The sequence below is a fragment of the Anoxybacillus sp. P3H1B genome (genome assembly GCF_001560855.1).
Classification (GTDB): Bacteria; Bacillota; Bacilli; order Bacillales; family Anoxybacillaceae; genus Anoxybacteroides; species Anoxybacteroides rupiense.
The window spans coordinates 1-57,671 of the sequence record NZ_LPUG01000024.1 but is presented as its reverse complement, the minus strand read 5'-3'; the positions used below and the strand labels follow the sequence as shown (position 1 = coordinate 57,671).

49 protein-coding genes, 14 tRNA genes, 2 rRNA genes and 1 riboswitch (1 of these 66 running past the window's edge) are annotated in these 57,671 nt (G+C 43.0%); of the genes, 18 read left to right on the top strand and 47 right to left on the bottom strand.

The window, feature by feature from the left end:
- From AT864_RS14420 to AT864_RS14410, 3 genes are all read right to left on the bottom strand, one after another.
- Positions 1-730 carry the 5' portion of an MFS transporter gene (locus tag AT864_RS14420; RefSeq protein ID WP_066150078.1) on the bottom strand. The gene continues 464 nt to the left of window position 1, outside the view, so only the first 730 of its 1,194 coding nucleotides appear in the window; its start codon is at positions 728-730; the stop codon falls past the left edge of the window.
- Positions 731-1,106: 376 nt separating this feature from the next.
- A complete protein-coding gene (locus AT864_RS14415; RefSeq protein ID WP_066150075.1) occupies positions 1,107-1,262 on the bottom strand; it encodes a glycogen biosynthesis protein GlgD in 156 nt (51 codons plus the stop codon).
- Positions 1,263-1,281: 19 nt separating this feature from the next.
- Positions 1,282-1,545: a YtzC family protein gene (locus tag AT864_RS14410; protein ID WP_066150072.1), complete on the bottom strand. Its 264-nt coding sequence runs from the start codon at positions 1,543-1,545 to the stop codon at positions 1,282-1,284.
- Positions 1,546-1,699: 154 nt separating this feature from the next.
- Here AT864_RS14410 and AT864_RS14405 point away from each other — a divergent pair, with 154 nt between their 5' ends.
- Together AT864_RS14405 and AT864_RS14400 are read left to right on the top strand one after the other, a co-directional pair.
- Complete coding sequence (locus AT864_RS14405; RefSeq protein WP_066150069.1) at positions 1,700-2,653, top strand: TIGR01212 family radical SAM protein; 954 nt, start codon at positions 1,700-1,702, stop codon at positions 2,651-2,653.
- Positions 2,650-3,222, top strand: coding sequence for a class I SAM-dependent methyltransferase (locus AT864_RS14400; protein ID WP_066150066.1), 573 nt, complete (start codon positions 2,650-2,652; stop codon positions 3,220-3,222). Before AT864_RS14405 ends, AT864_RS14400 begins: the two co-directional genes overlap by 4 nt.
- A 278-nt stretch (positions 3,223-3,500) precedes the next feature.
- Here the strand turns inward: AT864_RS14400 and AT864_RS14395 are convergent, their stop codons facing one another.
- Together AT864_RS14395 and AT864_RS14390 are read right to left on the bottom strand one after the other, a co-directional pair.
- Positions 3,501-4,568: a tetraprenyl-beta-curcumene synthase family protein gene (locus AT864_RS14395; protein WP_066150171.1), complete on the bottom strand. Its 1,068-nt coding sequence runs from the start codon at positions 4,566-4,568 to the stop codon at positions 3,501-3,503.
- 25 nt (positions 4,569-4,593) lie between these two features.
- Positions 4,594-5,391: an alpha/beta hydrolase gene (locus AT864_RS14390; protein ID WP_066150063.1), complete on the bottom strand. Its 798-nt coding sequence runs from the start codon at positions 5,389-5,391 to the stop codon at positions 4,594-4,596.
- 91 nt (positions 5,392-5,482) lie between these two features.
- Here AT864_RS14390 and AT864_RS14385 point away from each other — a divergent pair, with 91 nt between their 5' ends.
- Positions 5,483-6,016 (top strand): gamma carbonic anhydrase family protein, encoded by a 534-nt coding sequence (locus AT864_RS14385; protein WP_044745866.1) that lies wholly within the window; start codon positions 5,483-5,485, stop codon positions 6,014-6,016.
- 127 nt (positions 6,017-6,143) lie between these two features.
- The gene (locus tag AT864_RS14380) at positions 6,144-6,995 is read left to right on the top strand and encodes a C39 family peptidase (protein WP_066150059.1); all 852 of its coding nucleotides are present in this window, start codon (positions 6,144-6,146) and stop codon (positions 6,993-6,995) included.
- Here the strand turns inward: AT864_RS14380 and asnB are convergent.
- Entirely contained in the window at positions 6,992-8,890 is a 1,899-nt protein-coding gene (gene asnB, locus AT864_RS14375; RefSeq protein ID WP_066150056.1) for an asparagine synthase (glutamine-hydrolyzing), read from the bottom strand. The two genes, AT864_RS14380 and asnB, sit on opposite strands and share 4 nt — an antisense overlap.
- 185 nt (positions 8,891-9,075) lie before the next feature.
- Positions 9,076-10,284 carry a methionine adenosyltransferase gene (gene metK, locus AT864_RS14370; RefSeq protein WP_044745863.1) on the bottom strand — a complete coding sequence of 403 codons (1,209 nt, stop codon included), beginning with the start codon at positions 10,282-10,284 and terminating at the stop codon, positions 9,076-9,078.
- A 162-nt stretch (positions 10,285-10,446) separates the two neighbouring features.
- Positions 10,447-10,562, bottom strand: a riboswitch (SAM riboswitch).
- Between the two features lie 220 nt (positions 10,563-10,782).
- Here metK and pckA point away from each other — a divergent pair.
- Entirely contained in the window at positions 10,783-12,369 is a 1,587-nt protein-coding gene (gene pckA / locus AT864_RS14365; protein ID WP_066150053.1) for a phosphoenolpyruvate carboxykinase (ATP), read from the top strand.
- A gap of 211 nt (positions 12,370-12,580) precedes the next feature.
- On the opposite strand, the gene AT864_RS14360 is transcribed toward pckA, so the two are convergent.
- The 4 genes from AT864_RS14360 to AT864_RS14340 form a co-directional block, all read right to left on the bottom strand.
- Complete coding sequence (locus AT864_RS14360) at positions 12,581-15,196, bottom strand: DUF2309 domain-containing protein (protein ID WP_066150050.1); 2,616 nt, start codon at positions 15,194-15,196, stop codon at positions 12,581-12,583.
- Positions 15,189-16,685 (bottom strand): NADH dehydrogenase subunit 5, encoded by a 1,497-nt coding sequence (locus tag AT864_RS14355; protein WP_066150047.1) that lies wholly within the window; start codon positions 16,683-16,685, stop codon positions 15,189-15,191. The genes AT864_RS14360 and AT864_RS14355 overlap by 8 nt, the downstream gene beginning before the upstream one ends.
- 506 nt (positions 16,686-17,191) lie before the next feature.
- On the bottom strand, positions 17,192-17,434 hold the full coding sequence (locus tag AT864_RS14345) for a DUF2584 domain-containing protein (RefSeq protein WP_066150041.1): 243 nt from the start codon (positions 17,432-17,434) through the stop codon (positions 17,192-17,194).
- Between the two features lie 41 nt (positions 17,435-17,475).
- A complete protein-coding gene (locus AT864_RS14340) occupies positions 17,476-18,264 on the bottom strand; it encodes a S9 family peptidase (RefSeq protein WP_066150038.1) in 789 nt (262 codons plus the stop codon).
- Positions 18,265-18,358: 94 nt separating this feature from the next.
- Between AT864_RS14340 and AT864_RS14335 the strand changes: the two genes are divergently transcribed.
- Genes AT864_RS14335 through AT864_RS14325 form a run of 3 tightly spaced genes read left to right on the top strand, consistent with a single transcriptional unit; the run spans position 18,359 to position 20,948 of the window.
- Positions 18,359-19,363, top strand: coding sequence for an ABC transporter substrate-binding protein (locus AT864_RS14335; RefSeq protein WP_066150035.1), 1,005 nt, complete (start codon positions 18,359-18,361; stop codon positions 19,361-19,363).
- 18 nt (positions 19,364-19,381) lie between these two features.
- Complete coding sequence (locus AT864_RS14330; RefSeq protein WP_044745856.1) at positions 19,382-20,155, top strand: ABC transporter ATP-binding protein; 774 nt, start codon at positions 19,382-19,384, stop codon at positions 20,153-20,155.
- Positions 20,139-20,948, top strand: a complete 810-nt coding sequence (locus tag AT864_RS14325; RefSeq protein ID WP_066150032.1) for an ABC transporter permease — start codon at positions 20,139-20,141, stop codon at positions 20,946-20,948. The genes AT864_RS14330 and AT864_RS14325 overlap by 17 nt, the downstream gene beginning before the upstream one ends.
- Positions 20,949-20,958: 10 nt before the next feature.
- Here the strand turns inward: AT864_RS14325 and ytkD are convergent, their stop codons facing one another.
- From ytkD to AT864_RS14300, 5 genes are all read right to left on the bottom strand, one after another.
- Positions 20,959-21,420: an RNA deprotection pyrophosphohydrolase gene (ytkD, locus tag AT864_RS14320; protein ID WP_066150029.1), complete on the bottom strand. Its 462-nt coding sequence runs from the start codon at positions 21,418-21,420 to the stop codon at positions 20,959-20,961.
- Positions 21,421-21,940: 520 nt separating this feature from the next.
- Positions 21,941-22,306: a DUF2294 domain-containing protein gene (locus AT864_RS14315; protein ID WP_044745853.1), complete on the bottom strand. Its 366-nt coding sequence runs from the start codon at positions 22,304-22,306 to the stop codon at positions 21,941-21,943.
- A 258-nt stretch (positions 22,307-22,564) separates the two neighbouring features.
- Positions 22,565-22,885 carry a hypothetical protein gene (locus AT864_RS14310; RefSeq protein ID WP_044745852.1) on the bottom strand — a complete coding sequence of 107 codons (321 nt, stop codon included), beginning with the start codon at positions 22,883-22,885 and terminating at the stop codon, positions 22,565-22,567.
- Positions 22,886-22,947: 62 nt separating this feature from the next.
- On the bottom strand, positions 22,948-23,367 hold the full coding sequence (locus AT864_RS14305) for a holin family protein (protein ID WP_066150026.1): 420 nt from the start codon (positions 23,365-23,367) through the stop codon (positions 22,948-22,950).
- 412 nt (positions 23,368-23,779) lie between these two features.
- Positions 23,780-24,217 (bottom strand): Dps family protein, encoded by a 438-nt coding sequence (locus AT864_RS14300; RefSeq protein WP_066150023.1) that lies wholly within the window; start codon positions 24,215-24,217, stop codon positions 23,780-23,782.
- Positions 24,218-24,786: 569 nt separating this feature from the next.
- On the opposite strand from AT864_RS14300, the gene ytzI reads away from it, so the two are divergent.
- Positions 24,787-24,957, top strand: a complete 171-nt coding sequence (gene ytzI, locus AT864_RS17725) for a YtzI protein (protein WP_080862028.1) — start codon at positions 24,787-24,789, stop codon at positions 24,955-24,957.
- 15 nt (positions 24,958-24,972) lie between these two features.
- Here ytzI and AT864_RS14295 read toward each other — a convergent pair whose 3' ends face one another.
- The gene (locus AT864_RS14295) at positions 24,973-25,446 is read right to left on the bottom strand and encodes an S-ribosylhomocysteine lyase (RefSeq protein WP_027409561.1); all 474 of its coding nucleotides are present in this window, start codon (positions 25,444-25,446) and stop codon (positions 24,973-24,975) included.
- A 150-nt stretch (positions 25,447-25,596) separates the two neighbouring features.
- Here AT864_RS14295 and yidD point away from each other — a divergent pair, with 150 nt between their 5' ends.
- The 4 genes from yidD to AT864_RS14275 all read left to right on the top strand — a co-directional run bounded on the left by yidD (position 25,597) and on the right by AT864_RS14275 (position 29,551).
- Complete coding sequence (gene yidD / locus AT864_RS14290) at positions 25,597-25,830, top strand: membrane protein insertion efficiency factor YidD (RefSeq protein ID WP_044745849.1); 234 nt, start codon at positions 25,597-25,599, stop codon at positions 25,828-25,830.
- 204 nt (positions 25,831-26,034) lie between these two features.
- Positions 26,035-27,015: a metal ABC transporter solute-binding protein, Zn/Mn family gene (locus tag AT864_RS14285; protein ID WP_066150020.1), complete on the top strand. Its 981-nt coding sequence runs from the start codon at positions 26,035-26,037 to the stop codon at positions 27,013-27,015.
- Between the two features lie 129 nt (positions 27,016-27,144).
- Entirely contained in the window at positions 27,145-28,497 is a 1,353-nt protein-coding gene (locus AT864_RS14280; RefSeq protein ID WP_066150016.1) for a cytochrome ubiquinol oxidase subunit I, read from the top strand.
- A gap of 13 nt (positions 28,498-28,510) precedes the next feature.
- Positions 28,511-29,551: a cytochrome d ubiquinol oxidase subunit II gene (locus tag AT864_RS14275; RefSeq protein ID WP_066150013.1), complete on the top strand. Its 1,041-nt coding sequence runs from the start codon at positions 28,511-28,513 to the stop codon at positions 29,549-29,551.
- A 70-nt stretch (positions 29,552-29,621) separates the two neighbouring features.
- On the opposite strand, the gene AT864_RS14270 is transcribed toward AT864_RS14275, so the two are convergent.
- From AT864_RS14270 to AT864_RS14255, 4 genes are all read right to left on the bottom strand, one after another.
- Positions 29,622-31,577, bottom strand: a complete 1,956-nt coding sequence (locus tag AT864_RS14270; RefSeq protein ID WP_066150010.1) for a beta-propeller fold lactonase family protein — start codon at positions 31,575-31,577, stop codon at positions 29,622-29,624.
- 96 nt (positions 31,578-31,673) lie between these two features.
- The gene (locus AT864_RS14265; RefSeq protein ID WP_066150008.1) at positions 31,674-33,755 is read right to left on the bottom strand and encodes a hypothetical protein; all 2,082 of its coding nucleotides are present in this window, start codon (positions 33,753-33,755) and stop codon (positions 31,674-31,676) included.
- A gap of 63 nt (positions 33,756-33,818) precedes the next feature.
- The gene (locus tag AT864_RS14260; protein WP_066150005.1) at positions 33,819-34,343 is read right to left on the bottom strand and encodes a hypothetical protein; all 525 of its coding nucleotides are present in this window, start codon (positions 34,341-34,343) and stop codon (positions 33,819-33,821) included.
- 19 nt (positions 34,344-34,362) lie between these two features.
- Positions 34,363-34,662 carry a DUF2325 domain-containing protein gene (locus tag AT864_RS14255; protein WP_044745842.1) on the bottom strand — a complete coding sequence of 100 codons (300 nt, stop codon included), beginning with the start codon at positions 34,660-34,662 and terminating at the stop codon, positions 34,363-34,365.
- Positions 34,663-34,825: 163 nt separating this feature from the next.
- On the opposite strand from AT864_RS14255, the gene AT864_RS17720 reads away from it, so the two are divergent.
- Complete coding sequence (locus AT864_RS17720) at positions 34,826-34,987, top strand: DUF1540 domain-containing protein (RefSeq protein ID WP_080862021.1); 162 nt, start codon at positions 34,826-34,828, stop codon at positions 34,985-34,987.
- Positions 34,988-35,195: 208 nt separating this feature from the next.
- Here the strand turns inward: AT864_RS17720 and AT864_RS14250 are convergent, their stop codons facing one another.
- The 5 genes from AT864_RS14250 to AT864_RS14230 form a co-directional block, all read right to left on the bottom strand.
- Positions 35,196-36,668, bottom strand: a complete 1,473-nt coding sequence (locus tag AT864_RS14250) for an o-succinylbenzoate--CoA ligase (RefSeq protein ID WP_066150002.1) — start codon at positions 36,666-36,668, stop codon at positions 35,196-35,198.
- Between the two features lie 265 nt (positions 36,669-36,933).
- Positions 36,934-37,752 carry a 1,4-dihydroxy-2-naphthoyl-CoA synthase gene (gene menB / locus AT864_RS14245; RefSeq protein WP_044745840.1) on the bottom strand — a complete coding sequence of 273 codons (819 nt, stop codon included), beginning with the start codon at positions 37,750-37,752 and terminating at the stop codon, positions 36,934-36,936.
- Positions 37,742-38,566, bottom strand: a complete 825-nt coding sequence (gene menH, locus AT864_RS14240; RefSeq protein ID WP_066149999.1) for a 2-succinyl-6-hydroxy-2,4-cyclohexadiene-1-carboxylate synthase — start codon at positions 38,564-38,566, stop codon at positions 37,742-37,744. Before menH ends, menB begins: the two co-directional genes overlap by 11 nt.
- A complete protein-coding gene (gene menD / locus AT864_RS14235) occupies positions 38,563-40,320 on the bottom strand; it encodes a 2-succinyl-5-enolpyruvyl-6-hydroxy-3-cyclohexene-1-carboxylic-acid synthase (RefSeq protein WP_066149996.1) in 1,758 nt (585 codons plus the stop codon). The genes menH and menD overlap by 4 nt, the downstream gene beginning before the upstream one ends.
- On the bottom strand, positions 40,310-41,695 hold the full coding sequence (locus AT864_RS14230; RefSeq protein WP_066150168.1) for an isochorismate synthase MenF: 1,386 nt from the start codon (positions 41,693-41,695) through the stop codon (positions 40,310-40,312). The genes menD and AT864_RS14230 overlap by 11 nt, the downstream gene beginning before the upstream one ends.
- 201 nt (positions 41,696-41,896) lie before the next feature.
- On the opposite strand from AT864_RS14230, the gene AT864_RS14225 reads away from it, so the two are divergent.
- The 3 genes from AT864_RS14225 to AT864_RS14215 all read left to right on the top strand — a co-directional run bounded on the left by AT864_RS14225 (position 41,897) and on the right by AT864_RS14215 (position 44,818).
- Positions 41,897-42,835: a 1,4-dihydroxy-2-naphthoate polyprenyltransferase gene (locus AT864_RS14225; protein ID WP_044745837.1), complete on the top strand. Its 939-nt coding sequence runs from the start codon at positions 41,897-41,899 to the stop codon at positions 42,833-42,835.
- 82 nt (positions 42,836-42,917) lie between these two features.
- Entirely contained in the window at positions 42,918-43,685 is a 768-nt protein-coding gene (locus AT864_RS14220) for a yteA family sporulation protein (protein WP_066149993.1), read from the top strand.
- Between the two features lie 338 nt (positions 43,686-44,023).
- Positions 44,024-44,818, top strand: coding sequence for a TIGR00266 family protein (locus AT864_RS14215; RefSeq protein WP_066149990.1), 795 nt, complete (start codon positions 44,024-44,026; stop codon positions 44,816-44,818).
- Between the two features lie 210 nt (positions 44,819-45,028).
- Here the strand turns inward: AT864_RS14215 and AT864_RS14205 are convergent, their stop codons facing one another.
- Genes AT864_RS14205 through glgB form a run of 5 tightly spaced genes read right to left on the bottom strand, consistent with a single transcriptional unit; the run spans position 45,029 to position 52,961 of the window.
- Positions 45,029-47,428 (bottom strand): glycogen/starch/alpha-glucan phosphorylase, encoded by a 2,400-nt coding sequence (locus AT864_RS14205; RefSeq protein ID WP_066149984.1) that lies wholly within the window; start codon positions 47,426-47,428, stop codon positions 45,029-45,031.
- Complete coding sequence (gene glgA / locus AT864_RS14200) at positions 47,418-48,872, bottom strand: glycogen synthase GlgA (RefSeq protein ID WP_066149980.1); 1,455 nt, start codon at positions 48,870-48,872, stop codon at positions 47,418-47,420. The genes AT864_RS14205 and glgA overlap by 11 nt, the downstream gene beginning before the upstream one ends.
- Complete coding sequence (locus AT864_RS14195) at positions 48,869-49,897, bottom strand: sugar phosphate nucleotidyltransferase (protein ID WP_044745831.1); 1,029 nt, start codon at positions 49,895-49,897, stop codon at positions 48,869-48,871. Before AT864_RS14195 ends, glgA begins: the two co-directional genes overlap by 4 nt.
- Before the next feature lie 6 nt (positions 49,898-49,903).
- Positions 49,904-51,067 carry a glucose-1-phosphate adenylyltransferase gene (locus AT864_RS14190; protein WP_066149977.1) on the bottom strand — a complete coding sequence of 388 codons (1,164 nt, stop codon included), beginning with the start codon at positions 51,065-51,067 and terminating at the stop codon, positions 49,904-49,906.
- A complete protein-coding gene (glgB, locus tag AT864_RS14185) occupies positions 51,018-52,961 on the bottom strand; it encodes a 1,4-alpha-glucan branching enzyme (RefSeq protein WP_066149974.1) in 1,944 nt (647 codons plus the stop codon). The genes AT864_RS14190 and glgB overlap by 50 nt, the downstream gene beginning before the upstream one ends.
- Positions 52,962-53,676: 715 nt before the next feature.
- Between glgB and AT864_RS14180 the strand changes: the two genes are divergently transcribed.
- Positions 53,677-54,651 (top strand): cation diffusion facilitator family transporter, encoded by a 975-nt coding sequence (locus AT864_RS14180; RefSeq protein WP_066149970.1) that lies wholly within the window; start codon positions 53,677-53,679, stop codon positions 54,649-54,651.
- Between the two features lie 383 nt (positions 54,652-55,034).
- Here AT864_RS14180 and AT864_RS14175 read toward each other — a convergent pair.
- The 16 genes from AT864_RS14175 to AT864_RS14100 form a co-directional block, all read right to left on the bottom strand.
- A tRNA-Glu gene (locus AT864_RS14175) sits at positions 55,035-55,106 on the bottom strand.
- 13 nt (positions 55,107-55,119) lie between these two features.
- A tRNA-Ser gene (locus tag AT864_RS14170) sits at positions 55,120-55,212 on the bottom strand.
- A gap of 2 nt (positions 55,213-55,214) precedes the next feature.
- Positions 55,215-55,289: transfer RNA gene (locus tag AT864_RS14165), tRNA-Asn, on the bottom strand.
- Positions 55,290-55,555: 266 nt separating this feature from the next.
- Positions 55,556-55,629 (bottom strand) — tRNA-Ile (locus AT864_RS14160).
- Between the two features lie 7 nt (positions 55,630-55,636).
- A tRNA-Gly gene (locus tag AT864_RS14155) sits at positions 55,637-55,707 on the bottom strand.
- A gap of 205 nt (positions 55,708-55,912) precedes the next feature.
- Positions 55,913-55,988: transfer RNA gene (locus tag AT864_RS14150), tRNA-His, on the bottom strand.
- Between the two features lie 19 nt (positions 55,989-56,007).
- Positions 56,008-56,080: transfer RNA gene (locus AT864_RS14145), tRNA-Thr, on the bottom strand.
- Between the two features lie 169 nt (positions 56,081-56,249).
- Positions 56,250-56,325: transfer RNA gene (locus AT864_RS14140), tRNA-Phe, on the bottom strand.
- 12 nt (positions 56,326-56,337) lie between these two features.
- Positions 56,338-56,413, bottom strand: a tRNA-Asp gene (locus tag AT864_RS14135).
- A 12-nt stretch (positions 56,414-56,425) separates the two neighbouring features.
- Positions 56,426-56,502, bottom strand: a tRNA-Met gene (locus AT864_RS14130).
- A gap of 37 nt (positions 56,503-56,539) precedes the next feature.
- Positions 56,540-56,615, bottom strand: a tRNA-Val gene (locus tag AT864_RS14125).
- A 6-nt stretch (positions 56,616-56,621) separates the two neighbouring features.
- Positions 56,622-56,693, bottom strand: a tRNA-Glu gene (locus AT864_RS14120).
- Positions 56,694-56,707: 14 nt separating this feature from the next.
- A tRNA-Ser gene (locus tag AT864_RS14115) sits at positions 56,708-56,798 on the bottom strand.
- A 4-nt stretch (positions 56,799-56,802) separates the two neighbouring features.
- Positions 56,803-56,877, bottom strand: a tRNA-Asn gene (locus AT864_RS14110).
- 162 nt (positions 56,878-57,039) lie between these two features.
- Positions 57,040-57,156, bottom strand: a 5S ribosomal RNA gene (rrf, locus tag AT864_RS14105).
- Between the two features lie 396 nt (positions 57,157-57,552).
- Positions 57,553-57,671, bottom strand: a 23S ribosomal RNA gene (locus tag AT864_RS14100); the annotation flags it as partial.

Here is a 57,671-nt window from a genome sequence, read left to right as displayed (position 1 = left end):
GGCTATATTGCCTTAATGAAAGGCCAAGCTGTTGGGTGTAAGCCGCAACAGTCGTAGACCATTGAACATAGCTTAGCCAGCATAAAAAATAACCGGTGCATAAAATCAAAAACGCACGCCACGCTGTTCGTGAATGTATAGAGACAGAAGCAGCATTTTTAATGGATGGCTTTTGCCCACTCTTCCATTGAACAGGCTTTAATCCAAAAAGAACAACAACCAAAAACAAAAGGTACATAAGAGTATTTGTGATGAAAATCCACTCAAACGAATAAGAAGCAATCCAGCCACCGAAGGATGAGCCAGCGGCTACCCCAATGTTGATCGCCACGTAGACTGCATTGAACGCCCTTCTTCCTCCTTCTGGCCAAATTGCGCCTGCATAAGCATTCACAACCGGAAAAACAATGCCAGATCCCAATCCGATCACGGCAAGTAAGATAGGATAAGCAGGCCATCCATGGAAAAAAACGAGAAAAACAATGGCCACTAAAGTCGTCACCGCTCCTAGCATTAATGACCGAAAGCCGCCCCATTTATCAAATAAAATCCCACCGAGCAGATTGCCAACGATCGTCGCAGCAGAATTCAGCATGAGCACACCCCCAGCTACCGCCAAAGATTTATGCAGCTCTTCATGAACATAAATCGCATTTAAGGGCCATAAAAAAGAAGCCCCTGTTACGTAAAAAACCATCCCAATCAGCAGCATCCAAAGCTCACGGGGCATACAAGTTCCTCCTAAAATGATTTCCATTTCCAAATTCATTGTATTCGTTTTTCAAAATCAACGCAATCAAAAAGCAATAGCGGCTTTGATACACATGGCGGCGATATAGAAATAAACTCGTGGGCCCAAAACTCATGGTCAGGAGGCAAGCGGTGCTTACCTCAGCCACGCCAAAACGCCGAAAGCGGACGATCGGCTGCTTACATAGGGAACAAAATATAGAAGCACCCAAGTTCTATCGCTCATCTCATCGGTGCAGGCAATGCCTAAAAAAATGGAGCTCGATTTTTTCTCCTTTCTGTTCAAGCTTTTACACCGCTTCCTTTCCACAAAAAAGAGCTTGCCTATACATAAAAATAGGAAGCTCCTTGAACTCTTATGATTCAATATGCTGTTTCGATTTTTGCGGCTGTCCGCCCGTTTGCTCATACGCTTTTTTAGACTGTTTGACGGGGTCAAACTCTTTTCCTAATTCGGGATCGTTATGTCTCGTGGTTTGTTCGGGATTGTTTTGCTTGGAACGTTTTTTCATGTTACCGGTTCCTCCTTTTTTAGTGATCCAGCAAAATCATGTCATTTTGCAGCTGCTCCAATTGCAATCGCATACGATGCAGCTGTTCACGCTGCTGGGCATTACAGCTTAAAGCCAAATGAGCTAAATCGTTTACTGTATTTTCAAGCATTTGCTGGGCATTCGTGTATTCCGTATCGTTATAATGCTCTTGCTTTTGCGCTTGATAATATTGATCCTTCGCATAGCGAACGACATCCTCGCAATGCTGTAAAAATTGTTCAACTGATTGCCGCGTTGCCATTCTGTCCCCTCCAACTGAAAAATAATCATTTTCCACTTTTAATGTGCGCGATTCTTGTTTCCATTATGACGTTAATGATTGGCAACGGTCGATTTTTCATAAAAATCATGCTACAATGCTGAAATGATATGATGCAAACAAAAGGGGGATGCTCATGAACCCATTTCCATATACGACAGACCATAAACGCTATCATACATGGAACTATCACCTGCGACAAACATTTGGTCATAAAGTGTTTAAAGTTTCACTTGATGGAGGCTTTGATTGCCCTAATCGCGATGGCACAGTGGCTTATGGCGGATGTACCTTTTGCAGTGCAGCCGGTTCTGGCGATTTCGCAGGAAATCGTTCGGATGATTTAGTGACTCAATTCCATCATATTAAAGAAAAAATGCATGCTAAATGGAAGGAAGGGAAATATTTAGCCTACTTCCAAGCTTTCACCAATACACATGCTCCTGTTGAAGTGCTGCGCCAAAAATATGAAACCGTGCTAGGCCTAGACGGGGTCGTCGGTCTATCGATTGCCACCCGCCCCGATTGTTTGCCAGATGATGTCGTCGAATATTTAGCAGAATTAAATGAGCGAACGTATTTATGGGTCGAGCTTGGCCTGCAAACCGTCCATGAACGAACAGCGCTGCTTATTAACCGGGCTCACGATTTTTCTTGCTATGTAGAAGGAGTCAAGAAGCTTCGCAAGCACGGGATTCGCGTTTGCACTCATATTATCAACGGATTGCCGCTCGAGAATTATGATATGATGATGGAAACAGCTAAAACAGTGGCTGAGTTAGATGTCCAAGGAATTAAGATTCACTTGCTGCATTTGCTAAAAGGAACGCCAATGGTGAAGCAATATAAAAAAGGATTGCTGAAGTTTTTATCTTTTGATGAATATATCCAGCTTGTTTGCGACCAGCTCGAAATTTTGCCTCCTGAAATGATCGTCCATCGCATTACCGGAGACGGTCCCATTGATTTAATGATCGGGCCGATGTGGAGCGTTCATAAATGGGGGGTTTTAAATGCTATTGACGCCGAACTGAAAAAACGCAATAGCTATCAAGGGAAATACTGCACAAAGGAAGGGACAGCGATATGAAGCTTGCACGCATTCTCCCGTTTGCCCGTTCGCTGATTGACTTAGCGGTAAAAAAAGGAGACATCGCCGTCGATGCAACGGTCGGAAACGGCCACGACACTCTATATTTAGCAGAACGTGTCGGAAAAGAGGGGCATGTGTTTGGCTTCGATATTCAAGCACAAGCCATTCAAAACACAATGGGACGCCTACAAGAGCATGGTGTAATGGAGCAAGTGACATTGTTTCAAGCGAGCCATGACCAATTAATTGAAAAGATTCCGCAGCGCCATCACGGTCAGATCACCGCCGCCATTTTCAATCTCGGCTACTTGCCTGGCGGTGATAAACAAATTGTAACAAAGCCGCATTCCACCATTCGAGCGCTCGAACAGCTATTACAAATCATGGCACCGGAAGCCATCATCGTTTTGGTTATTTATCACGGGCATCCCGAAGGAGCGATTGAACGGGATGCATTGCTTAAGTATGTGCAAACATTAGATCAAAAGCAGGCCCATGTATTGCGATATGAGTTTATCAATCAAATCAACAGCCCTCCATTTATTGTAGCCATTGAAAAAAGATAAAAGTCCCACAAGCGTTGATCATCCAAGAACGGCAACAGCCCCATCCATTTGCCCGCAAAACGTTCTTTGTTTAAGAAGGGATTGCCGACTACAAAAAAAAGCGTGGAATCCAGCAAGGCCGATTCGTTTTATTGGTTGATCCACACACTTAGCTCAGCTTCATTCTTTGTCTGTTCAATGTTTGATGCGGAATGGATGAAGTTCAAAATAAATAGAAGACCAACTCAAAATGGACTTCGTCTACCATAAAAAGGGCTGTCCAAGCTATGGACAGCCCTTTACTTTATCCATTTCTGCCATGCTCGATACATGCGTCCATTCCAATAAAAAAAGTGAGAAATAGCTCCGCCGCAACGGATCAAACGCTTGGCCAATCTTTGTACTTCGCGCTGTTCATTCACCTTTCCATCTGATAAATACAGACCTAGTAACCCGCGGTGAATCAAACGATGAAAAGCTCCATGCGGCAGCTCCTCCACATGGCGATCCGCCTCCTCGATAAAATGACAAAGCCGTTCAAATAAAGCCGCGTCATTCGGATAATAAAAGCAAAAATTCAGATCTCCGCCGTTACGGTCCTCTTCTTGATCAATAAAATAATCAAGCAAAATGTGCAGTCCCTGAATATAAGGAAAATAACCGTTACGGACGCGCAAAGCCATCTCATCGTTAAACGAATCGGTAAATGCGTAGGCAACTAGGCAAAAAATTCCAAGAGTCGAACCGGAACAAGCGGAAAATTCATACCACTCCATCGGTGGAAGATGATGTTTATGCTCTTCAAACCACCGTTCAAGGCGCGGTACCCGTTCTTCTTGCTTCACATGCTTATGTACTTGCAAATTGCAATAATAGCCTGCCAGCTCCTGCAAAAATGGAGCAATAATGTGATAATGCTTCACTTGTTTCAGCACATTTTGGCAGGTATGAACAAGCTCCCAAAGGTAGCCGCCATCATTTTGTTCATTGCGATGGCGATAATAATTGAAAGGAATCGCGTCAGTCCGCAGCGCATCTGGCATCGAAGCATGCAATGTTTGAAAATCAAGCGGGTCAAGCGATGTGCTGCGGTCACATAAATTATCAAGATAATCGCTAATGGTTTGGTAAGCTACAATAAAACGGATACAGGGCGCTATACCCTCTTCAGCCAATAACGCTAAAATAGAACCTCCCTCACAATGAAAGGTTTTCGTTTCAATACTGGCCAGCGCTTGCCTTCGCAGCTCCGGATCAGGAATTGCCTCGGCTTTTCGCTTCCAATATGCTAATTCGCGGTGTACGACAGGAAATACATCGCGATAAACTCTCCTCATTAAAGAAACTGGATGCTTCGGAATACTCAACAAGCTCACCCCAACCTCATGCCGTTTACAATGTTTTTTGCAGCTGCAGCTGCGTTTCTAAAAATGCCTTTGCGTATAAAAAGACCGCTTCACGCTCCGGCTCATTAAAAATTTCGTGATATAGTAAATTCCATTCCTTATACACCTTTTCTGATACTGGCAATTTGTCAAACCATTCTTTTACAACTACTTTATCCACAATTTTATCGTTTCCGCCCTGCATGAGCAACAATGGAATATCGGAAATTTTATGAATTTTGCGAGAGGCTATTTGCATCGCTTTCACTAATTCACGATACCAGCGAACAGATACCTTCGTGACATAGAGGGAATCATTTTTATCCATCTCGCGTACTTCTTCATTTCTTGTCGCTGCTTCTACTGACAGTCCTGAGTCAAACAGCATGGAAGGAGCGATATGGTTTAATACCTTCGATAATAGATCCAAGCCTTTAGACGGATAAGTGACTAACCCTAAGCAAGGTGAAGATAAAATCGCGCCTTTGACGGGCAAGCGTTTCTCCTGCAAAGCACGGATGACCACAAGTCCCCCCATGCTATGCCCAAGCAAAAAAATCGGCAACTGAAAAGCTTGGGCGGCCTTAATCCAGTCTGCGACTTCATTGATATACTCATCAAATGATCCAATATGCCCTCTTTTCCTTCTCGTCGTGGTTCCCTGTCCTGGGAGGTCACCCATCACTACGTGAAAGCCATGTAAACGGAACATCTCGATCAGCCATTTATAGCGGCCATGATGCTCAGCCGCACCGTGAACGATAACCACCACCGATTTTGCCTGCTCTGCTTCCCATTTCCACATGCCAAAATCCCCCTTTCGCATTTACGAATATAAAAAAAGTTTGTACACTTATAGTAAATACATACCTTCATCAGAAGAAAGGAAGAAGTCCATGATTTATCCGTATAAAGATAAGCATCCGCAAATTGCAGAATCAGCGTTTATCGCCGATTATGTAACGATTACCGGCGATGTGATCATCGGTGAAGAAACAAGCATCTGGTTTAATACGGTCATCCGAGGCGATGTCGCTCCGACAAAAATCGGCAATCGCGTCAATATTCAAGATAACTCGATTTTGCATCAAAGTCCAAATAATCCGCTCATTATTGAAGATGACGTCACCGTCGGACATCAAGTCATTTTGCATAGCGCGATCATTCGTAAAAATGCGTTAATTGGCATGGGCTCTATTATTTTGGATGGAGCCGAAATTGGTGAAGGGGCATTTATCGGTGCAGGCAGCCTTGTCCCGCAAGGCAAAAAAATTCCGCCGCGAACGTTGGCGTTTGGGCGTCCTGCTAAAGTGATTCGCGAGCTGACAGAAGAGGATGAAAAAGAAATGAGCCGCATCCGCCGCGAATATGTGGAAAAAGGCCAATACTACAAATCGCTGCAGCTTCGCGCGAAAGAATCTTCTGACTGATAGGGATGATTCACTATTTTCAAAAGACCCGATCATCATCTTTTCGCTTCGCTTAAAAATTCTCCTTTTTTTCACTGAGAATATGATATGATAGGGTATGAATTTTGAAAACAAGGGAGAAAACAGCATGTCGTCTAGTCTTATTTTATTGCTTGCGCTCATCGTTCTTTTACTTGGAGCCATTACGATTTATTTGCTAAGAACGGGCTGGAAAATGATTGTTGTCGCCTTTTGCCTGGCCATGCTAGCATTGGTGATGCTTCGTCAGCATGAATTTAAAGCGGCGATTAATCGTTGGAAACAACTGGATTTCATGAAAGAGGAAGCGAGCTTGCGCCGGGTCGTTTCCACTTTTATTGAAGAGGACATCAAACCTTTCGTTTTGCTCGATGTCCCGCTGATCTCTCAGCTTCCTGAGCTGCCGCGCGGCTGTGAAGTAACTAGTCTCGCTATGCTTCTGCAAGACGCTGGAGTGAAAGTCGACAAGATCACCTTGGCAAAGCAAGTAAAAAAGGACCCGACTCCGTTTCAACGGCGAAATGGCAAAGTATACTTTGGAAATCCGCATGATGGATTTGTCGGCGATATGTATTCTCTAACTACTCCGGGACTGGGGGTATATCACGAACCAATTGAACAGCTCGCCAAGAAATATTTGCCGCATCGAATTGTCAATTTAACCGGCAGCGATTTTAGTGAGCTGCAAAAATATCTTTCCCAAGGCTCGCCCATTTGGATCATTACAAACAGCACATTCAAAAAGCTCCCAGCCTCCGCCTTCCGCGAGTGGGATACTCCAAGCGGCCCTATTCAAATCACCTACTACGAGCATTCTGTTGTGATTACTGGATATGATAAGGACTATATTTATTTTAACGACCCGCTGAAAAAGACAAAAAATCAAAAAGCACCCAAAGCCGAGTTTTTAGATGCTTGGGTGCAAATGGGAAGACAAGCAATCACTTATCAATCGGATTAGATTGATAATGGTTGTTTGTCTTTTTTATATAAATAGGAAAAATCATACTTTTTTTCAACATAAACCTGATGCCAAATTAAAAAGGCAAACACAGTCCAAAGCTTTCGGCTATTGTCTGCTTTTCCTGCACAGTGCTCATCAAGAAGACGATACAGCTGATTTTTATGGAATAAATAATCCGTATCGCTCTCTTTAATTAAATTTTTCGCCCAATCATGCATTTCATTTTTCAACCAATGGCGAATCGGAACTGGGAACCCAAGTTTTTTACGGTGTAAAACGTGGTCAGGAACAATACCTTCTGCTGCTTTTCGCAAAATATACTTCGTTGTCTGCTGCGCCGTTTTCCATTCAGGAGCGATTTTGGCTGCTACCGCAAACACCGCTTTATCTAAAAATGGAACACGCAGCTCCAGCGAATGCGCCATTGTCATTTTATCCGCTTTTAATAAAATGTCTCCGCGAAGCCATGTATGGATATCGACATACTGCATCCGATTGACAGGCGGATAATCCGGCGTTTCCTGATAAAGAGAAGCCGTAATATTCGTATACTCCAGTCCACTACGATAACTTTTCAGCAAGCTTTGCTTTTCTGCTTCACTGTACATTTTCGCATTGCCGATATATCGTTCCTCCATCGGTGTTAAACCGCGTTCAATAAAGCTTTTCCCTTTTACTCCATCGGGAAGAATGCGGGCAATCATTCGCAATGCTGACTTCGCCGCCTGAGGCATTCGTTCAAAAACCTCCAGCGATTGCGGCTCACGGTAAATATTGTAGCCGCCAAATAACTCGTCAGCCCCTTCTCCTGAAAGGACAACGGTTACGTGCTTTCTTGCCTCGCGAGCAACGAAATAAAGCGGAACAGCCGCCGGATCAGCAAGCGGATCGTCCATATGCCACATAATTTTTGGAAGTTCATCCATATATTCTTGAGGAGAGATGACATAGCTAATATTTTCGACTCCCAGTTTTTCCGCCGTTTCCTTCGCTACGTCAATCTCGCTGAATCCTTCACGCTCAAAGCCAACAGAAAACGTCTTAATGTTGGGATGAAATTGCTTGGCAATCGAAGCAATAAGCGATGAATCAATTCCTCCTGATAAAAATGATCCGACAGGCACATCGCTGCGCATATGCACCTTCACCGAATCAAATAATACCTCGCGAATTTCTTTTACAAGCTCATCTTCAGATTGAACAACGGGCTGAAAGTTCGCTTTCCAGTAGCGATGGATCGTCAATGGTTCGCCAACTTTCTTTTTGATATAGTGGCCAGGCTCCAGCTTGCGGATTCCGGCAGACATCGTCATCGGTTCAGGGACATATTGAAATGTTAAGTAGTGCTGCAATGCTTCATAGTCAAGTAAATCATTTTCTATCGCATGCAAAATGCTTTTTTTCTCCGATGCAAAAAAGGTGCGGTCTTCCTCTTCCATATAGAAGAATGGCTTGATTCCAAAAGGATCCCGAGCGGCAAAAACCGATTTTTCTTCCTTGTCCCAAATGACAAAGGCAAACATGCCGCGCAGCTTTTCGACCGCTTTTTCTTTTTCATGGCTATATAAAGCAATAATGACTTCTGTATCGGAGTGGGTCGCAAATGGATATCCTTTTTGCAATAATTCATCACGCAGTTCAATATAGTTGTAAATTTCACCGTTAAAAATAATCCAATATTTTTCGTTTTCATACGATAACGGCTGATGACCAGCTTCTAAATCGATAATGCTGAGACGTCTAAAGCCGAAATGAACATGTTCATCAAAAAAATATCCATCATCGTCAGGACCGCGATGAGTAATCATGTCATTCATTTCTTCAAACGTTTTTTTCCATTGTTCATCAAGTGTTTTTGGATGATCATGGACACAACCTATAAAACCGCACATGCCGTTTCACCTACTTCTTTATATTCAACTCGAAAATTATACCACAGATTTGGACATTTGGAACGTTACATTTATTTTAACCATTGATTACAATAAATTAGTCGAACCTTATCAACATTCGTTGCAAATCAAACAGAAAAGAGAAAGAGAGCTACATATTCATGTAACTCTCTTTTGATGCCTTATCACTTCGCCAATGCAAGAGCCTGCTCTTTTAACGCTTCCGCTTTGTCTGTGCGCTCCCATGGAAGATCCACATCCGCGCGGCCAAAGTGACCATAGGCCGCCGTTTGTTTGTAAATCGGACGGCGCAAATCAAGCATTTTAATAATGCCAGCAGGACGAAGATCAAAGTTATTGCGCACCACTTCAATTAAAATGTCTTCAGATACCTTTCCTGTGCCAAATGTATCAATGGCGATGGACACTGGTTTTGCCACGCCGATTGCATAGGCTAGCTGCACTTCGCATTTTTCAGCAAGGCCAGCAGCGACAATATTTTTAGCGACATAACGCGCAGCATAGGCTGCCGAACGGTCAACCTTTGTCGGATCTTTTCCTGAAAACGCGCCACCGCCGTGGCGAGCATAGCCTCCATATGTGTCAACAATGATTTTACGGCCTGTTAATCCAGCGTCTCCCTGTGGACCGCCGATCACAAAACGACCTGTTGGATTGATAAAGTATTTTGTATTTTCGTCGATTAATTCCGCTGGAACAACTGGTTGAATCACATGTTCTTTAATATTGCGCACGATTTGCTCCTGCGTAATTTCTGGATGATGCTGTGTCGAAACAACAATCGTGTCGATGCGTACCGGCTTGCCATTTTCATCGTATTCCACTGTTACTTGCGTTTTTCCATCTGGACGCAAATACGGCAAAATATCTTCTTTGCGCACTTCTGAGAGACGGCGAGCTAATTTGTGCGCCAGCGAAATCGGCAGAGGCATAAGCTCTTTTGTTTCATTGCAAGCAAATCCAAACATCAATCCTTGGTCGCCCGCGCCAATCGCTTCGATTTCTTCGTCAGTCATCTGACCTTCACGCGCCTCTAATGCCTGGTCAACACCCATGGCAATATCAGGTGATTGCTCGTCGATCGATGTCAATACTGCGCATGTATCAGCATCAAAGCCAAATTTCGCACGAGTATAACCAATTTCGCGAACCGTATCGCGAACGATTTTCGGAATATCCACATATGTGGATGTCGTAATTTCTCCGCTCACTAATACAAGACCCGTTGTTACGCTTGTTTCGCATGCTACGCGGGCATTTGGATCTTTTGCTAAAATCGCATCTAAAATCGCGTCGGAAATTTGGTCGCAAATTTTATCAGGATGGCCTTCTGTAACAGATTCAGAAGTGAATAAACGGCGTTTGGCTGACATTCGTTGTTTTCCTCCTCTTATGTTCATGTTTGAGAGACGCCGCCTTTTGCGCCTCTGATCACTGAAAAATTGATACGGCACTCATTCCCCCGCTTATATAAACGAAAAAACCTTTCCTTCGATATCGAGGAAAGGTGATTTGCTTTCATATCGCGCCTTTCACTCTTATCGTTCAAGGGCTATGCCTTGCCACAGGTTAGCACCATTTCACATGTATAATTGTTGTGACGGTTGCTGGGTTTCATTGGGCCTGTCCCTCCACCAACTCGGGATAAGAGTAACCGTTCAATATGTTATCATAGCTTAATCAACAAAAAAAAGTCAACATGATTCGGCAAAATTTTTTCATGTTGCACAGGGTAATTTTCTCCATATGTATTTGCAACAAAATAGACAAAAAATAAACGTGAAAAATTACGTTAAATAGTATGGACTAATTATTTAAATGTGTTATACTAATTTCAGGTTTATAACTTTACAAAAAGGTAGGTTTTGTAGATGAGCATTGTTGATGTTACCAATAAGTTGAATATACTGCTCCAACGGCAAAACATACAGCAAAATTTGTCTGTTTCTCAACTAGTAGAAAAAGTTCTTGAGCGCAAAGAAGGAATGCTGACAGCGACTGGCGCGGTTGCCACTACAACTGGAAAATATACGGGACGTTCACCAAAAGATAAATATATTGTAGCGGAAGCCTCCACAAAAGAAAAAATCGATTGGGGCACAGTTAATCAACCGATTTCCGAAGAAGTCTTTGATCAATTATATCATAAAGTCATCGACTATTTAATGCAAAAAGATGAGATATTCGTATTCAAAGGCTTCGCTGGAGCTGATCCGGCCTATCGCCTGCCTATTCAGGTTATCAATGAATTTGCTTGGCACAATTTATTCGCACATCAGCTTTTTATCCGTCCGACACAGGAAGAGCTGGAAACACACGATGCACAGTTCACAGTCATTTCCGCACCAAACTTCAAAGCGAATCCAGCTGTCGATGGAACAAAATCAGAAACGTTTATTATCATTTCGTTTGAACGCCGCATCGTGCTCATTGGCGGTACTGAATATGCGGGAGAAATTAAAAAATCCATTTTCTCTGTGATGAATTTCCTTCTTCCAGAGCAAAACATTTTACCAATGCACTGCTCGGCAAACGTCGGTCCAGAAGGAGATGTCGCACTATTTTTCGGATTATCAGGAACCGGAAAAACGACGCTTTCTGCCGATCCGAAGCGCCGTTTAATTGGAGACGATGAACATGGCTGGTCCAATAGCGGAGTGTTTAACATTGAGGGCGGCTGCTATGCAAAATGCATCAATCTTTCACGTGAAAAAGAGCCGCAAATCTTTGATGCGATCCGCTTTGGCGCTGTACTGGAAAACGTCGTTCTAGATGAAAACACACGCATTCCTGACTACGACAACGCAACGTTGACCGAAAATACGCGCGCAGCGTATCCGATTCAATCGATCGACAATATTGTTGATCCAAGCGTCGCTGGCCATCCGGCAACTATCGTGTTCTTGACAGCTGACGCATTCGGCGTTTTACCGCCAATCAGCAAGCTTACAAAAGAACAAGCGATGTATCATTTCTTGAGCGGCTATACAAGCAAATTGGCTGGCACAGAACGCGGCATTACGTCACCGCAAGCAACGTTCTCGACTTGCTTTGGAGCTCCGTTCCTACCGCTTCCAGCAACACGTTATGCAGAAATGCTCGGCAAAAAAATCGACGAGCATCAAGTACAAGTGTTTTTAGTGAATACAGGCTGGACCGGTGGGGAATACGGAGTCGGCAGCCGCATGAAACTGCAATATACGCGAGCAATGGTGCAAGCAGCCCTTGAAGGCGAGTTGAACAACGTCGAAACGGTACAAGATCCAATTTTTGGGTTGCAAATTCCGGCGCATGTTCCTGGAGTGCCTGATGAAGTATTGCTTCCAAAAAATACGTGGGCTGATCAAGAAGCATACGAGCAAAAAGCAAAAGATCTTGCCGCAAAATTCCGTGAAAACTTCAAAAAATTTACGAATGTCGATCCAAGCATTGAAAAGCTTGGCGGACCAATTGCTTAATATTTAGGGGGCATCTTCCGTCGTGTAGATCCCCCCTTTTTTTGTACATGTAGCAACCCTAAAACTTGCATAAACCTCTCCCACCTCCATTTCGTTAAGAGGGAGAAGACTTCTCGGTCCATGTGTTAAAATTCCTCTTCACCCATTTTGGTCCTGATTATATGGAAAGCCGCTTACCAATAACTTGGACCAAGCGGCTTTTCCATATCTTTTAAAATAGGGAGCGTCCCCACGACACCCATTCCCCGCTATCGGGATCAATCGATGCGAGACGGAGCCAGCCGTTTTTCACTTTTTGAGAAAAAGGCAAGTGCTCGGTGAGCAAACGCTCAATATAGTAACGCGGCGCTTCAATGACAACAAGCAATCGAAGCGGCGAATGAAATAACTCCTGATCCGAAGCGGCTACGGACTGCCAAGGCAGCCCAGTAAGCAAATCGCTGGCGTTGCCTTGCATCACTCCAATCCCGGAAGTGACCGTCTGCGTCGTTTTGCTGCCGCTTCCGTAATAGTGAGGGGCAACGGTCGATGCGTAATATTGCAAATTAATCCATTGTCCTACTGTAGCCGGTCCGCTGATAATGCCCGAGAGAAGCTCACCAGTAGGATCTTGTCGCCAATCGTAGCTGTGTAAAAATACTCTTCCATCGAGATGGCAATGCTTTGTTCGGCTACGGCTGCCAATTACAAACGCGGCATTTCCCGCAAGCCCCCATTCCGGGCGAATTTCACTCCAGTCAACAGCCCGACGCTGTACCTCCGCTACCGCATCATTTGGTCTTTTTCCAATGGACGGCAATTTTGCACAACGCTCCTCATTCGCATTCCGGCTTACTTTAGGAAGCACGCTTTCTACTAAGTGGAACGCCTGCTGTGCTGATTCTGATAACACCGGAATTTCAATCCAGCGCAGTTCATCGATCGTTGTCACATGCTCTGCAGCCACAAATACGGTTTCATCTGGAATGACGATGCCGCGTTGCGCAAGTCCCTCGCGTACTTCTGGCAAATTGCCAAGAGCGGCAAACACTCGGGCATTAAATGCTCCCGCTGCTCCGCCACATGCGCCGCAATCGAGCGAAGAAGCATACGGATTATTCACTGTTGCGCTTTCATGGCCGCATACGATCACCAATGGCGCAAACGATGAAGTCAGTCCTATACTGTGAAGCAGCTGCTGAACGTATTGAATTTTTTCCTCCGTTGAAAATCCGATGGGCAGATCTGATGCTTCTGATTTCTCTTGCCGCTCGAGCACCAGCGCTGTTGACGGCTTTTTCTCCATCGTCTCTTCTATCTTTCGGAACAAATGACCTGCCTTCTTAGGAGCGGCGCTGCGCATAAGAGTATGCAATCCAAGCCAAGATCCGCTCATTTCGGGCAATAATAAACTCGCTAGCAAATTTTGCTTTACTTTCTTAAATATTTGTCCGGCAAACCGGAACATATTGCGACGGCGTCGATAATCCGTCACGCTTTCCGGTACAGCAGCCACTTCGCAAATCTCCTGCTGCGGTTGGACGATGGCCGGACATGATGGATGAGTATGATGGCTATCCAGTTCACGCGTCTTGATCGGAATGCCAAAAAATCCAGCACATCCATACGTTTCAAATGGTCCGGCTTCTTCAAGATGACGGCGAAACACTTCTGAACGAACGTCAATGCAAAAAAGAAACTGGGCAGCAGGTTTCTGCTCATCTGCAGAACAAGAAGATCGAATCGTTGTCTTTAACTGTTCTTCATACGTTTCTTCCCATGCCTCAAGCCAAAGGCGGTATCGCTCCAAGCGCCAAAAGCGGTCGGCAAACGCTAGGCGGGCGCATTGTTCCTCTGCTTTCAGTTGCTGCCATTTAGCTGCTGTCATACCTCCCCAATGTAGCCACGCAACCAATAGCTGACGCCAATCATCAGCAACATCATCGTCCATGCTAGGATCCAATGGCAAATCCGGAGCCATCAATGCCCATTCTAGCGAAAGACGAATGGCCAAATAATCGACGAGTAAGGCGGTATCTTGACCCGTTTGTTTAGAACGCCAGAGCAACATGCCAGCCCATCCCGGCAAAGCCAGAAGGTGGGCTTCAAGATAGTTGACCGCTGTCTCTTCATCTACGTTCAATTCAGACAAGACGCGCTGCAACGCCAGCTCTGGAGCACTCGGCCAGTCAAAAAGCCGTTGCCGTTCATCTTTCGTCAACGCCGGATCATGCCCGACCAGCTGGCGCCAGGCGCCAAACAATCCAAGCTCTCGAAATGGCAGCCCCCACGCCGCCTGTCCTTCATCTAAAAACAATTTGCACCATTTTATCATTTGCTGATCAAGACGTTGTTTTTGCTTGCTATTATGCGCACTTAACGGCTGAATAACCGCGTTCCGCCAAGAAGTAGCTGCCGGCAACTGATTCCATTCAGAGGAAGCCAACCATTCCGCTGGTACCTCATCATTCCAAAGAAAGGCGCGGCATAATCGTTCTGCTTCATGGCGAGGCACTGAAAGATTCTGTGCATCAAGCCAGCGATGCAGCTTTCTCTCCAAAAATGAGAGATCAATTTCGCCTTTTTCAAGCGCTGCACGAAAGGATGCCATCGTCGGATATAGATGGATGCCAGGCATGCGTTGAAATCGTTCGGCCACTTCTGAAAATGGTAAATATTCAAGTTCCATCCACGGATGACGGGCAATGAAAGTAGAGATAGGCCAAAGCGGAGCAATGACTTCGCTTGCCTTCTCGACTATCTTAGCGATTGGGCGCTCTATGCCAGACACCGCTTTTCGTGTTGCCTGCTTGCGGGGACGTTCAAGCGAAATGGCCTGTTTACTCATCACTAGCTCCCTCCTTCACATAAATGCTCAAATAGTGCGGGTGTGGTTCAACAGTTGATAGGCGCGGCTCTCCAAAATGAACAAGCCACATATAGAATCGGACAAACAATAGAGATGAACGATGCCGAACAATCCAGAAAGTAACGATAGCAGCAGAAGCAAACAATACAAATGCCAGCCATTCGAGCGCAGACGGCGGTGCGCTTCCAGATGGTAACGCAGCTTGCACAAACTCCGTCAAGAAATGTCTTACTTCTTCAGAAGCTAATGCTAGCATGACCACCGTCACCAACCCAAGCCAGCGCCCTTCACGAAAATCGGCAAGACGTCCCCAGGCTATCATCATCGATGCTCCAAGAAGCAATGCGCTGAAAAGCCGAGTCGGCTCTGAAGGAGAAGCAATCCAAAACGCCATCCCCACTGCTAATCCTATTAAAGCGCCTCCCCACCAGGATCCGCCTCCTTTCACACGCACAATGCGTTCAGGACGCGGTACAACAGATCCTGATTGCAAGAACAATGTCGCTTTGAACAATCCATGTAAAATCAGATGAACCACAGCTGCCCCGTAAGCGCCTAAAGCACATTGAACGAACATCACTCCCATTTGCGCCATCGTTGAAGCGACTAACTGCCTCTTATAATCGACGTGGACAAAGCTAATACCTGTACCGAGCAAAATAGATAGAAAGGCGATGATAAATAGCGCCTCATGCGCCGCTGGCATGTTAAATAGTGGGGAAAAGCGCGCCAACAGCAGGCCGCCAGCATTAACGAGTCCTGCATGCATCACCGCTGATACAGGAGTCGGAGTCACTGCAGACTCAAGCAACCAGCGATGAAACGGCCATTGTCCCGCCGGAATCAGCGCAGCCAATAGCAATAATCCGTTCATTGCTATTCTTCCCCAAAAGCTTATCTCTGCCAATTGATCCGCTAATAAAGCGGCCGACATGCTCCATTTCCCCGTCACAGTCCATATCCATACAGCCAACACCGCCACTGCCAGCCAACTTGCCAAAAACATGATTCCCATTTGCATCGCAGCCGCGCGTGACGGCGCCCATTCCCTTTTTAACCATGTCAACGCGGCAAGACCAACGAATGGCAGTCCCCAACAAATGGCCATTACGCGCAAATCATTGCTGCTCCATATGACCGATGCCGCTCCAGCAGTCCATGTTAACAGCCAAAAATAATGCCGGTATGCGCGATCGCCATGCAAATAGCGCAGCGAAAACGTTTGAATGATCCAACTGAGTAAAGAAATATAGAAGGCCATAAGCCAACTAATTCCATCGAATCTCCATGCTCCAACTTCCGTCCCTGATCCCGCTCCGATCCATCCGATAAGCGCCGCGGCCGCCGGCAGCAGCAATAAACGGGTATGAATGTATACGTAACGCTCCGGAATACGCGAATATAGACATAGGGCACCGCTGACAAATACGATTCCTACTGAAATAAACCAACTCCATATAAATAACAATCCGTTTCCCCCTCTCCTTCTCCTCCGTGCATGGTGCTTATTAATGACGTTGGAAAGAAAAGAAAAAACCGACTATGCCATTGGACAGAGGCGCCTTTTTCAGCAAAAGGCTGCCCTTCTGTCTATCAATGAATCATAGCCGGTTTATCTTCATTCCATCTATGTGATTTCCAGATCGTAGAAGATCTCCCGTCCCTGCTTTTCCATGATTGGGTTTCCTCCAACAAGCCGAGGTGAACGCCACCCTGCTTTTTGAAGAACTCCCTGCATGGAAGAATATACAAATATTATGATATTTACTATAAAAAAGTTATTATCATTATACAACAATTTTGTCAACTTTGCATCCTTTATTTTTTATATGACTCATGATCGTAATAAATACAACGAAAAGATGCAAGCCAAGCGCTTATCAACAAAAACGATTTTGCTCCGAGGCAAAATCGTTTTTGATCCATTCGCGATTTCATTGGGAGGCAGAGGGCTCCAGATCCATCTAGAAAATGCTAGTTGGTCGAATGAAGCGAGATGAGTTCATATGTGATAATCGTTCGGTTATTCGCCAGTTCTAGCTTTTTAACTACTGCTTGTCCGCTTGCTTCGCTTTGCAACGTCCGCTTTACTTCAAGGGGGATATCGATTGGATAAAGGCGGTATCCTTCCTTTTCAAGCACAAACAAATTATCTTCAATTCGCTGTTCTTTTCCCTTTGTCACAATCAATGTTTGCAATTCTAATGGCATCCCCATTTATATCTACATCCTTTCCTCTTCGTTCTTTATTTATAGTATCATGACCGTCCCTGCTGTTTCATCCATTCCGCTAAACGATGAACCGTTTCCCGATTGTCCTTTGGTGGAAAATAATGTGTGAAGTCAGGGAAATACCAAGTCGTCACAGGCTTTTCTAGTTCTTTTAGCCGCTTTTCAAGCCGATAAGCATGTTCTATCGAGACGTTGTGATCTTTTTCGCCATGAATAATCAGCACAGGCGCTTTGATGCGATCAATGCTATAAAGCGGTGTTCGCCAACGATAGCGCTCCGGATATTTTGTCGGCGTTCCGCCAATGACCCGCTTCATCATTTTTCGCAAGTCAAGCCGCTCCCAATACGTCAACATCACATCGGAAACTCCTCCCCAAACAACAACTGAACAAATTTGATTTTCTAAGATAGCTGTATGGAGGGCCATAGCTCCTCCGCGAGAAAAACCGAACACGTGAATGCGTCTGCTATCTACCTGCGGGAGGTTTTGTAGCACCCGAAAAGCACTTAACGCATCATAGCGATCTTCTCCAACAAAATCTTCATTTCCTTCCCCACCCTGATTGCCGCGATAAAAAGGAGCCATGACGACAAATCCCTCAGCTGCAAATTGCGTAATTCGGGAAAGACGCACCTTCCCAACATTTTTCATTCCGCCGCGAAGATAAAGGAAGCCATCATAAGTCCCTTTAGCTTTCGGTATCGCTAAAAATCCTTTTACTTGCAATCCTTGCGATAAATAGGTAATTAAGAATACATCGATATGCGGATTAGGTGATGGAAATCGATGTTTCTCTATGATCTGTCCATCCATGTCTTTCTTCCTTTCCATAGGCATTCACACATTTTTTCCGACAGCATACGATAAGGTACATATTTAACATCTATTACTAAGGAGGTTTATAACAATGAAAAAATGGCTGCGCACCGCGCTGATTTCATTTTTCACCATTAGCTTCGTCATCTCGGCAGCCTGCGAAAAGCAGGATCAGCCTTCTGTACAAAAAGTTCGCGTTGCAGAAGTCACCCGTTCCATTTTTTACGCTCCTCAATATGTTGCCATTTCTAAAGGATTTTTTAAGAAGGAAGGGCTTGATGTCGAATTATCAACCGCATGGGGCGGAGACAAAACGATGACATCCCTGCTCTCCGGCGGCTCGGATATTGCCTTAGTCGGTTCCGAAACATCGATCTATGTCTATAGCCAAGCAACGAAAGATCCTGTTATTAATTTTGCCCAATTAACCCAAACAGATGGGACGTTTCTCGTTGCTCGCAAAAAAATCGATCATTTCTCTTGGGATTCACTAAACGGAAGCACCTTTCTCGGTCAAAGAAAAGGCGGCATGCCGCAAATGGTCGGGGAATTTGTCCTCAAAAAACACGGAATTGATCCGAAACAAGACTTAAAGCTCATTCAAAATATTGATTTCGCCAACATTCCTAGTGCATTTGCCAGCGGTACAGGAGACTATGTTCAATTATTTGAGCCAACTGCCAGTATTTTTGAACAGGAAGGAAAAGGATACATTGTCGCTTCCTTTGGAACAGAATCCGGGCATGTTCCATATACTTCCTTCATGGCCAAACGAAGCTTTATCAAAAATAATCAAGCAACGATCCAAAAGTTTACTCGCGCTCTTTATCAAGCGCAGCAATGGGTCGAAACCCATACCGCTGCAGAAATTGCAAAAGCCATCCAACCATACTTTAAAGATACAGATATCTCCATTATCGAAAAAGTCGTCGATCGCTACAAAAAACAAGGCAGTTATGCAACTGACCCCGTTCTTGACGAAGAAGAATGGAACAACCTGCAAGCCATTATGAAAGAAGCAGGGGAATTGCCGCCACACTCAGACTATTCCGCGCTCGTCGACAACTCCTTTGCGAAAAAAACAATCGAAAAATAAGAACGGCAGGTGAACAAGATGAGTTTTTTAGTTGTTCATGACATCAGCCACACGTATTTTACCGAAAAAACAGCTACTACAGCCTTAGAGCATATATCCTTGTCCATCGATCAAGGAGAATTCGTTTCTTTTATTGGTCCTAGCGGCTGCGGAAAAACTACCTTGCTTTCTATCATTGCCTCTCTTATTCAGCCGACAGAAGGAACCGTCACGCTGGAAGGGAAAAAAATGCAGGCCATTCATCCAGCTGTCGGCTATATGCTGCAGCAGGACTATCTATTCCCTTGGAAAACAATCGAAGAAAATCTTTTTCTCGGTTTAAAGATTATGGAGATTGACACCCCAGAAATGCGAGCCAGCGCGCTTTCATTGCTTGAACGCATGGATCTAAAGGGAACGGAAAAGCATTACCCGAATCAATTGTCAGGAGGCATGCGCCAGCGAGCTGCCCTAGCCCGGACGTTGGCAACGGATCCGAAAATTTTGCTGCTTGATGAGCCATTTTCCGCTTTAGATTATCAAACCAAACTCAGATTAGAGGAACTCGTTTGGCAAACCTTGAAAGAATACAGCAAAACCGCCTTGCTTGTCACTCATGATATTGGCGAAGCCATTGCCATGAGCGATCGAATTTTCTTATTCGCAGCTAAACCCGGACGCCTTGTACGAACGTTCCTCGTACCTAGCGAGCTTCGGCAGTTGCCGCCATTTGCCGCCCGGCAGCATCCGTCCTTTTCCGAGCTGTTCCAATTTCTTTGGAAGGAGCTGGATTCACTTGAAACCACTTACTAATCACAAGCCATCCTTGCATGACCAGTATCTTGCATCGCTTCGAAAAGAGAAACGGTGGGTTCGTTTTTATCAGCTCATCATTTTCGTTGGTTTTTTCATGCTTTGGGAGGCTGCTAGCCGCTATCAATGGATTGATCCGCTTTTGTTCAGCTCCCCGTCAAAAATCTGGTCATTGTTGATGGGAAAGATAGAAGATGGATCGCTTTTTTCACACATTGGTGTTACCTTATTTGAAACCGTGCTTGGATTTATTCTTGGTACGCTTCTTGGCACATGCTTAGCCGCATTGCTTTGGTGGTTTCCGCGCTTTTCTAAAATCGCTGATCCGTATTTAGTCATTTTAAACGCCATGCCCAAAGTAGCGCTCGGTCCGATTTTAATCGTCGCATTTGGACCTAATTTTTCTTCGATTATCGCGATGGGAACCGTTATCTCTGTGATCATTACCACCATCGTCGTCTATACCTCGTTTCGCGAAGTGGACGCGAATTATATCAAGGTGCTCAAAACTTTCGGAGCCAGCCGTTTTCAATGCTTTAAAGAAGCCGTTCTGCCCGCTTCATTCCCAGCCATTATCTCCACTTTAAAAGTGAATGTCGGCTTATCTTGGGTTGGAGTGATCGTCGGTGAGTTCCTTGTTTCCAAGCAAGGGCTTGGGTACATGATTATTTATGGATTCCAAGTATTTAATTTCACGCTCGTTCTGCTAAGTCTGCTTATTATTGCTGTTTTAGCCACTTTGATGTACCAAATAGTGGCTTTAATCGAAAAATCGCTGATCAAAAACCGATAGAGACGTTCAATTACAGAGAACGTCTCTTTATTTCTTCAAGTGTATACATAAGCACATCGTCTTTCATAATAAAACTGAAGCGTTCATCTGTTCTTACATGCTGAGGCAGTTCCTTTAACAGAACTGGGCCATCTGTTTCCAAATAGGTGGACTGTGGCTGAAGCGCTTCAATTTCAGCAAAATAAATATTTTTAATCATCTCATTTCCAATTTTGTACTGCCCGATATATTCCAGCTGTTCGATGACTCCCCCGGTCTCTTCTCTCACTTCGCGAATCGCTGCTTGTTCAGGTGTTTCCTTTCCTTCCCTCTTTCCTCCAGGAAACTCTAAACCACGTTCGCGATGATTGGTCAGCAACCACTGCTGGTGGTAACGGCAGACGACCCAAACATGATCGGGCGTTTTGGAAAACGGATGGTCAGCAAATGACAACTGCACTTGATTTCCATAATAGTCCCAAAAAACAAACATCCTTATCAAACTCCATTGTCATGATCTTTATTCCTATTATACTTCTCACTTTACTCGCAGTGCCAGTTAAGCTTAAGCGCTATATAATGTGTCGGCCAGCCAATAAAAGCCGATTGGCATCGCTTCATTCCCCGCTTTTCTGCCGTAGTCGCACACCGTTTGTTTGCCGACTGGAATGTTTCAGCATGCTTTTTTGAATTTACGGGCAAATGCGTTTGTTTCGAGGAGAAAAGCGGAAAAGCTTGTGTGTCATCCTATCATTCTGTGGTTTTTTATTAAAAACAATGGAGCATCAACACCTGTTTACTTGCTTATACCAAGAAGCCACTTGGCATGTCCAGCTTCAAGTGGCATTTATATTATAGAAACCTCAAACATTCGCCGTACTAACTTCTCGCAAAAATAAAGAGAGGCAGCCTGCAGCCGAAAAATCGACTGATTAGGCAGCCTTCTTCATAAGAAATACAAAAAACGATAAAGAAGATAAAGAAAATGAAAGAACTAGGTGAACTGCACTCCGTTATTTTTGAAATTCTTCTTCAAAGTTGTCGGCTAGCGAAAACACAATAATCCGTTCTCCTGTACGGGTGCTTATATCTGTATGAACACTCATTACTTGTTTTCCCGTCATCGTTACGATGATCTCTCTTAGCTGCTCGCTGCCTGATTCAATTAAATCTGAGCGAATTCTTTTAACAGCCAACAGCCCTTCTTTTGTCTCTGCCAATTTTTGTTCAGCAGGTGTTAAAAGTCCGCGCATTTGCACAATAATCATATTGCGGATAATATCCGTTTTAACGGATATGGGGCCCCTCCCCAAATACTCTTTCTCCCATTGCGTCAGAGCCCGGCTAATTTGATCTTCCATCTCTCCTTTAGATTTCATTCGTATTTCTCCCCCTTCGAAACAAAAACGGCATGCTCCACTATAAAAAGTGAAACATACCGATCCATCTCGGTTCACATCACATCACTCAATCCATTCGTTCGCTTCTTCCTTTTGCTCGTCTCCTTCACAAAAGCGCGAAAGCTGTCCATGTCATTTAGTTATCAAGTCCTTGTCTCAATTTATTTTTTATTATAGCGAATCGATTTGGACTGTCAAGAAAAACAAAGGTATGACATGAAGCGCAGCAGCCCATCCTTATTCTTGAACCCATCCCATTGAGCGAATATGCTGCCTTGCTTCTTCATTTCCTAATTTATAAATAAGCTGATAAATTTTTTTCATCGTATCATCGTATGCATCGTTTTCGCGATCATAATGATACTGTATATATGGAACATGCGCTCTCCAAAATGCCTGCCAATCAGAGGAATAGTTTTGGTCAAAATATTCCCTTAATTGAATAATTTCTTCGTCCGTTGCCTCGATTTGAAAATCCCATGGAGACGCTGTCTTTACTTGAGAGATTTCACCGTGAGCAATCGACACATAATACGTTTTTTTATTTTGCTCTTTCACACCCTTCAACTCCTTTACAATCTGTCCTATTCGTAGTGTGGATGAACAAATAAAAATTATGCTTATTTAGCCCGATCTTTTAATAATTCAATTGCTTTTATCAGAAAGCCCGGAATAGGTAATCCTGTCCTTCCTACATTTTCAACAATTGAAATGACTTCATTCGCCATATAAAAAAAGGTCGTTGCATCACGAATAAAATGATTGTTCTGTCCTAAGGCAAGATCGATTAGATGTGCCACTGCTACTAATACAAAAATCAATAATTTCCGCACAATCCCCCGAAAACCGATCTCGCTTGACAGCTTTCCTTCAAGAGCCCCTGCAACAATACCAGTTATATAGTCAATCACGACGAAGCAAACTAAAATCACCACTAATATGTCCAATCCTCCAAATACAGATGAAACAAATGAACCAATGAGCGAAATTCCGAAAAAAAATGAATGTTTGGCCACGGTTTCCCGCCTTTCATGTTTCATAGGTCAAAAGTGTTGATTCAACAATATCACATCTGTTGATGATCTATGATTTCATGCAAGAAATGCGGAAGAGCTAGACCGAAAAGAAGTCTTTCTTCCTTATTTCCTGAATCAAGGAGACAAAGGGGGGATCTTTTCCGTACTACCCCTTGTTAAAAAGGAACAGGCATAGAACATAATCATCAACACGCCTAATGGAGGGATCATGGACAGGCAGATAGCTTTTCTGATGCCACAATCGATTGATCCAAAATACGAAAATGGCTGAAAAGCCTCGTTATGTGGTAAAGTGATAAAACCATCGATGATCAACACGTAGTTACTCTATTTTATGAAAATAGAAAAAAAGAGTGTAAACAACTGCCCAAACAGCAAAAAAGATCGCTCCCGATATGGAAGCGATCTTTTTTGCTTATTTGCCAAGAAACGATTTTAACATCCACACGTGCTTTTCAAGGCTTTGGTGGATTCCTAAAAGCATATCTCCCGTTGTTTCATCCCCTACCTCATCAGCTAGCTGCATTCCATCTTTTAGCTCTTGAATCATCGTCTCAAAGTCGCTGACAAGCGCGCCAACCATCTCTTCAGCTGTTTCATTGCCTTTTGCTTCTTTAACAGACGCGCTTTCGAGACAATCTTTCATTGTAGCGACAGGCGCTCCTCCTAGCGCAAGCAGCCGCTCTGCTAACTCGTCAATATGGAGGGCTGCTTCATTGTATAATTCTTCGAATTTTGTATGCAATGTAAAAAATTGCTGTCCTTTGACAAACCAATGATAATTATGGAGTTTGATGTATAATACACTCCAATTGGCAATCTGTTTATTGACCATGTCCGTTAGATTTTTCATCTTGATCCTCTCCTTCACCATATTTTTTACAAAATAAACTTACATTTCTAATTATAACCTATTTCATACCCATCTCGCAAAAAACGGAAAAATTCTTCTCTCTTTTCAATTATAAATACAAGGTGGACGACCCATTATTTTAATCTATTTGCCCGCAAAGCATTCGTTGCTCAAGAAGAATATGCTCAAACTTACTCCCATTGGTTTTGTTCGATCATCCACCTACTTAACTACCATTGCTTCACTCCTTTTACTTGTGCCATATCAATAGAAACGAACATATGTATAAATCCGATCAGAAAGTAAATGGGTCGATTGTTTTTGCGGCATGCTGGTGCATGGGAACACCGTCGCTTTCAACCCTAGGCATCACGCTTCAAAACAGTTCGTTTTTTGCCTCTTTAATCTTATGTCACTGTTTCCATTTAAATGGCTACAATCTTATTCGTTCCCTTTCTCAGCGCTTATGATGAACCGCTCCCATCTATATTCCGTTAAGAGATGGGAGACTTCTCGGTGGAGTATGTTAAAATAAAGAGAGGAATTCAAACATAGAAAGTGGGGAGCCAATGTTTACAATCCTTATCATTTCCATCATCATTATTTTAGTCGTTCTTATTCTGGCTGTCGCCACCACATCAAAAGCCTATCAATACAAGCATACCGTCGATCCTATTGATAACAATCCGCATTTACCAGAACACAAGCAGAAAGAAAAAAACGAAGGCGGCCATGTTTAAATGGCCGCCTTACGATTATCCAAATACTTTCTTCAGTTCTTCCTTATCTTGTTCCAGCCAAAAACGCATTAGACGCTTAGCTCCCTCTAAATCATGAAGCTTCGCCTGCCCGCATTGCTGTTCCGTTGCAGCTGGGACTTCTGTCGCATTTACCGCATCCTTCATTGTATCTTCAAGCAGATCGATAATTTCCTCCACAGTAGGAGAACCGCTGACAACTAAATAGTAGCCCGTTTGACATCCCATTGGTGAGATATCAATGATATCAAAATGATCGTATTTTTCCGCATGCTTGCGAATATTGAATGCAAGCAAATGCTCAAGCGTATGAATAGCATCGGGCTTCATCGCTTGCTTATTTGGCTGGCAAAAACGAATGTCAAATTTATTCACAACGCCATCGCTTCCCACTTTATGCACGCCGCAATGTCTCACATACGGCGCTTTCACAGCGCAATGGTCGAGTTCAAAGCTTTCTACTGAAGGCATTGTATCACTCCTATCGTTATTTTCTAAATACTATCATACACATAAATCCGATTTTTTTCATCTACTTTATACGGATTATTCAAAGGTGATGACTTGTGCGATTTATGATACATTGATGATAGTATATTTTATTCACTGGGTGTGATGCAAATGTTGAAACGCTTATTGATCGCTCTCATTCGTTTTTATCAAATGGTGATTTCTCCGTTAAAGCCGCCGACATGCCGTTTTTATCCGACATGCTCCCATTACGGTCTTGAAGCAGTTAAGCGCTTTGGCGCAATCAAAGGAGGCTGGCTGACGATCAAACGCATTGTCAAGTGTCACCCCTTTCATCCTGGAGGCTTTGATCCAGTCCCGGAAAAATGGGAAGATGCCAAATAAGCATGGGCTTGCGGCTTATTATCGTGCATTTTCATGTAATGGCAGCAAGTCCGTCTTTCTTATAGCTACATACACGTAATGATTAACTAACTAACTGCATGGGTGAATAAAAAGAAAAAAAATACTATTCAAATCGTAATGATTACGATATAATGAATGAGACCATTCATCTCTGCTTGGTAAAAATGAGAAAGGAGAGCATTCATGAGACGAAAAACACTGTTAGCCATCATTCTTCTTGTTGGATCAATCATGCTGTTTGGCTGCAATAAACGTGAAGAAGCAACCGATACAAACAAGCCAAAAAACACACTTACTATTTATACGACTGTTTATCCGTTGCAAGATTTTGCGCAAAAAATTGGTGGACGCTACATAAAAGCAGAAAGCATTTATCCTCCTGGCGTTGAGGCACATACATTTGAACCGACAACGCAAACGATGAAAAATTTAGCAGATGCTGATGCATTTATTTATATCGGCCAAGGAATGGAAGGATTCGTCGATCAAACGAAACAAGCACTAAAAAACGAGCATGTAAAGCTCGTGGAAGCTTCTAAAGGAATTCAATTGCTTGATTCTGCCCATCACGATGAAGAAGGGGAAGAACACGAAGGGCATGAAGAAGCGGAAGGGCACGATGACGACGGTCATCATCATGGCGATAAAGATCCCCACGTTTGGTTAGATCCTATTTTATGCATTACAATTGCCGAAAACATAAAAAATGCTTTGATTGAGCTAAAGCCAGATGCGAAGGAAACATTTGAAAACAATTTTGCCTCTTTAAAACAGCAGTTGCTTGATATAGATCAACAATTGCAAGCTGTAGTAAAAGACGCTCCTAAAAAAGAACTTCTTGTTTCTCATGCAGCCTACGGCTATTGGGAAAAAAGATATGGCATTGAGCAATTAAGCATCGCGGGTCTTTCACCGACTAATGAACCTTCACAAAAAGAGCTGGCTCAAATTATTCAACTCGCGAAAAAGAAACAAATTCATTATGTCATCTTTGAACAAAATGTCACACCAAAGGTGGCTGAAGTTGTCAAAAACGAAATCGGCGCTGAAGTTCTTCGCCTTCATAATTTAGAAACACTTACAAGCGAAGATATAAAAGAAAATAAAGACTACTTCACAATCATGCATCAAAATATCAACGTATTAAAACAAGCGTTGCAATAAAGAAACGAAACCACACTGTCGACTTGACAGTGTGGTTTCGTTTTTTCCTATGATTTCTTCTCTGCATATTTTTTAGAAATATGTGGATAATAACAGCAGCTAATCATGAATGGAAGGACGGTCTTTTTTATGGATGATTTGGTCATTGCCCGCTCTCTATTTGGCACTACTATGGCGTTTCATATTATTTTTGCGTCTCTCGGTGTAGGAATTCCGCTAATGATTTTATGCGCCGAACTGCTCTATCAAAAAACGAAAAACCGCGACTATGCAGTTATGGCTAAAAGATGGACAAAAGGGATAGCAGTACTGCTGGGAGTTGCCATTCCCTCCGGAACCATTGCCGGCGTCCAGCTTTCATTGCTATGGCCTGGATTTATGGAAGTGATCGGCAAAGTGATGGCGCTGCCTTTCCAAATTGAAATCTATGCTTTTTTTGTTGAGGCATTATTCATGTCTATCTACGTATATGCCGCTGATCGTATTTCGCCGGCCATGAGAATTTTGAGCGTTACTCTTGTTGCCCTTGGCGCAAGCGCTTCCGCTATTTTAATTACAAATGTTCATGCTTTTGAAGGCACTCCCGACGGTTTTCGCATCGAAAACGGCCAAGTCGTTGACGTAGATCCTTGGGCTGCATTTTTTAATCCCAGCTTTTTTGTCACCGCTGGACATGTAACAGTTTCAGCCTTTATGACAGGAGCATTTGTCCTTGCTTCAATTTCTGCTTACAAAATGTTGCGGGAAAAAAATAAACGCGTTCTTGAATTTTATCGTAAAGTACTGATGCTTTCGCTTGTTGTTGGCGGGATTTTTTCTATTTTAACAGCGCTGAATGGCCATGAAGCCGCACAGCTTTTGCATGAATATCAGCCGGAAAAGCTGGCAGCAGCTGAAGGATTGTTCGAAACGCAATCGCACGCTCCTCTTGCCATTGGCGGTTTTACAGATCCTGACACGCAATCGGTGAAATGGGCAATCGAAATTCCATGGCTCCTCAGCTTTCTTGCCGGCAATAGCTTTGATACCGTTGTACAAGGATTAAACGATTTTCCTAAAGAATGGTGGCCGCCATTATTTATCCATACACTATTCAATGCGATGGTAGGCATCGGCTCATTCCTTATCCTGCTCTCCTTGATCGGATTGGTTTGGAGCAAAGTGATGAAACGCCCTGCGTTTCCTCGTCCGCTGATGTGGGCCATTATCGCTTCCGGACCTCTTTCCATGCTGGCTATTGAATTTGGCTGGATCTTTGCCTGTACAGGCAGACAGCCATGGGTTATATACAGGATGATGAAAACAGAGGACGCTGTGACACAATCGGAGAATTTGGCACTGCTGTTTATCTTGTTCGCAGCCATCTATATTGTATTAAGCATCGCCGTCGTTCTCGTATTAAAATACTATTTTCGGCGCCATCCTGTCATCAACGAACTAGCTTCACAGGAAACCGGACATTCAAATCATTTTACGCAATAAGGAGGCGAGGAACATGACAAATGAACTCATTGCCATCACTGTGCTATGGGGATTTATTTTTATCTATGCGGTCATGGCAACCATGGATTTTGGAGCTGGTTTTTGGTCGATGATTTATATGAATCGGGAAAAAACAGCCGCAACCAATATTGCCAATCGCTATCTTTCCCCTACATGGGAAGTGACCAATGTGTTTATTGTGGCAATCGTTGTCGCGCTTGTCAGCTTTTTTCCTGGAGCGACCTTTTTGTTGGGAACTGTTTTATTAATTCCCGGGAGCATTATTTTACTGCTTCTCGCGATTCGCAGCGCTTTTTTAGTATTTGCCCATATCGCTAAGGAATATGAAAAAGTGCTGACCTACATTTCGGGAATCAGCGGCATGATCATCCCAGCTCTACTGATTAGCGTCTTGCCAATCACACATGGCGAATTTATTGAAACGGTTGACGGGGTCGCAAAACTGAGAATGGATAAGCTGTTTACAAGCCCGCATGAATATGCGTTCATTGGCTTCGCCATCTCCAGCACATTGTTTCTTTCTTCCCTGCTGCTTGCCGACTACTCCAATGAAGCGAATGAGCTGGAGGCATATCAAACCTATCGCAGAGATGCTCTCATTCTCGGACCCATTTCCTTATTAATGGCGCTTTTTATTATGCTGACGATGCAGGATGAAGCACCTTGGCTGTACGAGCGAATAATGGACTATTTGCCATGGCTCATCGGTTCCGTGGCCATGTTTTTTGTAGCGGGGGCCGCTCTATTCTTGCCGTCTGCCAAGCATCAGTCCATACGGGGAAAACCTCGATTAGCGGTCGTCGCCATTGTCATTCAATACTTTTTAGCGAGCTACGCTTATGGAAAGGCCCACTTGCCATATATGATCTATCCGGATGTCACGATTCAGTCAGGTTTCACTCATCCGAATACTTTTCGCGCGCTGTTTATGTCATACATCATCGGGTTTGTTATTCTCTTTCCGGGATTCATCTATTTTTGGCGATTATTTATGAAGGATAAACGCTATCTTCAAAAAAATGATCCATCATAACGTTTGGCAGTTATTGAGATCGTCATAAAAAAGCCGTTTTGGCCATGGCCAAAACGGCTTCCCGGTGACTTTATTCAAGTGAACGCACATATTCCGCAATAGCGGCTATTTCTCCTTTTGTTAAGCTTGTCACCTCTTTTGTCTGATGGCGCTGAATGGCTTCTTCGATCGTTTTGGCGCTGCCATCATGCAAGTAAGGGGCCGTCGCCCAAACTCCTCGCAATGTCGGCGTATCCCATTGTTTTGGTGTGCGAGGGTTGGCAAAATGGGCTCTCGCGTCTCCATTTGAAGCTTTATCCTGTGGATTCGCTGTGCCAATATCATGTAAATAAGCGGTATTCGCTATCGTCAATACTCCTTGATCGTCCACTGCTTTTGTACTATCTGTAAAATATTCTCCTCCATGACAGCTGAGACAGTTCCCTTTACCGTTAAACAGCTTTTCGCCTTCTTGCGCTTTTGCTGTCAAGCTTCCATCTTTATTTCGATACGGGCTTTTCGGTACAGGAAACGAATGAGGATCATCTAAATACGCAAGAATCGCATCATACATATGCTGCACATCCGATGGCAGCGGCTTCTCTGGATCAAGGGCCATCATCCCGCCCATTTCATTTTGTACCGTATGAATGTAATCGCTAAAATCATCGCGAGAGCCATCCCACATAAACAATCCCGTCTTGGTCGTTAGCACATTGCTTGGCACGTTGCGCGGCCCTTTGGGCGTCAAAAGTGTCAGCCCGTTTATTTCCCCGTCACTATGGCAGGAAGCACAACTCATCCAGTTATTTCCTGTAATATCGATCGCAAATTCGTCGCTATTCGCGCTATAAAAAATCGTCTTTCCTTCACGGACAAGTGGTGATAAAGAATCTTTGGCAATTAAGCGTATCGTTCCTTTTACTGATCTTGCTTTCGCATAAGGCGCTTTGCCTCCTGTATGAATGACGGCAAGATCATGGCTCATTGCATTGTGGACAAATAATTGCTTTCCATCCGGTGAAATTACAATCCCTCTCGGATTATTCCCTTCAATGCGCCGCAAAATTTGGGTTGCGTTTCCGCCGCGTTTTAAATCAAATACGACTAAATCTTCGCTTCCTGACATCACTGCGTACATTTTGCTTCCATCTGGCTGAAACACAATATCATATGGATTCGAAACAATGATCGTTTCATTTTTCACATCTTGGACATTGATTTCCGTGAATAATTCCTTTCTCTCATCCACCAATTCTCGATCGGATGCAAGATCAATGACAGAAATGGCCGGAAAAACCGTTTCTTCAAACTGAATCGGCGTATCAATATTCGTCAGTAAATGAGGAATGTAGGCTTTTTTTCCATCTGGTGCAATGACAAACTGCTCAAGCGTGTTCGGAATACCTTGGCTCTTTTTCCGATCCTCCTGATCCGGTGATGGCGCTAACGTAATTTCTTTGATGACTTGATTTTTTTTCGTATCAATCACACTTATTTTTCCATCTAGATAATGAGGTACATACAACTTTCGGCCATCAGCCGTTAGCGCCAGCGTACGCGGTCGATCACCAACTGGAATTTCTTTCGTTTCTTTTTGCTTTTCCAAATCAAATACTGATACCGTTCCTGAACGATAATTAGCTACGTAAAGCGTTCTTCCGTCCTGGCTTGTCACAACTCCAAATGGTTCAATTCCTGTTTTTAAATGACCCATCACTTTTTTCTCTTTAAGCGAAATAATATCTACTCGGTCATCATGCATACAGGACACGTATAAAAATTGTTCGTCCGGACTTAATGCAAGCTGTCTAGGCTCCTTTCCGACAGCAATCTCTGCTTTTTTCTGCTTCGTCTTTGCATCGATTAGCGTGACAGAAGGAACATCAATATTGGCGATATACAGCATAGTTCCTTTTTTGTTAATGGCAATATTGTCGCTGTGGACGGCATAGTGGCGAATGGTTTTTTGGTCTGAATGAAACACTGGACTTGCCTGACAACTCGTTAGAATCAGAAAAAAAATAAGTAAGACCCCTCTTTTCATCAGCGTTTCCCCCATTTTGATTCACGAAAATGAAAACCATTATCATTTTATATGAAAAAGCGGCAAATCTCAATGCTTGCCGCTTTTATCCATTATTTATTCTTTTTTTGGTTTTACTTCCACATTCAATAAAATTGGCGCAATTCCATATTTTCCGTGTCCTGCTTGCACTTGTGGCACATTGTCCCCATCTGTATTGCCTGATTTGTCGCCTTTTATATACACATCTCCGGTATCCCAAAATTCACTGGCCTGCATTCCTTCCTTGATGCTTGGACCATCAATAATCCGATCATAAAAATCAACATAGCGCGAAATGATGGTCTCTCTTTCCAGTACTTTGACAGGCTGATCGGAGTCCGTGTTATTGAGATTGTTAAGGGCAATGCGCAGCACACCTGATAACGCTCCAGCTACAAATGGAGTATATTTCATTTCATTTTTTCCCGTCTTATAAACACGGAGTTTTTGATCCCAAAAATGCTTGTCCATCGCTTCATAAATTTTACGTGCTGCCTCCCGGTATTGCTCGTCTTTCGTCGCTAAAAATGCCGCTGTGAGACCGCGAATCGCACCGAGTTGGGCAAGAAGAGTAGGTTCGTCTGTTTCAGGACCTTGACCAATGATCCAGCCATTTGCTACAAGGCCATCTTCCCTTATTAATTCATTCATGATAAAATCAGCTTGTTTTTTGATCAGTTCAAGTGCACGTTTTCCTTCAGGAGTGCCAAGGCCTTGGGCATCTTCTCCGCTTGCGTAACCCACAGGCAATCCATCAATCGCGCGTTCAAAAATGCGCAGCGCTTCCATCGTATAGCCTGCCTGGAACGTATCTACTCGTTTTCCTTGTGCACTTCCGTTATTCTCTTCAACAAAAGCGCCTACTTCTTGATTAAAGTGCATGGCATCAATATTTTTAAACACCTGCAATACCACATCGCGATTCACTGAATATGGATCATTCGAAACAACATCATTCGTTGGATTTTGATCGAGATTTTCTTTCGGCGCACTTGGATATGGCGATCCGTCAAATACAGCTAGAAAAGCAGGATTTTGATTTTTATTATCCGGCCGCTGATCTGTCACACCATAGAATTCTGATGCAGGCCAAAGCATCAGCCATTGATCTTGCAACAAGCTTCTTTTATCCTTCACAATGAGCTGTTTTACCTTTGGCGCCAATTCATTCCCATCTTCTATCACCTCAATTTCATGAGGCAAATATACCCAGCCGCTTTGAGGATTATATTGGCTTCCTGCTGCTTTTGTTAGCCCTTGCTGTTTCGCACTGTAAAATAAATGATCGCGGACAAAATTAAGCTTGTTCCAAATTTCTTCAGTTAAAATCATGCCTTGCATGCCATCTGCGGAGCTTACTCCAAGCGCAATGTTAGGATCTTGATCGTCATTTTTGGTTTTCGCTTCAATCTCTTCATCTTTATCAACGGTATGTAAGCCACCTAAAAAATCTCCAGCCCATAATGCCTGTTTTAAAAATGTGCCGCCATAGGCAGAAGGAGTTAATCGTTTCTCCATTTTGCTCCGATCCCAACGAAGCGATTGAAAATCGACTTGATAAACCGGAACATAGGTTTTGTCATTATTTTCCGCATACACGTCTGTATCGACTTTTTGGGCATAATGCGGATCACCGCCTGCATATTCAATCATTGTCGGAAACATATTGCGGAAAATTTCTTCATGCGCATACCCTACACTGTCAGCCAATTGGTAAAATCGCTCTGCCAACACCTCATCGTTTGACTTCTGCGCTTTTTGCGCCTGCTGCTCTGTCATTGGACCATAAATCAAATGCAGCCCAAGTCCCGACTTCTCCGTGACCTCGTACATTGCTTCTTCTGAGTATTCGTACGATTCAATCCCTGCAATATAATCAAATTTTGTCGGTTTATCCATTTTACGCGCATCCAATACATCCAAATCAAGTCCAAGCCCCTCGGCCAAAGGCTCCCCTGACAACTCAAATTCTGAATACGCAAACATGTTGCCGGCTGTATCAAAAGAATAATCGGTCACCGGCACAGAAATATTGGCTGATGTCTCACCTTTCTGTTTTTTCTCGCTCGCTTCATTGGTTGGTGAACACGCTGAAGCCAGCAAGAGTGATGAAATCACGGCCGTTGTCGTCATAACCTTCCACGGTTTTTTTCCCATAGCTACATCCCCCAGTAACTTTAAAACGATTTTCATTATCATCTATGTTTATTTTATCTTAATTTATTTTGTTTTCAACTGTTTTAAACGATTTTGCGCAACGACAGCCTGTATTTGGCGTTGTCCAGTAAGAAGCGAACAAAATTCTACTGCTACTGTTTTAGAGCTCTCTCTTCTTTCGCTCTCAAATGCCGCTGCTATCCTATTCATATAATAAGAATAAAACGCTTCATCCTCTTGGAGGATAAATTTGCGGATGATGCACATTTCATCTTGTTTGTATGCAATATCAACATCGACATGTTTCGTCCCATATTCAATTCTCTCAAATAAAAGAAACCAGTCAATCGTCGGATCTAAAAAACGAAGTAAATAGTCCGTCGTTTTCGCTAGTACTGTATAATAATGGATATTGGAATGAAACACTTCTTGATCTACGTGGCGCCAATGTTTTTCTACAAGCTTTAATACAAGTGAAGCGGATCGCGACGAAGAAGGAGCCTGATAATATTCTGTAATGATTTTTTTCATCGCTTCACCTACTAGCTGGCGCCAATTTTGAGGCATACATAGCTTGACGGCACTCATTTATGTATCCCTCCACCTCTCAATTCGCTTGTTTCGTTACTTTCGCTTTTTGCAGCACAAGATGAATAGAACTCCATGAACGCTTTACAAAATAAATCGGTTTTTCTTGGTTTTTCGCTTTTTGCTTAATTACTTTGGCTAAATTATGATTAACATAGTCGGTCATCACCAGAACAAGATCGATATGTTCAGGAATATCCCGCTTAACCATATTCACTTTGCGGCCATCCAGATGAATAATTTCCTTAAATCCTGAATTTATCAATTTATCGGTAATATTTCCGAGATGATCAGCACCTACTACAAGCAACGATGACATATTTTCTTTCCCTCCATTGCTTTCAACTTTATTTTCATTCTAATTGAGAATGATTCTCTATGTCAATAGATATAAAATTTCTTATTATTTCCGTTATATCTTTTTTTTAATCAGTCAAAAATAAAAATGTATTAAATTTACTAAACTTATGGAGGGAATCACGATGGCAAAAGATGTGCTTTGTGAAGTGAAAAACTGTCATTACTGGGCAGAAGGAAATCGCTGCAGTGCAGAAGCCATTTATGTAGTCAGTCACACCGGAACAGAAGCTTCTAACTCTGGCGAGACGGACTGTAAAACGTTCGTACCAAACGACGAGCTATAAAAGAGCTTATCTTTATCCGCATTTTACTATGATTTGGAATTGTCCCTGTTATGTCATAGAAAAAGCGGGACACAGGCTGTGCAGAAGAAAACGAAATAGGCCAGCAGTTGTCTATCGTTTCAATTTGTATCAATTCCTTTATATGAATAGTTAAGCCATAAAAATAAAAAGAGGTTCATCCGTTTATATAGACGGATTACCTCTTTTTTTATTGTTCGTGTTTTGGAATTAAATGAATTAATTGGCGCCGCAACAGCTTTTTGGCCGCATTGCGCGGCAGCTCATCTACTATATATATACGTTTTGGCACCTTGTACTTTGCCAAGCGCTCCCGACAAAATTCTAAAAGCTGTGGCGGTGTAACCGATACGCCATTTCTCAGTTTAACAAAAGCATAAGGCACCTGTCCCCAGCGCTCATCTTCCACTCCCGTCACTCCCGCTTCTTCGACCGCTTCATGCGAAAGCAGTATCGCTTCAATCTCTGCCGGATAAATATTTTCACCGCCAGAAATAATCAAATCGGATCGGCGATCAAGAACATAAAGAAACCCTTCTTCATCTATATAGCCCATATCCCCTGTATAAAACCAGCCATTCCGTAACGCTTTTTTAGTTGCTTCTGGCCGATGCAAATATCCTTTCGCTACATTTGGCCCCTTCACAACAATTTCTCCAGGTTCATACGGCCTAGCTGTTCGCCCATCCGTTTCGACGCGAAGCTGAGCGGGAAAAAGCGGTTTTCCTGCTGACCCTAGCTTAGAAAAACTATACTCTGGCGCTAATGTAACAATTTGTGATGCCGTTTCTGTCATTCCATAAGTTTGATACACAGGAATTCCTTTATCGCGGCACGCTTCCAGCAGCGGCTTTGGCGCGGGTCCTCCCCCAAGCAGCATACACCGGAATGTATGGGGATATGTCAAGCTTCCCAATTCGGAAATCATTTGCTGTAGCATGGTGCTGACAACAGACATAATCGTGGCTTTTTCTCCTAGAATGATCTCATTTGCTTTTTTCGCATCAAAGTGCTGCATCACATAAACGCTCATTCCATAAATCACACTTCTCATCAAGATCGACAACCCACTTATATGAAAGAACGGAACAGCGGCAAGCCAACAATCCCTTTCCAATAAGCCTAAATTTAAAGCTGAGCCAATCGCGCTCCACCAATGATTTCCATAAGTTTGTAATACTCCCTTTGGCTTTCCTGTTGTGCCCGATGTATACATAATTGTTGCTACTTCGTGAAAATCATATTCTTGCTGAAGCGGCACCTCTTGCTCTGGCAATGAAGCAAGCTCTGTTGCCGTTACAACAGGAACTGAGCTGCTGTTGGCATCATCGCGCCATTGTTCATCGACAATCCACCATTTCGCTCCGCTATCTTCAATTTGCCAATTCAATTCTGAGGCTGTTAATCTTATATTTTGCAACAATACAACGGCTCCAATATAATGAAGTCCATGAATGATTTCCACCATCGCCGTGCTATTTTTCATCAATATAGCGACAATATCACCGCGTTGGACGCCAAGATAAGCTAGCCTTCCCGCCGTTCTTACCGCTGCTGTATGAAGCTCAGCAAATGTTTTTTGCTCACTTCCCTCGTAAACAGCAATGCGTTCTGGAGTCAAAAACGCACGCTGCATAAGCCAGTTTGGTGTTGATGTATACATAAAGTCCCCTCCTTTGCTTGATACAAAGAAGCAGCTTCAGACTGTTAACGAACGTTTTCATCCTAAGTTAATCGCATCACTCATCCGCTCATGAGCATCTCGGTTTGATTCGCTCATCTTCGTTTGCTGCGTTCCCTGTCCATCCAGCGTTTTCAAGACAGTCTAAATGAAAAGACCCTTAAAATAACGGTAGACAAAGTCTAAATGGACTTTGTCTACCGTTCTACAGCTTGATCCATCACATTCAAGCTGCTACGTTTTTGCATTATGGAAAACGCGGGAACTGTTTGAAATCCGGTTTGCGTTTTTCTTTGAACGCATCTCTTCCTTCTTTTGCCTCTTCTGTCGTATAGTAAAGTAATGTAGCATCGCCAGCAAGCTGCTGAATGCCTGCTAAGCCATCAGAGTCAGCATTGAATGCCGCTTTTAGGAAACGAATCGCTGTTGGGCTTTTTTCTAAAATTTCTTCCGCCCATTTTACCGTCTCTTCCTCTAGTTGCTCCAACGGAACCACTTTGTTGACAAGTCCCATTTCTAATGCTTCTTGAGCGTTATATTGGCGGCATAAGTACCAAATTTCACGAGCCTTTTTGTGGCCAACGATACGAGCTAAATAACCGGCTCCATAGCCTCCGTCAAAGCTTCCTACCTTCGGACCTGTTTGTCCAAAAATAGCGTTATCTGCTGCAATCGTTAAATCGCAAACAACATGCAATACATGTCCACCGCCGATCGCATAACCGGCTACCATTGCGATGACCGGTTTAGGGATCACGCGAATCAGACGCTGTAAATCCAATACGTTCAAGCGTGGGATTTGATCCTCGCCTACATAGCCACCATGGCCTCTCACTTTTTGGTCCCCGCCAGAGCAAAACGCTTTTCCGCCTGCACCCGTTAAAATAATGACGCCGATATTGGCATCATCACGAGCGTATGAAAACGCATCAATTAACTCTTGAACCGTCTTTGGACGAAAGGCATTATGTACTTCTGGACGGTTGATCGTGATTTTAGCAATGCCATTGTACGTTTCGTATAGAATATCTTCGTACTTGCGCTCAGCTACCCATTCAATCGCCATTCACACATCCTCCTCTTTCAATAAACTCATTTATTATTTTAGCAAAAATTTCTGGTTGTTCCACATGAATTGCATGTCCCGCATCGGAAATTTTCGACATGTACGAATTGGGCAGCAGTTCAACCATCTTTGACGCTATTTGGCAAAATTTCTGATCAAGTTCCCCGCAAAGAAGCAGTGTTGGGGCTTTTATTTGCGACAAGTGTTCCCACCAAGAGGGCTGTCTTCCTGTTCCCATGCCGCGCAAGCTATTCGCTAGCCCTTTGGCTTGATGCCTTAATCGTTCTGTACGAATTCGCCTTCTGGCCGTCTCAGGCAGCTGTCTTTGCGTAGCAAAAAGCGGCTGTTGCTCCCATTTGTCAATAAATGCTTGCACTCCATATTGCTCAATTTCCATCGCCAGCGCCTCATCGTTCTGAATGCGCAATTGGCGTTCCTCTTCGGTCTTTAGTCCAGGCGAGCTGCTTTCTAGCAACAATGTTTCTACTCGGTGCGGATAACGAATGGCAAAAGTAAGCGCGAGCCTTCCCCCCATCGAATAGCCAAGAACGTGAGCACGATGAATTTCCAGCTGCTGCAACAATTCATGCAAATCAGCCGCTACGCTTTCGATATGATAGCGGTCGAGTTCATCCGGACACTCTGTTAAACCATGTCCTATAATATCAACCATAACGAGCTGCCAATTTTTCCAATACGGAATAAGCGGATACCATGTTTCTGTACTCCCTGTAAAGCCGTGTAGCAATAAAAGCGGCGGACCTTCCCCATAAACTTCTACATGATAGGAAACACCGCGAATCCGTTTTTTCATAATCTTCCCCTTTTTTGAAGAAACTCTGTTATTCTCTCTGTGACATTTTTCCAAAGCCATTGATGTTTGGTTACATTTTCTTTCCTCGATGTACACAGCTCGATGACATGCAGCCCTTGAGATTGGATAGAATGCTTTACGTAATAACGGAACTCGTCCCATGTATCCACCTTTTGATAATAGCCATCATACATGCGGATAATATGCTCAAACCGCAAATCGGTCGGAGTGCCAAACAATGCTTCAAAATGCTTTTCTTGCCTTGCTTGCGGCAAAAATGAAAAAATGCCGCCTCCATTATTATTAATAACAATAATGGTCGCATGCAGCTGATAAAGCTTCGCTGCTAGCAAGCCATTTAAATCATGATAAAAGGAAAGATCGCCAATCACAAGCACAAGCGGATCGGCTTCAAGGCTAGCTCCTAAAGCGCTTGAAACAACCCCATCAATGCCATTGGCGCCACGATTCGCCATTAAGCGGATTTGCTTATCGTTCGTCATAAAAAACGTGTCGGCATCGCGAACCGGCATGCTGTTGCCGACAAATAGCGTAGACTTCTCTGGTAAAAGCTCCGTCAGCTCGATAAATACTTTTCCTTCAAACATTTCTTCTTCTTTTCCTGCTTCCAAAAGCTCTTCTTTAGCCAGCTTATTGATGTTCTGCCATAGTTGCATCCATTCGTTTGGCACACGGCGATCAGCGGACCCAAGTTCCGCTAAGCGTCGGCAAAATTCAATTTCGTCACAATAAATCATTTGCGAAGCAGTAAAAGTTGGCTCACGCCATCCGCCTTCCCCGTCCACCACAATTTGGGTAATGGACGGATGCCGCTTTAGCATAAGTAAAAGCGGTTTTGAAATCGGCATGGCACCAAATCGAATAACAACGTCTGGAAGCAGCGCTTCCGCTATTGCTGCGTCTTTAAAAATAGCATCATAGCTTTCAATAATATAGTCTTTCGTATGAGTTCCACTGCGCAACTGAGAAAGTGGATCAGCCAAAATCGGGTATTGTAGCGCTTCGGCAAGTTCAGTGACCGCTTCCGCAAATTCCGGCTCATCCATATTTCCGCAAACAATAAGGCCTTTTTCAATACATGAAAGCTGCTTATATAATTGATGAAACTGCGCATCATCTAGTGTTTTTTTACCGATAGCAATTTGAATATAAGATGCTTCCTTTTCGTTAATTTGCTCCCATGTTTGATCTGTAACAGCTGGCACAAGCGGTTCACGGAGCGGAAAATTTAAGTGGACAGGACCTCGCGGCGCACTCATCGCCACGGCTGCCGCTCTCGCTGCCATCATTCGAGCATAGCGCAGCATTTCATTTGAGCTTTCTGGAAGCGCCATATCGACAAACCATTTGGCATGCTTTCCATACAAATGAATTTGATCGATTGCCTGCGGCGCTCCGACATCGCGGAGTTCATGAGGACGATCAGCTGTAAGAACGACGAGAGGAACCCTTGAATAATAGGCCTCTACTACAGCAGGTACATAGTTTGCCGCAGCCGTTCCCGATGTACAAAGAAGAGCGACAGGTTTTCGTTTGGCTTTTGCCATCCCCAATGCAAAAAAAGCGGCAGAGCGCTCATCAATATTCATATGTACGCGCATTTTTGGATGCTCTGCCATCACCATGGCAAAAGGGGTAGAGCGCGATCCCGGACTTACGACCACATCTTCTATCCCGGTCTTGGCCAGCTCATCTACAAACGCAGAGACATACAGTGTTAAATCATCGCTCATCTTGCTTCACTCCTAATGCGGATAACATTGGTTTCAATTTCACGTTTGTTTCTTCATATTCGCTGAACGGCTCTGAATCGCCCACAACACCGCATCCCGCAAAAAGGAAAGCTTCATTTCCTTGCAGCAAACCGGAGCGAATGGCAACGGCAAACTCTCCATCTCCCATTGCATTCATCCAACCAATGGGAGCAGCATACCATCCTCGGTCTAGCGGCTCAGCTTCTCGAATCATTTCAAGCGCCTTCTCTTTTGGAGCTCCTCCAAGGGCAGGGGTCGGATGAAGCCGTTCCACAACCGAAAGCAAGGAAACACGGCTGTCGCTTTTACCGATCACAGGAGTATATAAGTGTTGAATATCTCTCATTTTTAGCAGCTGTGGTTCCGGGGAAATTTTGACATCCACACACACATCCTGCATCGCTTGTCTAATCATTTCGACAACGAACCGATGTTCGTGTAAATTTTTTTCATCCTGTAAAAGCACTTGGCCAAGGGATTCATCCTCACTGCTTGTACGTCCGCGACGAATCGAGCCAGCTAAACACGTTGAATAAAATGTATGTTCTTCTTTTTTTACAAGCTGTTCAGGGGAAGCACCGATAAAACAGCTGCCGGCTTGTTCAAATGCAAACAGATAGCTAAACGGCTGCTGCTCACACAAGTGCTCCAGCACGGCGCTTGGCGTGAGCTGTCCATCAAATTGAAGGCGTACCTCTCGCGCTAACACCACTTTATCAAAACTTCCTTGTTGTATTCCGTCAATGATTTGCCGCACAGCATGGATCCATTCATCCGTTCGGATCTCTTCGTATGTCACACAACGCGGAAGAGAGGAAGTTGGATGGAATGATTTGGTATATAACAACCCAAGCAGGCGATCAATTTCTTCAAGCATGCTCTGGTTATTTTTTGAAGGAATCGTAATCGTAATCATTGCACAGTCTTTTTTTAGAGATAATAGAACCGTCGGAACAATAAATTTTGCATTTGAAAAATGCGTCCATTTATCTGTTTTCTTTTTTAAAGGATCAAATGAAAAGCCTCCAAATAAAACAGGGGTTGCTTTCTCTTCCTCACCATGCACTTCTGTCATATTTAAAAAATCGTTCCATTTTTCTTCAATGATGGAAAAACGCGGGCCATCTCCCTCCTCATCGATGACATATGTACAGCCTATCCCAGCGTAAACAACCTCGTTTGAACGATCAGACCAATAAAAACGCTCAGAAAACGAGCTCGTTTCTCCCAGCTTAAACAAATAAACTGGGGCAATAGACGGTACGATTCCGCTCCAGCTTACAAACGGCTGACACGCGGATTTTGTTATCATCTCTAGTTTTTTTCGAATTTGATGCTGATATAAAGTCGCCACTGCCATCCCGCTTTCTTGTTATTACTAAACTTTTTGATGAAACTAGATTCCTGAAAAGTTATTATCACTTCCCATTATATATAACAGGAAATAATTTATCTATTCCTAAGGGGTTGACACCTGTGAAGGGTTTACCTACACTTATTTTGAATATTTTTTGAGCTATGCTTTGATTTTATCCTAATATGAGGGGTATGATTTATGCAATCACCATTACCTAAACATCAACCAACACCTTCGTTGAAATACAATCGAAGCTGGCGTGTATGGTGGAACCTGACACGTCCCCATACTTTGACGGCTGCTTTCGTGCCTGTTTCGATTGGAACTGCTTTAGCTTTTCGGGAAACAGCTGTTCATCTTACATTATTTTTGGCTATGCTTATTGCTTCATTATTAATTCAAGCAGCGACCAATATGTTTAATGAGTATTATGATTACAAGCGCGGCTTAGATTCCTCCGAGTCTGTTGGTATTGGCGGAGCCATTGTTCGGGAAGGAATTGCACCTAAAACCGTATTGTTGTTAGCGTTTTCCTTCATCGCAATCTCTATTCTAATTGGTGTATATATTTGTATGAACAGCAGCTGGTGGATTGCTGTCGTCGGCACGATTTGTGTAGCAGCAGGATATTTTTACACAGGCGGACCGATTCCGATTGCTTATACTCCATTCGGAGAGCTTGCGGCAGGATTTTTTATGGGACTTATCATCATTTTAATTTCCTTTTTCATTCAAACAGGAACCATTACATTCGTTCCAATTGTTGTTTCTATTCCAATTGCCATTTTAGTTGGGGCCATTTTGCTTGCTAACAATATTCGCGACCTTGACGGGGATCAGCAGCACGGACGGAAAACCCTTGCAATTTTAATCGGCAGAACCAACGCGATCCGTCTATTAGGAGGGATGTTTATCGTCTCCTTCGCTTGGATGATTGGATTAATAGCTTTACATGTCGTTTCTCCTTGGACGCTGCTTGTTTTCCTAAGCGTGCCGAAAGCTGTGGCAGCTACAAAAGGATTCATTGGAAAAACCAAACCGATTGAAATGATGCCTGCGATGAAAGCGACGGCACAAGCCAATACACAGTTTGGCTTTTTGTTGGCGATTGGGCTGCTCATCGGTCACTGGCTATAACACGGTTGCATAACCGTGTTTTTTTTTATTTTTCGTTCATACTACATCATAAAAGCGAATTTTGAGGAAGGGGTATTTCCTAATGTTAACCAATCAACAAATATCTGCCTTACAGGCACAGCTTCTAAAGGCAAAACAAGAGCTAGAGAATCGCCTTCATCATAATGATCATTTCGGCTTGGAAAGAAGCCATGCCCACGATTCAGTCGGCGAGTTAGCAAGCTACGACAATCATCCAGCTGATGAGGCAACAGAATTGTATGAGCGAGAAAAAGATTTGTCACTTAATGAGCATGCTGAAAGAGAATTAGCTGACATTCATCATGCGTTGGCGGCTATCGATGACGGAACCTATGGCATTTGTGAAACATGCGGAAAGCCGATTCCATATGAACGTCTGGAGGCATTGCCAACGACTACATTTTGCAAGGAGCATAGTGCAGATCAATCCGTTTCACACCAGCGTCCTCTTGAAGAAGGCGTGCTGATGCCCCCATTTGGAAAATTTGATTTTGATCATCGCGATGTTGTAGCGTATGATGCCGAAGATGCCTGGCAAGATGTAGCACAATACGGAACATCCGATACACCATCCGATCTTTGGCAGGATGTGGACCATTATAACGAAGCATACGCAGAAGCAACAGAAAACGTAGGATATGTCGAGGATTTCGAAAACTTTGCTGCTGTTGATTTATATGGTCAGCAGATGGCCGTTTACCCTACGCAGAAACATCAAAGCTTTGAACGTGTATTAGATGAAGAACAGATCATGTCAAATATCGGCGATTTACCAGCATATGAAAAGGAGCCTTATACGCTAGACGAAACTAAACCAAAAAGATCTTAAGATGAAAAAGGCCATGGATCTGCATCCTGTTATAAGCAGCACTGGCCTTTTTATTCGCACACTCAGCTCTCCATCATCCTAAAGCAAAACAGAAAAGCAGCATTTTCAAACATCCTAACCGATATAAAAAACACCTTAACATGTGGGATTTTGCAACGCCTCCCCCTAACGAAGGCAAGCCGCCCGCTCGCCTCCGACTAGCAACATTTCGTCAAGGATTGGTTCGATTTTTAAGTTATATTGATAGAAAAAACATTGGTTTGTTAGTGAAACTAAAAGGGATTTCCTTCCGTATAAAGAATAGATTCATCATAAAAAGTCATTTAGAGGTGAAAAAAATGAATGCACACGACATTGACTACACCCTGCATGGAGATGACATGCAGTTCGTAGAAATCGAATTAGATCCACAAGAAAGTGTTATTGCTGAGGCAGGCGGCATGATGATGATGGAAGATGGAATTGAAATGGAAACGATTTTTGGTGATGGAGCAAGCACCGGCAAAGGATTTCTTAGCAAGCTTGTTGGTGCCGGAAAACGTCTCTTGACCGGAGAAAGTTTGTTCATGACCGTCTTTACGAATAACGGAACAGATAAAAGACGCGTCGCCTTTGCCGCTCCTTATCCCGGAAAGATTATCCCTGTTGATTTAAGCGAGCTAGGCGGTAAAATCATTTGTCAAAAGGATTCGTTCCTTTGCGCTGCTAAAGGAGTCTCCGTCGGCATCGACTTTCAGCGAAAGCTCGGTACCGGCTTCTTTGGCGGTGAAGGGTTTATCATGCAAAAGCTGGAAGGAGATGGACTTGCCTTTTTGCATGCTGGGGGAACCATTTACAAGCGTGAGCTTCAGCCTGGGGAAAAACTGCGAATCGATACGGGTTGCTTAGTCGCTATGACAAAAGAAGTGAACTACGATATCGAGTATGTCGGCAAAATCAAAACAGCCTTTTTCGGCGGAGAGGGGTTATTTTTTGCTACGTTAAGCGGTCCGGGAAGCGTTTGGGTGCAATCGCTGCCGTTCAGCCGTCTCGCTGATCGCATTATCGCTTCCGCTCCAAGCTCAGGTGGCCGATCTGTAGGCGAGGGAAGCATTCTTGGAGGCATTGGAGATTTGCTCAATGGAGACGATTAATCTCTTATGTATAAAAGAGGGCACAGATGGTTCTGTGCCCTCCATACTTCATCCTGCGTCATTGGCTCTATTCCTTGTTTACCAAGCGTTTATTTTCAATCCCGACTGATGTAGTTGAACGGATGATGCGTCAAATGATTGTAGACATAATCAAGATGGACGTTGTCGACAACCTAGAGAACACAGATGGCACTGTGTTCTTCTTGTTCATTAGATAAGAGGATGAATGTCCCATATTTCATTTGCATATTCTTGAATGGTTCGGTCGCTTGAGAAATGGCCCGAATGAGCAATATTGATCGCGCTCATTTCCATCCATTTTTCCCTATCCTGGTACACTTCGGAGATTTTTTCTTGCGTTTCGGCATAATCAGCAAAATCGCGCAGCACAAAATATTCATCATTTTGCATTAAAAGCGAATCGTAAATCGGTTCAAAATGATCGTGCGCGTCTGGAAAAAATCCATTGACTAACTGATCAACGACTTGCTTGATTCTTCGATCATGGTGATAATACTCATGAGAACGATAACCACCATTCTGATAATAATTCAAAACTTCCTCAGCCGTTAATCCGAAGATGAAAATATTCTCCTTGCCTACTTCCTCAAAAATTTCAATATTGGCTCCATCCATCGTGCCAATGGTAATGGCACCGTTCATCATAAATTTCATATTCCCTGTTCCCGAAGCTTCCTTGCTAGCTGTGGAAATCTGCTCGCTAATATCGGCTGCCGGAAAAATATCCTCTGCTAAAGATACGCGATAGTTCTCTAAAAAAATCACTTTCAGCTGTTCATTTGTTTGGGGATCATGATTTACTTTTTCCGCAAGAGAATTAATCAGCTTAATAATTCGCTTCGCATAATAATAGCCTGGCGAAGCCTTTGCCCCGAAAATAAAGGTACGAGGATAAATCGAAAAGCTCGAATCCTCTTTCAATCGATTGTAAAGGTACATAATGTGCAAAACGTTCAAAAGCTGGCGTTTATAAGCATGAAGCCGTTTAACCTGCACATCAAAAATCGAAGACTCGTCAACGGCGATGCCAGTTTGCTCGTAAATGCGTTTAGCTAAAATCGCCTTTCGCTGCTGCTTTACTTTAGCCAATGCTCTTTGAAAAGAGCGGTCTGATGCATAGGACGTTAAATCGAGCAGCGTTTCCGGCCGCTGAATCCACCGTGCTCCAATCGCTTCCGTAATTAACGAAGCAAGCTGCGGATTTGCTTTTAGCAACCAGCGGCGATGCGTAATGCCATTGGTTTTATTATTAAATTTTTGCGGAAATACTTCATAAAATTGCTTCATTTCACGTTTTTTTAAGATTTCCGAATGAAGCTTTGCCACTCCGTTTACACGATAACTTCCGACCACTGCTAAGTGGGCCATTTTAACAAGTCCATGAGCAATAATCGCCATATCCTCAATTCGTTTCCATTCACCTGGATACTTATTCCATAAACCACGACAAAAGCGCTCATTAATTTCTTCGACAATCATGTAAATGCGTGGAAGCAATGGCTGAAAAATATGAATGGGCCATTTCTCTAACGCTTCTGATAATGTTGTGTGATTCGTATAAGACACTGTGTTCGTCGTAATCTCCCATGCATCTTCCCAGCTCATTCCTTCTTCGTCCAACAACACCCTCATTAACTCTGGAATCGCTAAAACTGGATGCGTATCATTCACATGAATGGCTACATGCTTATGCAAGTTAGATAAATTCCCGTACTGACGACGATGAGCGCGAACAATGCTTCCGACACTCGCCGCTACAAGAAAATATTGCTGTTTAAGACGTAAAATTTTCCCCTCATCGTGCGTATCATCTGGATATAGAAATTCTGAAATAGCTTCCGTTTCCCGCTTATACTGCATGATACTTTTATGTTTAGGAAAGGTTTTAGAAGGTTCGGCGCTCCAAAGGCGAAGAGTATTAACCGTTTTGGTTCCATAGCCAATCACAGGCATATCGTAGGGAACAGCTGTTACTTTTTCGCTATCTGTATGACGGAATACCAGCCTTCCTCCTTCATTTGATACCTCTACCTTTCCCCAGAAGTTCACTTCAATTGCTAAATCTTCCTTTCTCACCTCCCAAACATTCCCATGTCTCAACCATTGCTCTGGAAGCTCCACTTGATAGCCATCGACAATTTTTTGATCAAACAGCCCATGCTTATATCGTATTCCACAGCCATGTCCGGGCAAATTTAACGAAGCAAGAGAATCCAAAAAACAAGCGGCAAGGCGGCCAAGACCGCCATTCCCTAGTCCCGCATCCGCCTCGCTTTCCTCAATTTCTTCTAAATCAATGCCCAGCTCTTTTAATCCTTTTTCGACTACATCACGGATTCCAAGATTTAATAAGTTACTTCCCAAAAGACGGCCAAGCAGAAATTCAATGGATAGATAATACACCTGCTTGCTGCTTTTCGCGCGACTCCGCTCATTTGTCCGAATCCAATCCTGGCTTATATATTCGCGAACCATATTCCCTAACGTATGATATTGATCGCGCACGGTCGATTCCTCAAACCGCTTTCCATACATCATCTCAAGTCTTCTTAAAAAAACCATTTTAAACTCTTCTTTGTTAGAGAACATGACTTCCACTCCCAGCCATTAATTCGTCATAAAGCTGATTATACTTAAACGCCGACTGCGCCCAGCTGTAATCTCGGCTCATCGCTTCTTTCACAAGCTTTTCCCATATTTCTTTTTGCTTATAAAATTCAAGCGCTCGACGAATGGTATACAGCATATCATGCGCATTAAAATTTTTAAAACTAAATCCATTGCCTTCACCCGTAAACTCATTAAACGATTGGACAGTATCGTTTAATCCGCCTGTTTCTCGCACAATTGGAATCGCGCCATATCGCAATGCAATTAATTGCGCCAAGCCGCACGGCTCAAACTGGGATGGCATTAAAAATAAATCGGTGCCTGCATAGATTTGATGAGCCAGCTCTTCGTTAAATCCAATATATACTTTTACTTGATGAGGATATGTCATCGCCATTTCATGAAAGAAATGTTCGAACTCCCGATCTCCCGTTCCCAGAACAATAAACTGGACATTTTCCGCAATGATTTCATGAAATACACATTTCACTAAATCAAGTCCTTTTTGCTTCGTTAGACGGGTCACCATGGCGATAATCGGCGTATCTTCTTCGCTGCGCAAACCGAATTTTTGCCTGAGCGCTTGCTTATTAATTTCTTTGCGCGCAATCGTGAACTGATCATATGGAATCGCAATGTGCTGGTCTTTTTTTGGATTATATATTTCATCATCAATTCCGTTTAATATGCCGAAAAGATCGCGTCGGCGAGCTCTCAGAAGCCCATCGAGCTTTTCTCCGTAATATTCCGTTTGAATTTCTTCTTTGTAGGTGGGACTAACAGTCGTAATCATATTTGCAGACACAAGAGCTGCTTTCATAAAGCTGACGTTCCCATAAAACTCTAAATAATCAATCGTAAAATAGCGCTCACTGCTCAAATTAAGCAAATCCTCTAAAATGCCGCGAGGGAAAATCCCTTGAAACTGTAAATTATGAATCGTAAATACCGTGCGGATATGTCCATAAAACGAATTGTTTTTATACTCTTCCCGTAATAAAAATGGAATCATCCCTGTATGCCAATCATGGCAATGAATAATTTGCGGCTGGAAGGAAATAGCAGGAAGTGCATCTAAAACAGCTCGACAGAAATAGGAAAATCGTTCTCCGTCGTCATAATGGCCATATAAACTATCACGTTTAAAATAGTATTCGTTGTCGATAAAATAATAGACAACTCCTTCGTATTCCAGCATTTCAACTCCGCAATATTGACGGCGCCAGCCGACTCGAACAACCAGCTCCGCGACCTTTTTCATTTGCTTTTTAAATTCTTCCGAAATCATTCCATATTTAGGAAGCATCACACGGATATCTGTGCCTAATCGTTTGAGTTCTTTCGGCAACGCGCCAGCTACATCTGCCAAACCGCCCGACTTCACAAAGGGTACGCATTCTGACACAACAAACAAAATTTTCACTGATTCATCAACTCTCCTTGTACAGTTCCTTTACGAACAACAAATGGATGCTGCTCCGAACCTACGATCTTAACGCCATTTTCAACCTTCACATCTTTATCCACAATAACAGAATTCAGCTCGCATTGTTCACCAATATGGCTTTTCTGCATAATAATACTGTTTTTAACAACCGTCCCCTTTTCTATTTTTACTGCTCGAAAAATAATGCTGTTTTCAACATGTCCTTCGATCATGCATCCATTAGCCACTATTGAATTTTTGACAACAGCATTTTCTGTATATTTAGTAGGCGGCGCATCCTTCACTTTTGTATAAATAGGACGCGATTTAACAAATAGCTGATTCCAAATGGTTGGATTAAGCAGCTCTAAGCTATGACGAAAATAGCTTTCGATAGAGTCAATGACAGCCACATATCCATAATGCTCATAATCACATATTTTCAATTGATGAAGATGATCGTGGACAACATCGATGATGCTATTGTAGCCTGTATGAATTCGGTTCGCAATTAAATCCAGAAGGAGAGAGGTTTCTAGCACGAACATTCCAAGCGAACGGCCTTGATGACGTATTTCTGTAATATCGCACTGATTATCGATATGACGCTTTAACACAGCCTCATAGTCAATATTGCAAACGGTATAGCTATTGCAAATGAGCGCATACTTTTGTTTGCTGCGTAAAAAGTAGTCAATATGCTGTTCAAAATGTTGGAAAGCCCCTAAATGATGCGCCGGAATATTTAAATCTGAGGAAGGAAAGAAAAAGAGCCCATCTCGTTTTCGACTCAAATCCCAATTTTTCCCTGAACCTAAATGATCCATCAATGATCGATAGTGATACTTTGGGAAAATAGCGATGCTTTGCATACCTGAGTTCACCATGTTTGATAGGACAAAATCTATTAAGCGGTATCTTCCTGCAAATGGAATTGCTGCAATGGAACGATGCAGCGTCAGCTCATATAGCGACTCCATATACCTTGTGTCATCTATTACCCCTAACATCGTTTTATTCATCGCTGTTCATCCTTTCTCAACGATTTCTGAGCTCTGTGCCTGCAACCATTCTTGTGTAACAAGAAAAATCTCATCATCAAATGCAGACGGGCGAATGACCATTCCCGGCGGGATCTCAAGCTCTGACGGTACAATGGCTCTTTCAATATAGGCATTTTCACCAATCACTACATCCGGCATAATGACACAGTCTCTCACAATCGCTCCCTTTTGAACATAAACTCCCTGAAAAACAACGGAATGGTCAATGGTTCCCTCAATAATGCATCCTTCATTCACCAGCGAGTTAATCACTATTGCATCTGGAGAGATATACTGAGGAGGTTGATTTGGATTAACGGAATAGATCTTCCATGATTGATCAAACAAATTTAATTCACATTCTGGATCTAATAAATCCATATTTGCCTCCCACAGGCTTTTCACTGTTCCGACATCCTTCCAATATCCTTTAAATGGATAAGCCATAAGCCGTTTCTTTTCTTTCAATAATAGCGGAATCACATCTTTGCCAAAGTCATGACTTGAACTCGGATTTTCATTGTCGATTTGCAAGTATTCCTTTAAAACACTCCAATTAAAAATATAAATTCCCATAGAAGCGAGGTTGTTTTTTGGGGCAGACGGTTTTTCTTCAAACTCTACAATCCGCATTTCTTTGTCTGTGTTCATGATACCAAATCGGCTCGCTTCGGCCCAAGGCACTTCAATAACAGAAATCGTCACATCCGCATTTTTGGCGATATGATAATCCAGCATTTTGGCGTAATTCATCTTATAAATGTGGTCACCTGAAAGAATCAACACATATTCCGGATCATACTGCTCAATATAGTTCATGTTTTGATAAATGGCGTGCGCTGTTCCTTCATACCATTTTACCCCAGATGATTCAGAATACGGGGGTAAAACGGTCACTCCTCCATTTCTTCGATCTAAATCCCAAGCGCTGCCAATACCAATATATGAGTGTAGAAGAAGCGGCTGATATTGAGTCAATATTCCTACCGTATCAATACCGGAATTGGAGCAGTTGCTTAGCGTAAAATCAATGATTCGATATTTTCCTCCAAACGGAACGGCTGGTTTGGCTAGCTGTTTGGTCAATGAATTTAATCGACTACCTTGTCCGCCGGCCAACAACATGGCGACGCATCTTTTCTTCACCATCTACACTTCTCTCCCCTCGTTTTTTCATTGGGCGCAACACAGAAATTCCAAAAGGTGGGATAGTCATTTCGATGTGGTATGGTTTTCCATGAAACGGCTCTTCTAGAGCAGTCATCGGTTTTTTATTAATATAACCACATCCTCCATATAGGGAAGCGTCGCTGTTAAAAGCTTCCTTATACGTGGCAAGCAGCGGAACGCCTACCTTGTAATCATGGTATGCCGTTCCAGTAAAGTTACAAACGACAACTAATATATCATTCTCTTTATTGCTTTTTCGAACAAACGAAAAGATGCTCTGTTCAGCGTTATGCACATCAATCCATTCGAACCCTTCTGGCGAATGATCCAGCTCATAAAGAGGCTTATGACGTTTGTAAAACTTTATTAAGTCTTTCACATACACACTCATTTTTCTATGCATCTCAAAATCAAATAACATCCAATCAAGTTGATCCAAATCCTTCCATTCATCAAATTGACCGAATTCCCCTCCCATAAACAATAATTTTTTTCCTGGATGAGTAGCTAAATACCCATATAATAATCGCAGTTGCGCAAATTTCTGCTCATATTCGCCAGGCATTTTATTTAATAATGATTTTTTTCCGTGCACTACCTCATCATGTGAAAATGGCAAAATAAAATTTTCTGAGTATGCGTATAGCAAAGAAAAAGTAACTTTATGATGCAGATATTTACGATGTTCGGGAGCCGCCTCCATATAGGTCAGAATGTCGTTCATCCAGCCCATATTCCATTTATAATTAAACCCTAAGCCTCCTTCATAAGTCGGCGCAGTCACCTTCGGCCAATCTGTAGAATCTTCAGCAATCATTAACAATGAAGGATCATAGGAAAAGACAGCTTCATTTAGTTTCTGCAAAAATTCCACGGCGTAGGGGTTTTTATGAAGGACATGACTGTTGGGCCAATAAAGCATATTAGCTACTGCATCAACGCGAAAGCCGTCAATATGGAAATACTCCATCCAAAATAATGCATTCGAGATGAGAAAGCTTCGAACCTCAGGCTTCCCTAGATCAAAATTGGCTGTTCCCCACACCGGATTCTCACGATCCTGTATATTGACATATTCATATGTTGGGGCTCCATCAAACATGTATAGGCCATGTGCATCTTTACAAAAATGACCAGGGACCCAGTCTAAAATCACTCCTATTCCAGCTTGATGGCACTGATCAATAAAAAACATGAAATCATGTGGAGTTCCATAGCGGCTTGTAGCGGAATAATATCCTGTTCCTTGATATCCCCATGAGCGATCGAGCGGATGCTCAATTAAGGGAAGCAGTTCAATGTGAGTAAACCCATTTTGCACTACATAAGGGATTAGTTCTTCTGCTAGCTCTTGATAGGAGTAAAAGCTTCTATCTTCCTTCTTTTTCCATGAACCTAAATGAACTTCATAAATGAATAACGGTTGATCGTAAGCTGGTTTGCGGCGTTTCTTTCGCTGCCACGCTTTATCATTCCAATGATATCCATCTAATGAATATACAATAGAGGCCGTACGAGGACGAAGTTCGGAATAAAATGCATATGGATCCGCTTTAAGGAGTACTTGCTCATTTTCCGTAAAAATTTCATATTTATATAAGTGTCCCTCTAAATTTTCAGGGATAAATATGGTCCATACGCCTTGATCGTTTATTTTGGTAAGTGGGTGATCTTTCCCGTTCCAGTTGTTAAAGCTCCCTACAAGTCGCACAGCACGCGCATGAGGAGCCCATACACTAAATCTTGTTCCAACCACCCCTTCATTTCTTACGATATGAGCGCCAAACATTTTATAGCTTTTATATAAGCTTCCTTCATGAAACAAATGAACCTCAAAATCTGTGGGATTTGTTGCTATCAACGAGCATCTCATCCTTTCACTATAATTTTTTTATTTTGCCAATATTTCATTACGATCCTAATTGCTCCATGTTAAATGAAAGATGAAGCAGTTTGTTTTTTCTTCTGAACCAACATCTTCTTTTTTCCATTGTCCAACGCCATACACTGCTTCACTTATTGGCTTATCCATTAGTATTTATTTAATTAGATTCGACATTGATTTATAAATTCCTTGATAAAATGTGTTTATATTTTATGACAATTCTCACCAGGAAATTTCATACAAAAAGAGGATGAAGGGATTCTCTTTTTCCCCTGCTTTTGCTTGTTCAATCATTGGATGTCCAAACAATATTATTTTTCAGGCTAAACCATTAGATTCGCGAACAATTTGTTGCTTTGCCACGCGTTTATGTGATGAAAGATAGGCTACAAACCTCTGTGCACACATTCGTCATATTCTTTTCTAGAGTCGCTTTGCTCAATCTTCAAGCTATATTTATTATGATTGACTGATAAACATTCCCTTATCTCGCGCAATTTCCAGCTATATGCCCTTTCTCTTATAGGATGGACACAATAAGGCATTTGCCACTCTCGGAGAACAAGCGGCTATATTATGAACAAAAGATTAAGATAAGAAGCTTTCAAAAATGGTACAAAGCTATGATTTGCAAATTGCTTGTTTACGGCATATAATTTATAATAAATATCTAATGATAATTATTCTAAAAAAGAGGTGTATTATGAGTTACTCTGACTATCATCACCTGCCTCATGTCAAAGAACAAAACAAATCAAAACGAACATTATGGATTACCCTTTCCCTAACGCTGTTTTTTGCCCTTGTTGAAGTCATTGGCGGAGTTTTATCTAATTCGCTTGCACTTCTTTCTGATTCAGCTCATATGGCCTCAGATGTGCTGGCGCTCATTTTGAGTATGGTTGCTCTGTATCTCGCATCGCGGCAGCCCAATAAAACATTTACGTTTGGATATTTGCGATTTGAGATTATTGCTTCCTTTTTAAACGGATTGGCACTTGCAATGATCGCTATTGGCATCTTTATCGAAGGAATTCGACGGTTCATTCATCCTGAGCCTGTTCATTTTCAGCTGATGCTTACAATTGCTACAATTGGGCTGATCGTTAATCTTATCTTAACAATCGTCCTTAGCAGAAGCACAAAAGAAGAGGAAAATTTAAATGTGAAAAGCGCTTTATGGCATTTTATCGGCGATCTTTTGAGTTCAATCGGAGTTATCGCTTCAGCTATTATCATCTATTTCACGGAATTTGCCTTAATAGATCCATTGATTAGTATGATTATAGGAGGAATTATTTTTACAGGAGGAGCAAAAATCATCCGCGAATCGTACTTTATTCTTATGGATTCTGTTCCATCGCAGTTTGATCTTGAGCAAATACGCTCTGACATTAGCGGTATTAAAGGGGTAGAAGATGTACATGACATGCACATTTGGGCGATTTCTTCCGACCATTATTCCTTAACTGCTCACGTATTTATCAATGAACACATTCAGCCATTCTGTGTTATTTTAGCCATTAATGAAATGCTGGAAAGGAAATATAGAATTAAACATTCCACGATTCAAATTGAACATGCTTACTTTCATGATCATGGAGAGTACGGAGAAAAATTTCTTCGCCAAAAAAACAAAGCACCAAAAAAGCCGAGTAGCCCTAACGAATCATTTTGAGTTTAGGGAATATGAACATGAGTAGAAAAATTATGCCGACCTTTCTGTTTTTATGGTCGGCCTTTCTTTGTATTTATTATTTATTTACATTTGACATTTTGTCAAGTTAAAAATTCGGAATAATCAAAAACAGAAATGCACAATATTATATAGATCAAGTTTTTTTATAAATTTTTCTTTCTAAATAATTGGAGGAACGAATATTTTTGAGGCGTATGATGTAACTTATTATGTTAACATAATAGAGTTATACCGTTTTTCCACGGTCGGTGATCGAGCATCATCTCTTCTCCCGTGTGTTTTGAAGATGACACTCGTTTTATCTTTAAATGATTTTATATAAAGTAAAAAACACTATGCTTTAGCACAGTGCTTTTTACTTATGACCCGTACGGGATTCGAACCCGTGTTACCGCCGTGAAAGGGCGGTGTCTTAACCACTTGACCAACGGGCCTTGCATTCAGCAGTGGCGGAGAAGGCGGGATTTGAACCCGCGCGCCGCAAAAACGCGACCTAACGGTTTAGCAAACCGTCCCCTTCAGCCACTTGGGTACTTCTCCAATGGCTCCGCAAGTAGGATTCGAACCTACGACCTACCGGTTAACAGCCGGTTGCTCTACCGCTGAGCTATTGCGGAATAGTGGATAAACACAAAAACTAACGAATCATTATTCATATTTTTCTACTGCCTCTTCCTCTTCAAGACATTCGAAGAAGCACAGTGCGTCGAGGCAACTCGCTGTTTGCTCAGAGAGGAAATGCTCGTCGCTGAGCGATTGCGGAATAGTAGATGAAAACAAAAGCTAACTGACCAATGTTATAGAAGAAATTCACAGAACACCTATAGATGGGCAACACATGTCACCAAACTTTATGCAAAGAAACGCTTTACAAAAAGAAAGATGGGCCTAAGTGGACTTGAACCACCGACCTCACGCTTATCAGGCGTGCGCTCTAACCAGCTGAGCTATAGGCCCGTATACAAGCGGGTGATGGGAATCGAACCCACGACATCAGCTTGGAAGGCTGAGGTTTTACCACTAAACTACACCCGCATAATTATCAAATTTTTTATTACAAATTTCTAGTATCCCGATATACCATGCCTCTTCCTCTACCAGTTCATTCTAAGATGCTTTGTGCGTCGAGGCAACTCGTCGCCTATTCAATGATGTATCGCTCGTGGCTGAGGTTTTACCATTAAACTACATCCGCGCAATTATCAAATCTTTTATCACAAATGTCTTGGGATAATATGTATGGGGCGACTAGTGGGAATCGAACCCACGAATGCCAGAGCCACAATCTGGTGCGTTAACCACTTCGCCATAGCCGCCATTACTTTAATAAATCGATGCCGGCTGCAGGACTTGAACCCGCAACCTACTGATTACAAGTCAGTTGCTCTACCAATTGAGCTAAGCCGGCTTTATCTATAGAACTAACCATAAAAGCACATGTTCTGTGCCTCTTCCTCTTCAAGACATTTCAAGATGTCCAATGCGTCGAGGCAACTCGCAGTCATTTCACCGATGCTCCGCTCGTCTCTACCAATTGAGCTAAGCCGGCATTCATAAGATGCGTTGGATAAAATAAATGGTGGCTCGGGACGGAATCGAACCGCCGACACAAGGATTTTCAGTCCTTTGCTCTACCGACTGAGCTACCGAGCCATACATATTTTATGGCGGTCCCGACGGGACTCGAACCCGCGATCTCCTGCGTGACAGGCAGGCATGTTAACCACTACACTACGGGACCAACCGTTTTATTTGGTTGCGGGGGCAGGATTTGAACCTGCGACCTTCGGGTTATGAGCCCGACGAGCTACCAGGCTGCTCCACCCCGCGATGACAAAATTATATTTTTTTCAATCAATAGTATGTATGGTGGAGGATGACGGGATCGAACCGCCGACCCCTTGCTTGTAAGGCAAGTGCTCTCCCAGCTGAGCTAATCCTCCTAAAAGTGACCCGTACGGGATTCGAACCCGTGTTACCGCCGTGAAAGGGCGGTGTCTTAACCACTTGACCAACGGGCCATTACATGAAATAGTGGCGGAGAGCAAGGGATTCGAACCCTTGAGACGCTGTTAACGTCTACACGATTTCCAATCGTGCTCCTTCGACCACTCGGACAGCTCTCCAAAATGGCTCCGCAAGTAGGATTCGAACCTACGACCTACCGGTTAACAGCCGGTTGCTCTACCGCTGAGCTATTGCGGAATAGTGGATAAACACAAAAACTAACGAATCATTATTCGTATTTTTCTACTGCCTCTTCCTCTTCAAGACATTCGAAGAAGCACAATGCGTCGAGGCAACTCGCTGTTTGCTCAGAGAGGAAATGCTCGTCGCTGAGCGATTGCGGAATATGTTTAATATAAAGCCTAGCAACGTCCTACTCTTGCAGGGGCGTTAGCCCCAACTACCATCGGCGCTGGAGAGCTTAACTTCCGTGTTCGGGATGGGAACGGGTGTGACCTCTCCGCCATCATCACTAGGCTTATTATTTCAAACAGACAAGTATTATTATAATGAGCATTCCGCTCATGTCAAGAATTTTTGAAAACTTTTTTAGTTCTTTCAAAACCAGATAACAGATCATGGAAGAAAGGATAGGCGGTGCTTTTCTTGGTGTCTAGCTCCACTTTTCGTATTGTCTAATTCCAGCTCGCAGCGCCTCGTGGAAAATCATCTCCCTCCATCGACATGCAAGCATGTCTCGTCGGAAGAATATTTTCCTTCCGGCGCTAAGCGCTCGCTTCCACTTTTCGTATTGTCTAGTTCCGCAAGCTGCATCCTACGGTCGTTTCCGCTTCTTCTGTCCCAGTCTCCTGACTTGTCCGTCAGAAGCTTGAACGCCTTATGGATGCAAGCGAGCTTGCTCCCTTTTTCGTATTGGTTAAGTCCTCGATCGATTAGTATCCGTCAGCTGCACGTGTCGCCACGCTTCCACCTCGGACCTATCTACCTCGTCATCTTCGAGGGATCTTACTTGCTTATGCAATGGGAAATCT

What these genes read in the sequence shown, in the direction of transcription:
- AT864_RS14415 (WP_066150075.1), bottom strand. Translation starts at nt 1,262, where the DNA reads ATGAAAAAACGTTCCAAGCAAAACAATCCCGAACAAACCACGAGACAT.
- AT864_RS14410 (WP_066150072.1), bottom strand. Translation starts at nt 1,545, where the DNA reads ATGGCAACGCGGCAATCAGTTGAACAATTTTTACAGCATTGCGAGGAT.
- AT864_RS14405 (WP_066150069.1), top strand. Translation starts at nt 1,700, where the DNA reads ATGAACCCATTTCCATATACGACAGACCATAAACGCTATCATACATGG.
- AT864_RS14400 (WP_066150066.1), top strand. Translation starts at nt 2,650, where the DNA reads ATGAAGCTTGCACGCATTCTCCCGTTTGCCCGTTCGCTGATTGACTTA.
- AT864_RS14390 (WP_066150063.1), bottom strand. Translation starts at nt 5,391, where the DNA reads ATGTGGAAATGGGAAGCAGAGCAGGCAAAATCGGTGGTGGTTATCGTT.
- AT864_RS14385 (WP_044745866.1), top strand. Translation starts at nt 5,483, where the DNA reads ATGATTTATCCGTATAAAGATAAGCATCCGCAAATTGCAGAATCAGCG.
- AT864_RS14380 (WP_066150059.1), top strand. Translation starts at nt 6,144, where the DNA reads ATGTCGTCTAGTCTTATTTTATTGCTTGCGCTCATCGTTCTTTTACTT.
- asnB (WP_066150056.1), bottom strand. Translation starts at nt 8,890, where the DNA reads ATGTGCGGTTTTATAGGTTGTGTCCATGATCATCCAAAAACACTTGAT.
- metK (WP_044745863.1), bottom strand. Translation starts at nt 10,284, where the DNA reads ATGTCAGCCAAACGCCGTTTATTCACTTCTGAATCTGTTACAGAAGGC.
- pckA (WP_066150053.1), top strand. Translation starts at nt 10,783, where the DNA reads ATGAGCATTGTTGATGTTACCAATAAGTTGAATATACTGCTCCAACGG.
- AT864_RS14360 (WP_066150050.1), bottom strand. Translation starts at nt 15,196, where the DNA reads ATGAGTAAACAGGCCATTTCGCTTGAACGTCCCCGCAAGCAGGCAACA.
- AT864_RS14345 (WP_066150041.1), bottom strand. Translation starts at nt 17,434, where the DNA reads ATGGGGATGCCATTAGAATTGCAAACATTGATTGTGACAAAGGGAAAA.
- AT864_RS14340 (WP_066150038.1), bottom strand. Translation starts at nt 18,264, where the DNA reads ATGGATGGACAGATCATAGAGAAACATCGATTTCCATCACCTAATCCG.
- AT864_RS14335 (WP_066150035.1), top strand. Translation starts at nt 18,359, where the DNA reads ATGAAAAAATGGCTGCGCACCGCGCTGATTTCATTTTTCACCATTAGC.
- AT864_RS14330 (WP_044745856.1), top strand. Translation starts at nt 19,382, where the DNA reads ATGAGTTTTTTAGTTGTTCATGACATCAGCCACACGTATTTTACCGAA.
- ytkD (WP_066150029.1), bottom strand. Translation starts at nt 21,420, where the DNA reads ATGTTTGTTTTTTGGGACTATTATGGAAATCAAGTGCAGTTGTCATTT.
- AT864_RS14315 (WP_044745853.1), bottom strand. Translation starts at nt 22,306, where the DNA reads ATGAAATCTAAAGGAGAGATGGAAGATCAAATTAGCCGGGCTCTGACG.
- AT864_RS14305 (WP_066150026.1), bottom strand. Translation starts at nt 23,367, where the DNA reads ATGAAACATGAAAGGCGGGAAACCGTGGCCAAACATTCATTTTTTTTC.
- AT864_RS14300 (WP_066150023.1), bottom strand. Translation starts at nt 24,217, where the DNA reads ATGAAAAATCTAACGGACATGGTCAATAAACAGATTGCCAATTGGAGT.
- ytzI (WP_080862028.1), top strand. Translation starts at nt 24,787, where the DNA reads ATGTTTACAATCCTTATCATTTCCATCATCATTATTTTAGTCGTTCTT.
- AT864_RS14295 (WP_027409561.1), bottom strand. Translation starts at nt 25,446, where the DNA reads ATGCCTTCAGTAGAAAGCTTTGAACTCGACCATTGCGCTGTGAAAGCG.
- yidD (WP_044745849.1), top strand. Translation starts at nt 25,597, where the DNA reads ATGTTGAAACGCTTATTGATCGCTCTCATTCGTTTTTATCAAATGGTG.
- AT864_RS14285 (WP_066150020.1), top strand. Translation starts at nt 26,035, where the DNA reads ATGAGACGAAAAACACTGTTAGCCATCATTCTTCTTGTTGGATCAATC.
- AT864_RS14280 (WP_066150016.1), top strand. Translation starts at nt 27,145, where the DNA reads ATGGATGATTTGGTCATTGCCCGCTCTCTATTTGGCACTACTATGGCG.
- AT864_RS14275 (WP_066150013.1), top strand. Translation starts at nt 28,511, where the DNA reads ATGACAAATGAACTCATTGCCATCACTGTGCTATGGGGATTTATTTTT.
- AT864_RS14270 (WP_066150010.1), bottom strand. Translation starts at nt 31,577, where the DNA reads ATGAAAAGAGGGGTCTTACTTATTTTTTTTCTGATTCTAACGAGTTGT.
- AT864_RS14265 (WP_066150008.1), bottom strand. Translation starts at nt 33,755, where the DNA reads ATGGGAAAAAAACCGTGGAAGGTTATGACGACAACGGCCGTGATTTCA.
- AT864_RS14260 (WP_066150005.1), bottom strand. Translation starts at nt 34,343, where the DNA reads ATGAGTGCCGTCAAGCTATGTATGCCTCAAAATTGGCGCCAGCTAGTA.
- AT864_RS14255 (WP_044745842.1), bottom strand. Translation starts at nt 34,662, where the DNA reads ATGTCATCGTTGCTTGTAGTAGGTGCTGATCATCTCGGAAATATTACC.
- AT864_RS17720 (WP_080862021.1), top strand. Translation starts at nt 34,826, where the DNA reads ATGGCAAAAGATGTGCTTTGTGAAGTGAAAAACTGTCATTACTGGGCA.
- AT864_RS14250 (WP_066150002.1), bottom strand. Translation starts at nt 36,668, where the DNA reads ATGTATACATCAACACCAAACTGGCTTATGCAGCGTGCGTTTTTGACT.
- menB (WP_044745840.1), bottom strand. Translation starts at nt 37,752, where the DNA reads ATGGCGATTGAATGGGTAGCTGAGCGCAAGTACGAAGATATTCTATAC.
- menH (WP_066149999.1), bottom strand. Translation starts at nt 38,566, where the DNA reads ATGAAAAAACGGATTCGCGGTGTTTCCTATCATGTAGAAGTTTATGGG.
- menD (WP_066149996.1), bottom strand. Translation starts at nt 40,320, where the DNA reads ATGAGCGATGATTTAACACTGTATGTCTCTGCGTTTGTAGATGAGCTG.
- AT864_RS14225 (WP_044745837.1), top strand. Translation starts at nt 41,897, where the DNA reads ATGCAATCACCATTACCTAAACATCAACCAACACCTTCGTTGAAATAC.
- AT864_RS14220 (WP_066149993.1), top strand. Translation starts at nt 42,918, where the DNA reads ATGTTAACCAATCAACAAATATCTGCCTTACAGGCACAGCTTCTAAAG.
- AT864_RS14215 (WP_066149990.1), top strand. Translation starts at nt 44,024, where the DNA reads ATGAATGCACACGACATTGACTACACCCTGCATGGAGATGACATGCAG.
- AT864_RS14205 (WP_066149984.1), bottom strand. Translation starts at nt 47,428, where the DNA reads ATGTTCTCTAACAAAGAAGAGTTTAAAATGGTTTTTTTAAGAAGACTT.
- AT864_RS14195 (WP_044745831.1), bottom strand. Translation starts at nt 49,897, where the DNA reads ATGAATAAAACGATGTTAGGGGTAATAGATGACACAAGGTATATGGAG.
- AT864_RS14190 (WP_066149977.1), bottom strand. Translation starts at nt 51,067, where the DNA reads ATGGTGAAGAAAAGATGCGTCGCCATGTTGTTGGCCGGCGGACAAGGT.
- glgB (WP_066149974.1), bottom strand. Translation starts at nt 52,961, where the DNA reads ATGAGATGCTCGTTGATAGCAACAAATCCCACAGATTTTGAGGTTCAT.
- AT864_RS14180 (WP_066149970.1), top strand. Translation starts at nt 53,677, where the DNA reads ATGAGTTACTCTGACTATCATCACCTGCCTCATGTCAAAGAACAAAAC.